Here is a 57,671-nt window from a genome sequence, read left to right as displayed (position 1 = left end):
TCCTGGGGGCCTCCGCTGCGCGTCACCAGCACGGGAAGCCCCGCCGCCACGGCCTCGACGACGGTCATCCCGAACGTCTCCAGCCTGCTCGGGTGGACCAGCAGATCGTGCTCGCGCATCATCCGCAGCGCCTCGCCAGGGGGTACGGGCCCCGCGAAGGTGACCGCCTCCGTGAGGCCCAGTTCCGCGCCGCGTGCCGTCAGCCGCCGCTCCATGGAACCCTCGCCGACGAGCGTCAGCGTCAGCTCCGGGTCCTCGGCGCGGCACAGCGCGAACGCCTCCAGCAGCCAGTCGACGCCCTTGCGCGGGATGAGGTTGCCGACGAACAGCCAGCGTCGCAGCCGGGTGACGGGCGCGGGCCTGTGGTGGTCGAAGGAGACCGGGTTCGGGATGAGCCCGACGCGGCCCTCGTGGTGCGGGAACGTCTCGTACAGCAGCCGCCGCACCGGCTCCCCGACGGCGAAGAAGCCCGTGCAGCGGTGCAGCACCTCGTCGTACATCTCCCGCGCCTCCGGCTGCTCCAGCACCCGGTCGAGGAAGCTGGCGTGCTCGGTGACGAAGACCCGCGCGTCGGGCCGCGCGTTGCGCAGGGCGACCCAGCCGCCGCGCAGGCCGACGTGCGCGTGGACGACGGCGGCGTCCAGGGGACGGCCGCGCAGGGCCGTGCGCAGCGCCTCGTCGTGTGCGCGCGCGTGCGCGGCCCACACCTGGCGCGGGGGCGTCAGCACCGGTACGTAGCGCAGTGCGGCCCCGGCGACCGTGGGCACCGCGGGCTGGGGGCGCTCGGCGAGGAGCCTGCGGTGGGCGCCGCGCACCTGGCCCGGGTCCCAGGACCCCGGGAGGGAGAGCGACCACGGATCGCAGTGGTACACCGTCATCCGCGTGCAGCCGGGGGCCGTCGCCTCGACCATTCCCCGGACGAAGGCGCCGCCGAAAGGGGACTGCCGCGTCGGATACCAGGGGGTGACGACGGCCACTTCCCGCTCCGGATCACCGCGATCACTGCGCACCCGAATTCCCTTCGGTCGGCCATGAAAGTACGTGAGGACGTGCGTACGTGAGTACGTCAGTACGTGGCTTACAAACTGACCTTATGGGCCCGGGAAGGAGTAAGTCGGCGTTCCGACCGGAGAGTCACCCGAAGGAGCCCGTACTCCACGCGCTCAATGGGTGAAGGTGCCCGGAGAGCGGGGCGGGAGTGAGGGGGTGAGGGCGGGAGCGGGGGCGGAGTAATCCGGCATGCCGGTTCGGGGAAGCCTCGTTAGGCTGCTTCTGCCGACCAAAAGAAGGGTTTCCCCGTGGAGCTCGAAACGGTCTCCGGCAGCGGAGCAGATGAAACTGAAGCGCGTCGCGGGCGTGTGGTCATGCTCGTGTGCAACGGCGTCGCCGGTGACTCCCGCGTCCAGAAAGCCGCCCGTTCGGCGGCGGAGGCCGGCTGGGACGTGACCCTGCTGGGCCGTTCTCCCGACGGGCGGCCCCGGCGCTGGAAACTCGGCGAGGCCGAGGTCAGGCTGCTGCCTGTGCCGATGCCGCTGGCCAGGCGCCCGCACCAGTTCCGGCGCGCCTTCCTCACCAGGCCGCTCGCCTACCGCCCTGGCCACACCGCCGCCTACCGCATGCAGCGGATGAAGGCATGGCGGGGCGAGCTGTTCGTGCGCGGAGTGGAAATCGCCGAGGAATCCTCCGTTGGCGGGCATGGGGGCGCGATACGTTCCGAGGCGGCGATTATCGCGGCGAAGGCACGGCTCCTCTCCTCCCGCGCGGTGGCGAAGGCCGCATATCGGTGGGTGGCTTTCCGTAAAGGGAGACTGGACGCGGGAATCGCGGCCCGCAGAAGAGCGGACACCCGGCTCGACCGTTTGGGTACGTCGTTCTGGATCGCCGCGATGGGAAAGCGTTCCTGGCGGAAGCTGTGGCCGATGCTGCACGACTTCGAGCTGGCCTACGGAAAAGTCATCGACGAATTGCGGCCGGATCTGATCCACGCGAACGACTTCCGTGTACTGGGCGCGGGAGCCCGCGCCAAGCTGCGGGCCCGCGCGTACGGAAGGGACGTGAAACTCGTCTGGGACGCGCATGAATTCCTGCCCGGAGTGCGGCCCTGGAACGACAACGCGCGCTGGCTTCCCGCGCACATGGCGCACGAGCGCGAATACGTGCCGTACGCGGATGCGGCCGTCACCGTCTCCGACTCCCTCGCGCATCTGCTGCGCGAGACCCATGGGCTGCCCGAGCTGCCCACCGTCGTCCTCAACGCGCCCAGCACACGGCCCCCTTCGGCGGAGAGCGAAGCGGACGCGGAAGGCGAGAGTGCGGGAGCGGGCGAAGGGGAGGGCGAGGAGGAGCCGTCCGGGCCGCCCGACCTGCGCGAGCTGTGCGGCGTCGACGAGACGACCCCGCTCCTCGTCTACAGCGGCGGAGCCGCCCCCCAGCGCGGGCTCGCCACCATGGTCGAGGCGCTGCCGCTGCTGGAGGGGGCGCATGTGGTGTTCGTCGTGCCCAACCCCCGTCAGGACTACGTGCGCACGCTGTTGGGCCGCGCGGCGGAACTCGGCGTCGAGGACCGGGTGCACGCGGTCCCGTACGTGCCGTTCTGGCAGGTCGTCCCCTTCCTCTCCCGCGCCGACGTGGGCGTCATCCCGATCCACCACTGGGTCAACCACGAACTCGCCCTGATCACGAAGTTCTTCGAGTACGCGCACGCCCGGCTGCCCCTCGTCGTCAGCGACGTGCGCACCATGGCGCTGACCACCAGGGAGACGGGGCAGGGCGAGGTCTTCCGCGCCGAGGACGTCGAGGACTACGCGCGGGCCGTGCGCGCCGTCCTCGCCGACCCCGCTCGCTACCGCGCCGCCTACGACAGGCCGGGGCTGCTGGAGCAGTGGACCTGGGAGGCGCAGGCCGACATCCTCGACGAGCTCTACACCCGGCTGCTGCCGCACCTCCCGCCCCGGCCGGGAAGCGGCGCCGGACAGCCGCCGCGCCGCACGCTCCGCGCCGCCTCTCCGGCCGGCCCCGGCGACCCCGACGAAGGGCCCGCCGCACCCGTCGGAGCGCACGAATGAGCCTGCCCGACGTACGCGAGGCGGACGGTTCCGACGAGGCGGGCGGGGGAGGAGGCGGGGGCGCGGGTGGCGGACGGCGGCGCGCCGGCGGGGCGCCCGTCCCCGCCGCGGAACCCGCCGTCGCGCCCGAGGCGAGCGCGCCGGGCCGGCCCGGCGGCCCGGGGGAGCCGGACGTCACCGTCGTCGTGCCCGTCTACAACACGATGCCGTATCTGACGGGCTGCCTGGACTCCCTCGTACGCCAGAGCATCGGGCAGGCACGCATGGAGGTCATCGCGGTGGACGACGGGTCCACCGACGGCAGCGGTCCCGAACTGGAGCGCTACGCCCGCGCACACCCCCGCCTCTTCCGCGTGCTGCGCCAGCCCAACTCCGGCGGCCCCGCCGCGCCCAGCAACCGCGCCCTCGACCTCGCCACAGGCCGCTACGTCTTCTTCCTCGGCTCCGACGACTACCTCGGGCCCGAGGCGCTGGCCCGCATGGTCGCCACCGCCGACGCGCACGGCACGGACATCGTGCTCGGGCGCATGGTCGCCGTCGGCGGCAGGGACGTGCCGCGACTGGTCTTCCGCAGCACGGAGTGCAGCCTGCCCGCCGACCACTGGAAGCTGTCGTGGGCCCTGTCCAACACCAAGCTGTTCCGGCGCTCCCTGATCGAGCGCCACGGCCTGCGCTACCCGGAGGACCTGCCCGCCTTCAGCGACCAGCCCTTCACCCTTGAGGCCCTGCTGCGCTGCGAACGGGTCTCCGTACTGGCCGACTACGACTACTACTTCGCCGTACGCCGCGAGGACGCGGGCAACGTCACGCTCCGCGCCCGGCACGCGGACCGGCTGCGCGGCCTGGAGGCGGCCATGGCCGTGACCGAGCGGCTCAGCCGTCCCGGGCCGCGCCGCGACTCGCTCAACAAGCGGCACTTCACGTGGGAGGCGGCCCAGCTCTTCGACGAGGGCTTCCCCGGCCTGGACCGCGAGCTGCAAGAACGCGTCGTGCGCTCGGTCGGCGCACTCGCGGCCCGCCACGCGCACGCCGCGCTCACGGCACGGCTCGACGCACGGCTGCGGGTATGCCTCGCGCTGGCACGGGACGGGAAGCTGGACGCACTGCTCGACGTCGTACGGGCCGCGCCTGCCGGCGGGGCGGGCGGGGCGGACGGTACGGGGCCGCTGCCGCTGCGCCTGTGCGTGGAGGGCGACCGCGCCTACGCCCGCCTTCCCGGCTTCCGCGGCCTCCGGAGCGCCGGTGCCTCCGGCGGTACCGGCGGTACGGATACGGCTGCGGAGCCCGTGCCCGGAGCAGGTCCGGGCCCCGCCCCGGACTCGGGCCCCGGCCCGGTCGCCAGCCCCGACGTGGGTTCCGGCCCGGTCACCGGTACCGGCTCCGGCGCGGGGCCTGGCCCGGTGAGCCGCTCGGGTCCTGGTACCGGCACTGACCCGGGCTTCGGCCCGGTCACCGGTACCGGCTCCGGCGCGGAGCCTGGCCCGGGCTCGGGCGACGGCTCCGTTTCCGGCGGCGAGGAGGTTCTGCCCGACCGGTACTTCGACGTCACCGAGCAGGCCGCCGAGCGGTTCGCAGGGCAGCGCTTCGTGGTGGAGGCGTTGGCCGAAGGGCCGTCAGAGAGCGGAAGCGGAACCGGAAGCGGAGGCCGCGCCACGGTCACCGTGACGGCTCGCAGCTCGCTGCTCGAACTGGCCGACTTCCGCGCGCTTCCGGACACCCCCGGCGAGCTGACCGTGCGCCCGGCCCCCGAAGGACACGGCTGCCTGGTCTCGCGCACCGTCTCCCTCGACGACCTCCTGCGCGAGGGCCACGTGAGCGTGCCGTATCTGCGTGCCCTCGGCCACACCCGTACCGCAGTGCTCGACGCGGCGGGCGTGCCGCCCCCGCTGGACCGTGTCGTGCACCGTGACCGCCCGTACCGCGTCCGCGTCGTGCGGCGGCGCGGCGAGGACGCCGGGGACGCCGGGGACGGCGCGCAGCCCGTGCCCGTCCTCGTCGCCATCCCCGCGAGCCCCCTCCGGGCCCTCGCACCGCGCCTGCTGCGCCTGCTGCGTCCGCTGCGGCTGCTGGGCCTGCGGCGGCCGTCGCCGCCGTCGTGACCGGCCGTCCGCCAGCAGGCGGGACGGCCCCGGCACCAACCGTGAGGAGAACCGGAATGCGGATCTGTGTGGTGGCGCTCGGAAAGATCGGACTGCCGCTCGCCGTGCAGTTCGCGGCCAAGGGGCACCAGGTCGTGGGCGCCGACGTGGACGAGCGCGTCGTGCGCATGGTCAACGACGGCGCCGAGCCCTTCCCCGGCGAGGACGGCCTCAAGGAGCGGCTCAAGGAGGCGGTGACGGGCGGCCTGCTGCGCGCCACCACCGACACCGCCACGGCCGTGTCCGAGGCCGACGCTGTGGTGCTGGTCGTGCCGCTGTTCGTGGACGGTGAGGGCGTGCCGGACTTCGGCTGGATGGACGAGGCGACCCGCGCCGTCGCCTCGGGGCTGCGTCCCGGCACGCTCGTCAGCTACGAGACCACGCTGCCCGTGGGCACCACCCGCGAGCGCTGGGCGCCGATGCTGGAGGAGGGCTCGGGGCTGACGCCCGAGCGTGACTTCTCTCTCGTCTTCAGCCCCGAACGGGTGCTGACGGGCCGGGTCTTCGCCGATTTGCGGCGCTATCCGAAGCTGGTGGGCGGCCTGGGCCCTGCGTCGGCCCGGCACGGCGTCGAGTTCTACGAGTCCGTGCTCGACTTCGACCCACGGGACGACCTCGAACGCGCCAACGGGGTGTGGGACCTGGGCTCGGCCGAGGCCGCCGAGCTGGCCAAGCTGGCCGAGACCACGTACCGCGACGTCAACATCGGCCTCGCCAACCAGTTCGCGCGCTTCGCCGACCGCGCCGGGGTGGACGTGGAGGCGGTCATCGAGGCCTGCAACACGCAGCCGTTCAGCCACATCCACCGTCCGGGGATCGCCGTCGGCGGCCACTGCATCCCCGTCTATCCACGGCTGTATCTGTGGAACGACCCGGCGGCGACGGTCGTGCGCTCCGCGCGCGACACCAACGCCGCGATGCCCGGCTACGCCGTGGAACGCCTCGCCGAAGCGTACGGCGAGCTGTCCGGGGCCGGGGTGCTGGTGCTCGGCGCTGCCTACCGGGGCGGGGTGAAGGAGACCGCGTTCTCCGGCGTCTTCCCCACCGTCGAGGCCCTGCGCGCGCGAGGGGCGCGCCCCTACGTCTCCGACCCGCTCTACGACACGGCCGAGCTGACGGCGCTCGGACTGCCCCCGCACGAGGGCGAGCCGGTGACCGCCGCCGTGCTCCAGGCCGACCACCCGGAGTACGCGGAACTGGGCGTCGGCGACCTGCCTGGCGTACGGGTACTGGTCGACGGCCGCCGCGTCACGGACCCGGCGCTGTGGCCGGGGGTGCGGCGCGTGGTCATCGGCGCGGGCGCCGCCTGAGCGGTCCTGACGGGCCCTCGCGCCCGGGGCGTCACAGCGCGGGTGCGCCGAGGCTGTCGCCGTCGGGCGAGGGGTTCTCGCCGGTGCCGTCCGCGCCCTCCACAGGCGCGGACCCCGCAGCGCCCGCAGCCTCCGCGCCGTCCACCGTCGCGCCCTTCGCCGCGCCGCCCCGCACGGGGCATGCCACGTCCTCGCCGAGGAAGACGCGCCGGACCACGCGTTCCGCCGCGTGCCCGTCGTCGTAGGAGCGGAAGCGGTTGCGGAAGGCGGTGCGCAGTTCGTGGGAGCGGGGGCTGTGCCAGGCGCCCGTCGCGAGGATGTCCGTCAGCTCCTCCTCGGTGCGGGCGACCAGCCCTGGCGGGCAGGCGAGGAGGTCGAAGTAGGTGCCGCGCGAGGCGCGGTAGGTCTCCCAGTCGTCGGCGTGGATGACGATGGGGCGGTCGAGGTTGGCGTAGTCGAACATGATCGACGAGTAGTCCGTGACCAGCAGATCGGCGGCGAGGCACAGTTCCTCGACCGAGGGGTGCCGTGAGACGTCGATGATGTGCGTGTCCTCCTCGCCCGCCGGTTCGGCGCCCTCGCGGTAGAAGTAGTGCGGGCGCATCAGCAGCACGAAGTCGGGCCCCAGGGTGCGCGAGAGCCGGGCGAGGTCGAGCCGGGGCGTGTAGCCGCGCTGGTAGTCGCGGTGGGTGGGCGTGTAGAGGACGGCGGTGGCGCCCTCGGGGATGCCGAGCGAGGTGCGCACGCGGGCGATGTCCTCCGGCGTCGCCGTGTGCAGCACGTCGTTGCGGGGATAGCCGTACTCCAGCGTCGTGTAGCCCGAGGGGTAGGCGCGCTCCCAGGTGATGGTCGAGTGCCGGTTCGCTGAGAGGCTGAAGTCCCAGCGGTCCACGCGTTCCAGGAGCTTGCCGAAGTGCATCCCGTTGGCCCCGGCCGGGTACCGCTGGAGGTCCACACCCATGTGCTTGAGCGGCGTGCCGTGGTGGGTCTGGAGATGGATCTGCCCCTGGCGCTTCACGTAGGCGCCGGTGAAGTTGACGTTGTTGACGAAGTACGTGGCCCGCGCCATCGCCTTCCAGTAACCGGCAGAGCCCGGGTGCAGCCGCCGCACGCCCCGCGGCAGCGTGTGCGCGTGCTCCGGGGTGGTGATCCAGGCGGTGCGCATGTGCGGCGCCAGCTCGCGGACCTTGGCCTCGATGGCGGCGGGGTTGCAGGCGTAGCCCTTGTTCCAGTACGCGGCGAAGACGGCCAGGTCGCGCTGGAGGGGAAGGCGGCGCTGGAACGCGTAGTGGGCGCGCAGCAGGGACTCGCGCGTCGTCCGGTACGCCGCCTGTGCGCGGGCCCGCAGCCGCTTGCGCGTGCGGTTTGTGGTCAGGAGCAGCTGGAAGAGGCGGCGCGCTCCGGCCCGTACCAGCAGATGCCGCAGCTCGGCGCGCCCGCGCGCCCCGCGCCGCGACCGCCGCGTACTCCCGGACCCGGACCCGGTCCCGGATCCCGTCCCGGCTCCGGTGCCGCCCGCGGCGCGGTCGGCGTCCGCCGCCATGACGTCGGCCGCCGCGACGTCCGCCGCCGAGGGCAGATGGCGGCGGCAGTGCGCGCGGCTGCGGCGGAAGAACTCGGCGCGCGAGGACGGCGGCAGCCTGCCGGGCGTGTTGTAGACGGTGGTGAGGTGGTCGACCATCCGCTCGTACAGCAGCGGCTTCCAGCAGCGCAGCGCGGGACGCTCCCCGACGAACGCGAAGACGCGGTCGTACTGCTCGAAGATGTCGAAGTGGTTCCGGCTCGTGGTGCCGAGGATGTTGCCCTGGCGGCGCTGGCGGTAGTGGACGCAGACCCGGTCCAGGGTGCCGATCGACCCGGCGGCGAGCAGCGTCGGATACGTCCAGGGCGTGTCCTCGTAGTAGCCGGACGGGAAGGTGAAGCCCTCCCGTTCGACGAAGTCACGGCGGTAGACCTTGTTCCACACGACCATCAGCAGCATCAGCAGCGACGGCCGCTCCGCGAGCGTGAAGACCGGGGGCCCGCTCTGCGCGAGGAGGTCGCAGCGGACGTTGCGCGCGGTGCGCCCGTACCAGTACGTGCGCGCGTAGTCGTAGACGAGCACGTCCGGGTCCCCGGTGCGCGCGAGGCGGTCAGCGATGGCCTGGAGGGATCCCGGGGTGAGGGAGTCGTCGCTGTCGAGGAAGAGGAGGTAGTCGCCGGTGGCGCGGCGCATGCCCGTGTTGCGGGCCCGGCCGAGGCCGACGTTCTCCTGGAGGTGCAGCGCGGTGACCCGGGGGTCGGCGGCGGCGACCTCGTCGATGATCTCCCCGCAGGCGTCGGGCGAACAGTCGTCGACGACGATCAGCTCGAAGTCGGTGAAGGACTGGGTCAGCACGGAGTCGAGGCACTCGTGCAGATACGCCTGGACCTTGTAGGCCGGGACGATGACGCTGAAGCGGGGCACGGGACATCCACTGGTCGACATGAGGCGGGGAGGCTACTCACCGTAGGGGCGGCAAAGTGAGTATCGACCAGTTTTCTGACGGTTTCGACCGGAAGAGACCCCACGTTCGAGGGGAAGGGCACGAGATTGCTCCGTCCGGGGCAACAGAGCGTGACCACCACGCGTTGTCGTCCTTGGGGGGTAGCAGAACCGGAGCACAGCGCCCCGGTTCCGCCCCCCCTGCCTGGCCGCCCCCGCCCTACTTGACCGCGCCCGCCATCACCCCGGACACGAACTGGCGCTGGAAGGCGAAGAAGACGGCCAGCGGGATCAGCATCGAGACGAACGCGCCGGGCGCGAGGACGTCGATGTTGTTGCCGAACTGGCGGACCTGCTGCTGGAGCGCGACGGTGATGGGCGGGTTGCCGCCGTCGGCGAAGATCAGGGCCACCAGCATGTCGTTCCACACCCACAGGAACTGGAAGATGCCCAGCGAGGCGATGGCGGGCCCGCCCAGCGGCAGTACCACCCGCGTGAAGAGCCGCACTTCCCCCGCCCCGTCGAGCCGCGCCGCCTCCAGCAGCTCGCGCGGGATCTCCGCGAAGAAGTTGCGCAGCAGGAAGACCGCGAAGGGCAGCCCGAACGCGGTGTGGAAGATGATCACGCCGGGCGTGGTCTCGAAGATGCCCAGCGTGTTGAAGAGCTTCGCGATGGGCACGAGCGCGATCTGCACCGGCACCACCAGCAGGCTGACGACGAGCAGGAACCACCAGTCGCGCCCGGGGAAGTCCAGCCAGGCGAAGGCGTAGCCCGCCAGCGCGCCGATGATCACGACGAGCGCGGTGGAGGGCACCGTGATGAGGACGGTGGTGAACAGGGACCCGGTGATCTGGTCGTTGGCCAGCAGCGCGTCGTAGTTGCCGAACGTGAGCTGGCCCGGATCGGTGAAGACCTTCCACCACCCGGTGGACCCGATGTCGGCCGAGTCGCGGAACGAGGAGCTGAGCAGCCCCGCCGTCGGCGTCAGCCACAGCAGCGCGACGACCACGAGCCCGGCGCGCACCGCCCAGTGCCCGGTGACGGCCGACAGACGGGAGGCGAGCGGACGCTTCGGCCGTACGGACGGCGCCGGGTGTCCCGGCGGTACGGGCGTGGGCTCGGGGCCGTGCTCGGCCGCGCTCACGGTGCTCATCGGCGGGACTCCCTCCGCAGGCGGCGGACATTCATGACCATCACCGGCACGACGAGCAGCAGCAGGATGACGGCGATGGCGCTGCCCACGCCCTGGTTCGCGCCGCCGCCGAAGGACGACAGATACAACTGGAGCGCGAGGACGTTGGCGTCCTTCTGGGTGGCGCCCGGGGCGATGATGTAGACGAGGTCGAAGATCTTCAGCACGTTGATCATCAGCGTGACGAGCACGACCGCCAGCACCGGCGCGAGCAGCGGCACGGTGACCTTGCGGAACACCTGCCACTCGCTCGCCCCGTCCACCCGGGCCGCCTCCAGCAGCTCGCGCGGCACCCCCGCGAGCCCGGCCGCGATCAGCACCATCGCGAAGCCCGCCCACATCCAGATGTACGAGCCGATGATGGACGGGGTGACGAGGGACGGGCCGAGCCAGTCGACGCCGTTGTAGGGGGCCGCGAAGTTGGCCGCCGGGAGCCGCAGTTGGGCCCCGTCCGCCTTCGCGGGCAGCCGGTAGGTGCCGTCGTCGCCCGTCGTGGCGCTGGCGACCACCTCGCCGCCCTTGACGGCTTCGACGGTGATCCCCGCGAGCGCCTTCTCCTTCGCGTCGATGACGTCGGGCTTGCCGCCGCCGCCCTTGGAGAAGTCCAGCCACACGGTCCCGGTGACCTCCCCGCCCTTGCCGGGTGCCGCCTTCTTCGCGGGCGCGGCCCCCTCGGTCTCGGCCGGGGGGACGCCGACGAGGGCGAGGTCGGCGGGTCCTGGCGCGGAGACGGGGGACTTCGTGGTGAAGGAACCGCCGCCGGAGGGCGCCAGCTCGGCGTTGGGGCGGGGCCGCGCTCCGGGCCAGGCGGAGGAGTCGGTGAAGGTGTCGTGCACCCCGACCCACACGGCGTTGGCGACTCCGCGGTCCGGGTTCTGCTCGTAGACGAGGCGGAAGATGATGCCGGCGGCGAGCATCGAGATCGCCATCGGCATGAAGACGATCAGCTTGAACGCCGTTCCCCACCGCACCCGCTCCGTCAGCACCGCGAAGATCAGGCCGAGCGCGGTGGCGATGGAGGGCGCGGCGACGACCCAGATGACGTTGTTCTTGACCGCCGTCAGGATCGTGTCGTCGGTGAAGACCTCGCCGTAGTTCTCCAGCCCGACGAAGCCGGAGCCGGAGGCGTCGAAGAGGCTGCGGTAGACGGAGTAGCCGATCGGGTAGACGACGAGCGCGCCCAGCAGGAGCAGCGCGGGCAGCAGGAAGCACGCGGCGATGCCCGGGCGGGAGCGCATCACGGAGACCCGCGCGGGGGTGGCGGGGCGCGCCGCCGGGCCGCCGCCTGGCGGTGCGCCCGCTGGCGGGTTCGGTGCCGGTGTCGCGGTCGGCATGGCGTGATGCCCCCTGTCCGGGTCGCGTCGGGTCGGATCGGGTCGGACCGGGTCGGATCGGGCCGGGTCCTGATGGCGGCCTCGGGCCGTGCCCGGGGCGCGGGGTGGGTGGGGTGTGGCGCGGGGCGGGGCGGGGCGGGGCGCGGGTGCCGGTCCCGGTGCGGGGTCGGGGTGCGGTTGCGGGGGCCGGTTCCGGTCCTGGTGCCGGTGCGGGGTGCGTGCGGTGGTGCGGGGCGCGAGGTGTCCGGCTCCGCGAAGGGCACCCCGCCTTGTCCACGCCCGCCGTGACGCCGTGACGCCGCGCCCCGCGCCGTGGGCCGGGGCGCCGGTCCACGGCACGGAGGGACGCGGGGGACGCGGGGGCGCGGGGACGCTCAGCGCCGTCGGGTCACTCGTACGCCTTGGCCGCCGACGCCTCCAGCGCGCGCTGCGCCCCCGCCACGTCGTCCGGGTTCTTCAGGAAGTCCTGGAGCGCCTTCCACTCGCCCTCGCCCTTGGTGCCGCCGAAGGCGGCGGGTGCCTGGTCGGACATGTCGAAGCGGAAGTCGTCGCCCGCCGCGATCAGCGCCTTGGCGATCTCGCGCTGGACGTCGTTGGGGTAGGCCGCCCCGTCCAGCTCCTTGTTGGGTGAGACGAACCCGCCCTCCTTCGCCCAGATCTCGGCCGCGTCCGTGGAGGCGAGGAACGTCAGCAGCGCCTGCGCGCCCTTGCTGTCCTTGAGCGCGACGGCCGCGTCGCCGCCCGTGACCACGGGCGACTCGTCACCGGCGGCCGGGAACGGATACGCCTTCGCGTCCGTGCCGACCTTCGCGTCGGTGTCCTGGGCGATGTTGATCCCGACGAAGTCGGCCTCGAAGACCGAGGCGGCCTTCGGCGCGTCCATGGAGGAGAAGGTGTTGGTGACGGACGTGGGGAACTCCGTCTGGAGCGCGCCCGAGTTGCCGCCCGCCAGCAGCTCCTTCTTGCCGAACAGCTCGCCGAGGGTGGTCAGTGCCTCCTTGACCGAGGCGTCCGTCCACTTGATCTCGTGCTTGGCGAGCTGGTCGTACTTCTCGGGGCCCGCCTGGGAGAGGTAGATGTTCTCGAACCAGTCGGTGAGCACCCAGCCGTCCGCGCCGCCGACCGACACCGGTTCGACCCCGGAGTCCGCGATCGTCTGCGCGTTGGTCAGGAACTCCTTCCAGGTCTTCGCCTCGCCGACGCCCGCGTTCTCGTAGGCGGTGGTGTTGTACCAGATCAGCGACTTGTTGGCCGCCTTGAAGTACACGCCGTACTGCTTGCCGTCGTGCGAGCCGAGATCCTGCCAGCCCTTGGCGAAGTTCTTGTTCAGCTCCGCCTTGGTGTCCGAGGACAGCGGCTTGAGCCAGTCCTTCTCCGCGAACTGCTGGAGCACGCCCACCTGCGGCAGCATCGCGACGTCCGGCGGGGCGCCGCCCTCGATCTTTGAGCCGATGTAGGTGGCGACGTTGTCCCCGGTCGGCACGAACTTCACCGTGGCACCGGTGCGCTTCTCGAACTCGTCGAGGACCTTGCGGAACGCGTCCTGCTCCGGGCCCGTCCACACGGCCGCGACCTGGAGGTTCTCCCCGTCCAGCGAGGGCAGTTCGACGCTCTTGCCCTCAGACCCGGTCTTGTCGCCGCCGCCGCTCTCGTCGTCGCCACCGCCGCCACAGGCGGTGAGCGACAGCGCGGCCACCGCGCAGAGCGCGACCGCGGCACGACCGGTGCCGGACCGCAGAGGGCCGGACCGCGTGGCGCTCGTGCTGGTGGTATGGGTGGTGCTGGTGGTGCGTTTGGTACGGACCGAAGTGCGCATAGCTACCGCCGTCCCCATCCGAGGCACGGCCCCTCGTCGAGCATGGCCGCGCCGTCTGCGTAGCAAGACTCGTCGAGGGCGGGCGCCCCCGCGGGCCCCCGTGAGCCCTACGTCCCGTGCGGAATTCCTACGCCCGAAGCGGGAACACCCGCAATACTCTGTCAGCGGTCAAGAGCATCATCTTGACCAGTCCGTGACCTGCTCGCGGCGCCCGTTGTCAGAGACTGCGCAGCCCGCGCGACGGCACTGGCGAGCAGCGCGAGGTCGGTGGGGCCGTTCCCCAGCTCCCGTACGGGGCGGCGGGCCGGTGGATCACCGGCCCGCGCCCAGTCCAGGGGCACGACGGTGGGCCGCAGCGTGGAGGTGCGCGGAATGCGCCCGGTGACCCGCCCCGCCTGGAAGGCCGTCGGCTCGTCACCGGCCGCGTGCAGGATGCCGCGCCCGGGAACGGCCTCGGGACCGCCGCGCTGCGGGGCCGCGCCGCGGCCCTCGTCGGCGCCGTCGTCCGCGTCCACGCCGCCCGTGGGGCCCAGCGCTTCGGCGCTGCCCGTCAGTTCGGCGTGCAGCCCGGCCGTGCGCGCGAGGAGCGTGCCCGCCGTACGGTCGGGACGGCCGCTGGCCGCGACCAGATGCACCCCGAGCCGCGCCCCGTCGCGGGCCACGGCCTCCAGGGCCCGCACGACCGAACCGGCCGCGGGGCGGCCCGGGTTGCCGAGCGCGGGGTCCACGAGGGTGTCGAAGTCGTCCACGACGATGACGAGCCGGGGCAGCGACGTGTCGCCCTCGGGCCCGGAGAGCGCCGACTCCACGACGGACGCCTCGCCCTGCGCGGCCCCTCGGCCTGCCGCCTGACCGGCCGCCTGGCCGGTTCCGGTTCCGTGTCCCTCGACGGTGCCCTGTGGCGCCTGCGCAGCCTGCGCGGTACGGGCCGTCCGCGTCACCTGCGCGCCGTGGTCCTGGGCCTGCGCCTGGGCCGGCACGGCACGGGAGGCGGCACGCGACTCGCCCTCGCCGTCGGGGGAGCCGCCTTCGCCGGATGCCGTGCCCGGTCCCGTTCCCGCGCCCGTGGGGGGCGTCGGACCGCTGGCGCCGCCCGTGGTCCCCGTCCGGGTGCGGAGTCTGAGGGTGCCGCGCGTGGCGTCGGACTCGATGTCCCCGCCGCCCCTGGCCGCCGCCTGGGCGCCCGTGTCCACGTGAGCCCGTGAGCCCGCGCCCTCGCCGCTGCCCGAGGGCGCGGGTCCCGGCGGGGTCACGCCCGGCGGGGTGCGCTGGGAGACGACGCGGCCCGTGTGCGCGAGGGCCGTGGCGCGGTGGTGTTCCTCGTATGTGCCGTCCGGGCCGATCAGGCCGTCCCTGCGCTTCAACTCGGCCGACAGCGCCTGCGCGAACTCCCGCATCCGCACCGGACCGCCCGCCGCCAGGTGCCCCGTGACATGCGGCAGTTCACAGCAGGGGCGCAGCCCCTCGCGGGCCGCGTCGCCCTCGCCGTCCAGCAGGAACAGCCGCAGCCGCTCCGGGCGTTCGCCCGCGGCGAGCGCTGCGGCGAGGGAGCGCAGCAGCTCGGTCTTGCCCGAGCCCACGGGACCCGTGACGAGCAGATGCCCGCCGACGCCGCCCCGCGCACCCGCGCCCGCACCCGGTCCGCCCGTTCCCGGCGCACCCGCACCCGGCCCGCCCGTTCCCGGCCCGCCCGTTCCGGTGCCGGTGCCGCTCAGCTCGGCCTCGACGGGGCCCCGGGGCCCGGCGCCGAAGACGAGGGAGGCGCGTCCGGCCGCCGAGCCGTCCGGCTGCTCGGACCAGCGGGCCAGCAGCGCGGCCGGGGTGGCGCGGGCGAGCCCCAGTTCGTCGAGGAGGCGGCAGTTGCGGGGCAGGGTGACGGCGGCGCGTGCCGCCTTCCCCGTGCGCACCGCGGTGCCCTCGGCCTCGCGCAGGGGGGCCAGCGCCCGGGCGAACCGCTCGGCCCAGGCGGCGGACACGGCGTCGATCGTGGCGACGGTCCCGCCCGCGCCGACGGTTCCGCCCGCACTGGGCGCGCCCTCCGGCACACCGCTTCCGTGTCCCCCCGCGCCGTGGCCCCCTGAGCCGTGCCCCGGCCCGGCCTCCCAGCCGGGCCCCGTGCCCTGGTCGCCCGGAGCGCGCCGCACCAGCCGCACCGCCGTCGCGACCGCGCCGCTCAGCAGGGCGAGCGTGCCGCACTCGCGGAAGACCGGTGAGGCCGCGTGCGCGGCCTCGATGGTGGCGTCCAGGGGCGAAGCGGGCGAGGCGGCGGGCGCCTCCGCGAGACAGAGCGCGTGGATACCGGCGGCGGGCCCCTCCACGGCCAGCCGCGCCACGGCCTCGCGCAGCGCGGCCGAACCGGGATCGCCGTCGACGATCAGCAGCGTGTACGGGCCGGGGTGCTCGGCGAGCGCTTCCCCGCGCGACGAGGGGGACGACGGGGAGCCGGGGACGCCGGGCACACCGGGCATACCGGGGGCGCCGGGCATGCCGAGCGCGCCCGGTGCCGCGGCGCGCAGGGCGCGGGCGCGGTCCGTGCGCTCCTGGTCGAGCCGACGGGTCAGCTCGGTGGTCCGGGCGGCGGCCTGATCGCGGTCGTAGGCCGTCAGCAGACGGCAGTCCTGGCCGTGCGCGGGCCGGACATGGGGGAGCCAGCCGAGCCAGGACCACTCGGCCGTGCGCGCGGCGGACGCGCGGGCGCGGTCGGCCGAGAGCAGCACGATCTCCAGCGTGCTCGGCCCGTGCAGTGCGGCCAGTTGTGCCACGACGGAACGCGCCATGCCCGCCAGCCGCGCGCGCGGCCCGGCCAGGCCCAGCGCGCCGGCGCCCCTGAGATCCACGGTGACGGGCTCGCCGGGACGCCCGCCGCTGCGGTGCGCGCTGCCGAGCCGCACCGTCATGGCCGCGGGGTGTCCAGGGCCGCGCTCCCACAGGCGGGGCCCGGGGCCGAGCGCCGTGAGCAGCACCCCGGCAGGGTCGGGCCAGCGCTTCCCGGAGGACGTGGCCGTGCCCTGCGTCCCGTGGAGAGGGGAGCCGGAGGCCGGGTACGGGTGTGCGGAGCCGTCGACGGAGCCGTCCCACGGGCCCGTGCCGGCGCCGGGCCACAGCGCGCCTTCGGGGCCGTCCGCGTGCCCGCCTGGGCGACCCGGACCGCCAGGACCGCCCGTCGGTCTGGCGGTGGGCGAGGTGTCGGCTTCGTCCTCGCCGCGCACGCCCGTGAAGCGGCGCGCCCAGGCGCCCAGGCCGCGGGCCCGCCTGCGCTCGCGCTCCGGCTCCGACTCGGCGGGCAGCGGCGCCGCGAAGCCCGCGCCGTGCGTGCGGTCCGAGCCGGGGAAGGGGGCGCCGGGCGCGTAGGAGTGCGTGGGCCGCGACGGGTCGGCGCTGGGCCGTGGCGGTACGGCCGAGGCGTGCGCCCCGGCCTCCCACGGGCCCGCACCCGCATGGGGCCCGGCCCCCGGCTCGTCATCGGGCCCGGCGGCCAGCCGCAGCCGCCCCTTGCCGTCGGGCACCGTGGCCAGCGAGACGGGCAGCGCGGGCGGCGTGTCACCGGGCGCGCCCGCGCCGGAGGTGCCCGACGCTTCCAGCCGGACCGCCGACTCCCCGATCCGCAGCGTGGCGCCGGGCTGGAAGAGGGCGGGACGGCCGCCGACGGGCGCGCCGTCGACCGAGGTGCCGTTCGTTGAACCGAGATCGGTGACGGTGACGGCGCCGCCGTCCGTGACCGTGACCGCGCAGTGGAGGCGGGAGACATCGGGATCGTCCAGCGGCACGTCCGCCTCGGCCGAGCGGCCCAGCGTGACCTTGCCGCCCTGGAGGAGATGCACCCCGCCCGCGTCGGGCCCGGAGACCACATGGAGCCTGGCCTTCGCCGAGCCGTACGCGGAGAGTGCCGAGGCGTACGCGGCGGCGGACGCCGGTGAGGGCGCGGCGGGGCCGTGCAGCGAGACCACGGCGCCGTCCAGCAGCGGGGGCTCGCCGAGCACCTGGCGATGCGGGTCCAGGCGCTCCGTCCCCACGTACACCGCGACGGGCTCGGAGCCGTGCTCGGCCGCGCCGCCCTTACCGCGCCGCTCGCCCCTGCCGCCGCCAGGACCGCCGCCCTCACCGGCACCGGAACCCGCACCGGCAGCACCGGCACCTGCACCGGGCGCCCCGGAAACGGCACCGCCCGCACCCGCGGCCGCGCCGCCCGACGCGACGGCCGAGGCGGCCGTCGACGCCAGCGCGCCGGTCACAGCGGCCAGCACCGTACCCGCGGGGGCCGTCACCACGACGTCGCACGCCGCCCCGCTCCCTGCCTCCGCGCTCTGACCGCCACGCGGCCCGAGGGCGACAGTCAGCCGGATCTGCATCGGCCCCTCCCGGTCCCGTCCCCCTGGGCTGACGCCCCGGGGATACCCCATGCCACGAGCGCCCGAGAGGCCGCGGGCCCCTCCGCGCTCGTGCGTCCAGCACACACACTCACACCGCACTTGATGCCGGGTGCATCCTCGCACCCGGCACTGACAACGCGCCCCCGCACCGCCCCTCAATGATCTTGATTGGTCGGCTCGGCGCGCAAGAGGCCCTGCTCGGACCGTACGAAGAACGGGGAAAGACCGGATCGGGAGCCATCGGGACCGCTCACCGCACGCTCCGCGCGCACTCGCCGCACGCTCGGTGACCGCTCACCGCACATTTCGGAACGGTCACTTCCGGCCGTCGGCCCGGCGCCGCAACCGATCCGCACGCGCCGCGCGTCCTCCCCTGAAGCCCCCACGGCCGCGCCGCGCGGGGAACGGCGCGGACAACAGTTGCGCACAGGTGTGCACGCGGCCGGTCGGCCGTCCCCGGAGACGGCACTATTGTGGGCGGGATTGCAGTACGAGACCAGGGAGCGCATGACGTGCGGCCGGTAGGCAGCAAGTATCTGCTCGAGGAGCCGCTCGGACGCGGCGCCACGGGGACCGTCTGGCGGGCGCGCCAGCGGGAGACGGCGGGCGCCGAGGCGGCCGTGGCCGGGCAGCCCGGTGAGACCGTTGCGATCAAGGTGCTCAAGGAGGAGCTGGCGAACGACCCGGATGTGGTCATGCGCTTCCTGCGGGAGCGCTCCGTCCTCCTCCGCCTGACGCACCACAACATCGTCAGAACCCGCGATCTCGTCGTCGAGGGCGATCTGCTCGCCCTCGTGATGGACCTTGTCGACGGCCCTGACCTGCACCGTTATCTCCGCGATAACGGTCCCTTCTCACCCGTAGGCGCGGCCCTGGTGACCGCGCAGGTCGCCGACGCGCTGGCCGCCAGCCACGCCGACGGCGTCGTGCACCGGGATCTGAAGCCCGCGAACGTCCTGCTCGCCAACGACGCGGACGGCATGCGGCCGATGCTCACGGACTTCGGCATCGCGCGCCTCGCGGACTCCCCGGGGCTGACGCGCACCCAGGAGTTCGTCGGCACCCCGTCCTACATCGCACCCGAGTCCGCCGAGGGCCGCCCGCAGACCTCCGCTGTGGACATCTACGGTGCGGGCATCCTGCTGTACGAGCTGGTCACCGGCCGTCCGCCGTTCTCCGGCAGCAACACCCTCGAAGTGCTCCACCGCCACCTCGGCGAGCAGCCGCAGCGCCCCCAGGGCATCCCCGAGCCGCTGTGGACCGTCATGGAGCGCTGCCTGCGCAAGAGCCCCGACGAGCGCCCCAGCGCCGTCAACCTCGCGCGCGCCCTCCGGGCCGTCGCCTCCGGCATCGGCGCCGGTGCCACGGCCGAGCAGGCGGGTGCCGCCATGGGCGTCGCGGCGCTGCTCGCGCCCGATCCGGCGCCCGCGCCCGTGCCCGACACCGGCGCCGCCGGAGGGGCCGGAGCGGGCACAGGGGACGCCGACCCGACGCAGGTGCTGCCCCACACGGGGCGCGGAGCCGCGGGCGCGGCCGGAGCGGCGGGTGCCGCCGGTCTCGCCGCGGGTGCGGCGGGCGGTGCCGCCGCCGCGCACCAGTCGGGCGGGTACGACCCGGACGCGCAGACCAGCGTGATGCCCCAGACCGGAGGCCCCGGACAGGGGCAGGGCCAGGGTCAGGGCGGTCAGGGATACGGGCAGGGCGACGGCTCGGGCTCCGACCCCACGCAGGTCATGCCCCCGGTGCCCGGCGGACCGCCGCAGCAGCCCCCGCAGCCCGACGGACCGCACCCCTGGGAGAACCAGTTGCGGGCCGCGCGCGACCGCAACGAACAAACCCAGGTCCAGCCGCTCGACCCGAGCCTGGACCCGCTGCGCCGCAGGCCCCAGCGCCGTGCGGGCCCGCCGCCCGCGCAGCCGCCCCAGCAGCAGGGCCCACCGCCGCAGCAGTACCAGCAGCGCCCGCAGCAGCCGCCGCGGCGCCGCCAGCAGCGGCCTCCGGAGCGTCAGCGTCCGCCGCAGCCCCCGCCGGAGCCCCGTCCGCGCCGCGAGCCCAGGCAGCGCAGCGCGAACCCGATGCGCATTCCCGGCCTCGGCTGCCTCAAGGGCTGCCTGTTCATGATCCTGATCATCGTCGTGATCTGTGTTCTGGTGTGGAACTTCACCCCGGTTCCCGAGTGGTGGGCCCAGGGCAAGAGTTTCTGGCAGTCGGTCACGGATGTCTTCGGACAGATTCAGGATTTCGTGAGCAGCGCGGGCGGCTAATGACGCCGTCTCCGTAACTCAGCGGAAGCGCAAGGGAATCGGGTCGGCCGGATACGAGCCGGTCGGCCCGAATGGGGCGCGAGTTCGGAGATTTATCGACTTCTGGAGAGGGATTTCCCCCACAGAAGTGACTGTTAACGGCATCCAGGGCTCTCAAGACCCCACTTGCCGCGTAGCTTTGTCGCTATGGCACGGAAGATCGGCAGTCGCTATACCGCTCACCAGATCCTGGGACGCGGCAGCGCCGGCACGGTGTGGCTGGGCGAGGGTCCCGAGGGCCCCGTCGCCGTCAAACTGCTGCGTGAGGACCTCGCCTCCGATCAGGACCTCGTCGAGCGGTTCGTACGGGAGCGCTCGGTGCTGCTCTCCCTCGACCACCCGCGCGTGGTGTCCGTACGCGACCTCGTCGTGGACGGCAACGACCTCGCGCTGGTCATGCAGCTCGTCCGGGGCACTGACCTGCGTACGCGGCTGGAGCACGAGCGGCGCCTCGCGCCGCAGCCCGCCGTCGCGATAGCGGCCGACATCGCCGACGGGCTCGCCGCGGCGCACGCGGCGGGCGTCGTCCACCGGGACGTCAAGCCCGAGAACGTACTGCTGGACGCGCTCGCGCCCCCCGGGCCCGGCGGGGCGCCGCCCGCGCTGCTCACCGACTTCGGCGTCGCCAAGCTGATCGACTCCCCGCGCCGCACCCGCGCGACGTCGATCATCGGCACGCCCGACTACCTCGCCCCCGAGATCGTCGAGGGCCTCCCGCCGCGCGCGTCCGTGGACATCTACGCGCTGGCCACCGTCCTCTACGAGCTGCTCGCGGGCTTCACCCCCTTCGGCGGCGGCCACCCGGGCGCGGTGCTGCGACGGCACGTCACGGAGACGGTCGCACCGCTGCCCGGCATCCCCGACGAGCTGTGGCAGCTCATCCACCAGTGCCTGGCCAAGGCGCCCGCGTCCCGGCTGCGGGCCGTGGAGCTGGCGGCGAGGCTGCGGGAGCTGCTGCCGTCACTCGACGGATATCCGGCGCTGGACATCGACGAGCAGCCCGAGGAGCCGTACGGCGGGTTCGAGGGATACGGCGAGGAGCCGGGCGCGGCGTCGGAGACGCGTTCTGGGGGTGGGGGCGGGGCCGAGGTCGGGACCGGATCCGGGCCCGGTTCCGGGCAGCAGGCCGCGGTGCCGCTGGTGCACAGCGGTGCGGGGCCCGACTCGAACCGGGACACGCATACGAGCATGCGGGTGCCCGGTGCCGACGAGCTGGCGGGGGGCGCGCACGGTACGGCGCGGGCGCCCCGGGCCGCGGGGGAGCGGCGCGCCGGGTCGGCGCGGCACCGTGCGCCTTCGGCTGCGGAGCTGAGGCGGCGGCGGTTGAAACTCAGCGCGATCGCGGCGGCGGTGGCGGCGGCGGCCGGAGTGGGCGGGTGGTTCGCCACGGCCGACGACGAGGGCGGCACGACGCAGCCCGCCCCGGCGGTGGAACAGCCGGACACGCCGTAGAGGGTGGGCGCTGTGCTGGGCTGTGCGGTTTGCCGTTTTTCGGCTGCCTGCCGGTGGGTGGGCGCGGCGTGTGGTTGCGGTGCGTTCGCGGCTGGCGCCGCGTGAGTCCTGGTTTCGGCCGGTGGTCGTGTGGGGTGCGTGTGTGGTGGGGGTCGGTGCCGTGCCGGGGTGTCTCCTCGGGCGGCGACAAGTGCGGGTCTCGTTGCTTGCTTTCTCCCGGCACTCGTCGCCACCACTTGCGGGGACACCCCACCACGTCCCCTCCCGCCTGGCGGCCAGCTTCCGGCCGGTGGCCTCCACTGTTGTGAACCGGCGTCCCGCCGGAGGGGCTCCGCCCCTGCCATGGCACGCCACTGTTGTGGGCAAGCGTTCCGCTCGGCGAGGGGGCACCTCCCAGCGGTAGCTGGGGGAGGGTGGGCACAACCCACCCATCGGCCCGCACCCGCGAATGAAACCCTCAAGGGCATCCCGGTAGGCGCCCCTGGCAAGGGGGTGTGCGGGGGCCCGGGGGCCGGGAGGGGGGTGTTCGGGCGGGCAGCCGTTAGGGTGGAGGGGTGGCAGTCGTCGATGTATCCGAAGAGCTGAAATCCCTCTCCTCCACCATGGAGTCGATCGAGGCCGTCCTCGACCTCGACAGGATGCGCGCTGATATCGCCGCGCTGGAGGAGCAGGCGGCGGCCCCTGATCTGTGGGACGACGTGGAGAACGCGCAGCGCATCACGAGCAAGCTGTCCTACCTCCAGGGCCACCTGCGCCGCGCGGAAGAACTCCGTTCCCGCATCGACGATCTTGAGGTGCTCTTCGAGCTGGCCGCCTCCGAGGACGACGCGGACGCGCGCAGCGAGGCGGAGACGGAGCTGGAGTCCGTCCGCAAGGCCGTGGACGAGATGGAGGTCCGCACGCTGCTGTCCGGCGAGTACGACCCCCGCGAGGCCGTCGTCAACGTACGGGCCGAGGCGGGCGGCGTGGACGCGGCGGACTTCGCCGAGCAGCTCATGCGGATGTATCTGCGCTGGACCGAGCGCAAGGGCTACCCGACCGAGGTCTTCGACATCAGCTACGCGGAGGAGGCGGGCATCAAGTCCGCGACCTTCACCGTGAAGGCCCCGTACGCGTACGGCACGCTCTCCGTCGAGCAGGGCACCCACCGCATGGTGCGGATCTCGCCGTTCGACAACCAGGGCCGTCGCCAGACCTCCTTCGCGGGGGTCGAGGTGCTGCCCGTCGTCGAGCAGGTCGACCACATCGACATCCCCGAGAACGAGCTGCGGATCGACGTCTTCCGCTCCTCGGGCCCCGGTGGCCAGTCCGTGAACACCACGGACTCCGCCGTGCGCATGACGCACCTCCCGACGGGGATCGTCGTCTCCTGCCAGAACGAGAAGTCCCAGATCCAGAACCGCGCCGCCGCCATGCGCGTCATGCAGTCCCGGCTGCTCGCCCACCGCAGGGCGGAGGAGCAGGCCAAGATGAACGCGCTCAAGAGCGACGGCGGCAATTCCTGGGGCAGCCAGATGCGTTCCTACGTGCTGCACCCGTACCAGATGGTGAAGGACCTGCGTACGGAACACGAGGTCGGGAATCCACAGTCCGTTCTCGACGGCGATATCGACGGATTCCTCGAAGCGGGCATCCGCTGGCGCAAGCAGCAGGAGCAGCAGGAGCAGAACTGATCACGTCTAGGACACGATGACGTGCTGAACGTGCGGGAGTCGCGCGGGAATTGAAGTGATTCCCGTCGCACATCTCGAACTAGTCGCCCTGCACGGACATTTCACTCGGATCTCGCTTGACGCCCGTGTGAAAAATGGGAAAGCTGTTCGCTCGGCATGCCTGTGTCATGGGCGCTGTATGGGGGCGAGTGGATGCGCCCGAGCCCCGAGTGATGTTCCGCAGCCCGGCACAGGGCTGTCCCACTGACAAGTACAGCTACTGGGGGTAGTTGGCACATGACCAATTCGAAGACGCGGCTGCGTGTAGCGCGTATCGCAGCCGGCGCGGTGTTCGCGGCCGGCGCGTCGCTCACCGCCGCGGGCGCCGCACAGGCCGCCGACACCGGCGGCTCCTCCTCCTCGGGGGGCGAAAGCGGCGGGATCATCGGCGGCATCATTGGCGGGATCATCGGCGGCGGAGACGGTGGCGCGGATGGCGGCACCACCGACGGCGGCACTGACGGCGGCGGCGACACCGGTGGAGACACTGGGGGTGACACCGGCGGCGACACTGGCGGTGACACCGGCGGCATCGGCGGCACCGTCACGGGTGGGGACACCGGTGGGGACACGGGTGGCGACTCCGGTGGTGACACCGGCGGCGACACGGGTGGTGACACCGGCGGCGACACCGGTGGGGACACGGGTGGTGACACCGGTGGGGACACTGGCGGTGACACCGGCGGCGGCAACTCCGGCGGCTCCAGCAGCGGCGGCGACTCCGGCGGTGACTCCGGTGGCGGCGAAGAGCCCGCCACGATCGGCGGCTCCGGCGGTGGCGGCGACGACACCGGCACCTGCGAGCTGGACGAGTCCAGCGTGAACTGCGACAGCGGCAGCACCGACCCGGACAGCGCGGGCAGCACCCCGGTCGAGCAGCAGCCGCAGACGCCGTCGGACGCCAAGGAGGAGCTGGCCGAGACCGGTTCCGCCGAGACCACCTTCCTGCTGGTGGGCGCCGCGACGATGATCGCGGGTGGCGTCGGCTTCCGTCTGATGCCGCGCATGATCAACCGTCGTACGGCCGCCTGAGAAGGCGCTCGTAATCCGGCGTAAGCCATGACGAGGGGCCCGGAACGGCGTACCGTTCCGGGCCCCTCGTGCGTGCTGTGGGTGTGTGGACGCGTACACGGGCGGGCGCGTGCGTACGGCTACGGACATCCGTGCGGATACGCCGTAATAAGCGCGCTTACGCCGTGGCCATGCGCTCCGCGAACAGCGCCACCGCTATCAGGGCCACCAGAAGCCCGAGCAGTGTGGCGGGGGAGAGGCTCGCGAGGGGGGACTCCCGGTGCAGGCGCGCACGGTGGGCGCGGCAGACCGAGCAGCGGCCCTCGCTCACGGGACCCGCGCAGTTGGCACACACCAGTCGGTCGCATGTCATGCGAACTCCTCCTCAGCCATGCCAACGACACCCGCGTGTGATTCGTTCCCCAAGGGTGCTTCCCCTCCACTGTGCCAGCTCTCGGCGCGTCCCGCAGAGGCGCGGGCAAGACCGGCCGTGCGGCTTCCGGAAGCGTCCCGTAGGCCGTCCCGCAGACCGTCCTGGAGCGCCGGAGGAGAGCCCGGCGGAGGCCCGACGGGGAAGTCGGGGGTGAGCCCCAGGGGAGAGCCTACGGGGGTGCCGGAAGGCCCGAGGCGCCGGGAAGGCCCGTGAAGGGCGGGAAGCGGCGGGTGCCTGTTTTATACCTAAAGGATCCGTGAATAAACCCACCAACACCGGGCGCTGACTGCGCAGTGCGCACGGCTTCGCGTAAGGTCGCCCCACCGACGGGGAGCCGCACTCCGGCTTCCGCTGCCCCTACCCAGGTCGACGTGGTGTATCCGTGATCCGATTCGACAACGTCTCCAAGTCCTACCCCAAGCAGAACCGTCCAGCCCTCCGCGATGTGTCGCTGGAGGTCGAGCGGGGCGAGTTCCTGTTCCTGGTGGGTTCTTCCGGCTCCGGCAAGTCCACCTTCCTGCGGCTGATCCTGCGCGAGGAGCGGGCCTCTCACGGCCAGGTGCACGTCCTCGGCAAGGACCTGGCCCGGCTCTCCAACTGGAAGGTGCCGCACATGCGGCGCCAGCTCGGCACGGTCTTCCAGGACTTCCGCCTGCTGGCCAACAAGACCGTCGGCGAGAACGTCGCCTTCGCGCTGGAGGTCATCGGCAAGTCCCGCGGCCAGATCCGCAAGACGGTCCCCGAAGTGCTGGACCTGGTCGGTCTCGGCGGCAAGGAGGACCGGATGCCGGGTGAGCTGTCCGGTGGTGAGCAGCAGCGCGTGGCCATCGCGCGTGCCTTCGCCAACCGGCCGATGCTGCTGATCGCCGACGAGCCCACGGGCAACCTCGACCCGCAGACCTCCGTCGGCATCATGAAGCTGCTCGACCGCATCAACAGGACCGGCACCACGGTCGTGATGGCCACGCACGACCAGCAGATCGTCGACCAGATGCGCAAGCGGGTCGTCGAGCTCGAACGCGGCCGGCTCGTGCGCGACCAGTCGCGCGGCGTCTACGGCTACCAGCACTGAAGCCGCCCGGACGGCACGGCCAATGGCACGGTCAACGGCACGGCCGGTCGAGGCAGCAACACCACTGAAAGGCTGAAAGGACGCCATGCGCGCCCAGTTCGTACTGTCGGAGATCAGCGTCGGTCTCCGCCGCAATCTCACGATGACCTTCGCGGTGATCGTCTCGGTCGCCCTCTCGCTCGCCCTCGCGGGAGGCTCACTGCTCGCGCGCGAGCAGGTCAGCACCATGAAGGGGTACTGGTACGACAAGGTCCAGGTGTCGATCTACCTCTGCAACAAGAACGACGCCGCCTCGGACCCCAACTGCGCGAAGGGCGCCGTCACCTCGCAGCAGAAGCAGCAGATCAAGACGGACCTGGAGAAGCTCCAGGTCGTCGACAAGGTCTACTACGAGTCCTCGGACGCGGCGTACAAGCACTACAAGGAGCAGTTCGAGGACTCGCCGCTCGCCGACTCGCTGACGCCTGACCAGATGCAGGAGTCGTACCGGGTCAAGCTCAAGGACCCGACCAAGTACCAGGTGCTCCAGACGGCGTTCTCCGGCAGACAGGGCGTGCAGGAGGTACAGGACCAACGAAGTCTGCTGGAGAACCTCTTCAACCTGCTCAACGGCATGAACATCGCGGCGCTGTGTGTGATGGCGCTGATGCTGGTCGTCGCCCTGCTGCTGATCGTCAACACCGTCCGGGTGTCGGCGTTCAGCCGGAGGCGGGAGACGGGGATCATGCGGCTGGTGGGCGCCTCCAGCTTCTACATCCAGATGCCGTTCATCCTGGAGGCCGCCATCGCGGGGCTGATCGGCGCAGGCCTGGCCTGTGTGCTGCTGGTCGGGGGCAAGTACTTCCTGATCAACAACTGGCTCCAGGAGAAGATCGTCCTGATCAACTTCATCGGCTGGGACGCGGTGGTGAAGGTGCTGCCGTTCATCATCGCGGTGGGGGTGCTGATGCCCGCTGTGGCGGCGTTCTTCACGCTCCGCAAGTACCTGAAGGTGTGACCAATGACGCGGGCGCCGTACGCCCAACGCCCCGTGCGGCGCCCGCGTCTGGCCTAGACTCCGCAGCATGTCGGGCTTGTGGTTCTCTGTTCCTCCCCCTGATTCCGGCCGGGGGAGTTCCAGGCGTCTCCGCCGCGGAGCCGCACTGACACTGGTCTTCGCGAGCGTCCTGGGGACGGGCGCGGCCACCGGATCCTGGGGCGACGAGGCACGCAGCCTCGCGGGCGCCGCAGACGGCCCGGCCGGCCGCCACCCCGTGAACGCGCACCTGGACGGAAGCGGCGACGACGCCAAGGGCGCGGAACGTGGCCCCCAGGACGACACGGGACGCGGGCGCGGCGCGGAAGCGGAAGGCTCCGAGGAGGCCGACGAACTGGTCAGCCGCAGCGGCGACCGCTGGTCCTCGTCCTACACGGCGCGCGAGTACGAGGGCCTGCGGCGCACCCTGGACGGCGAGTACGTGGGCGTCGGCATCTCCGTCCGCCAGGAGAGCGGCGCACACGGCGCCCCGGAGGTGGACGTGCACCGGGTGCAGCCCGGCAGCCCCGCCGACAAGGCCGGAATCCGCGCGGGCGACCGGCTGCGCTCCATCGACGGCGAGGACGTGACGGGCCGCCCCGTCACCGAGGTGGTCTCGCTGCTGCGCGGCTCGGGACCCGACCCGGCGACCGCCTCCCCCTCCTCTTCCGCCTCACGCTCCTCCTTCGCCCCCTCCGACTCCTCGGCGACGGCACCGGCGGCACCGTCCGTGGCGGCCCGGCACGCGTCGGCGCCCGCCGCCTCCGTCCCCGCCACTTCCGGCGCGGGCAGCACCGTCACCGTCGGGCTGAGCCGCGACGGCGAGCGGTGGACGGAGACGCTGCGGCGCACCAGGCTCACCGCGGACGCGGTCGACGTCGACCAGCTCGGCCCCGGCGCCATCCGGATCCAGGTCTCCTCCTTCACGAAGGACTCCGGCGAGCAGGTGCGCGAGGCTGTCGAGGACGAGGTGCCGCGGGGCGCCGGGATACTCCTCGATCTGCGCGGCAACTCAGGCGGCCTGGTCACCGAGGCCGTCTCGGCGGCTTCCGCCTTCCTGGACGGCGGCCTCGTCGCCACCTACGGCGAGCACGGCGCGCAGCGCGCCCTGTACGCGGAGCGCGGCGGAGACGCCGACCGCCCGCTGGTGGTCCTCGTCGACGGCGGCACGATGAGTGCGGCCGAGCTGCTGACCGGCGCGCTCCAGGACCGGGGGCGGGCCGTGGTGGTCGGCTCGCGCACGTTCGGCAAGGGCTCGGTCCAGGTGCCGAGCAAGCTGCCGGACGGCTCCGTCGCCGAGATGACCGTCGGGCACTACACGACCCCGTCGGGCCGCAAGGTCGAGGGCGCGGGCATCACCCCCGATCTGACGGTCGAGGGCGGCTCGGACCGGGAGGCCACGGAGCGGGCCCGCACAGTATTGAGTGGCCTCGCCACCCGGTCGTAGTGGAACAATGGCCTGGCTATGGCGAAGATGAAGACCGTCAGGTCGAAGGCGAAGGCCAAGGACGAGAAGGACACGCGCAAGCTCATCGCGCAGAACAAGCGGGCCCGGCACGACTACGTCATCCTCGACACCTACGAGTGCGGCATCGTGCTCACCGGTACCGAGGTGAAGTCGCTGCGTCAGGGCCGCGCCTCCCTGGTGGACGGGTTCGCGCAGATCGACGGGGGTGAGGTCTGGCTGCACAACGTGCACATTCCGGAATACGCGCAGGGCACGTGGACGAACCACGCGGCACGCCGCAAGCGGAAGCTGCTGCTGCACCGTTCCGAGATCGACAAGCTGGTCGGCAAGACGCAGGAGACGGGCCACACCCTGGTGCCGCTCCAGCTGTACTTCTACCGGGGGCGGGCGAAGGTCGAGATCGCCCTCGCCAAGGGCAAGAAGGAGTACGACAAGCGGCAGACGCTCCGCGAGAAGCAGGACCGCCGCGAGACGGACCGCGCGATCTCGTCGGTCAAGCGGCGGCAGCGGGTCGCGGAGGGGTGACGGGTCAGAAGTGGCCGGTTTGCCCAGGTCAGGGGCTTGGGAATAGGCCGGACCGGTAAAAGGTTGGCCTTGATGTGGCCGGGTCCCGTACCATGGTCACAGAGCCGCCCGAGAGGGTGTGCTGTTTGTTAACTCAACATGGGGATGATCGGTTTCGACAGCGAACGTCGAAGCAGGGGAAGCGAGCCGAGGAACGCGGCAATGATCTCGTTAACCATCTGCCGCAAAAAAATAATCGCCAATCAGAAGCGCGATTCCTTCGCGCTTGCTGCCTAAGCAGCAAGCATGAAGTGTCAGCCCGGGTGCGTTCCCGACCCGGATCCTGGCATCAGCTAGGGAACTTCACCGCGTAGGCCCGGTCACGGGGCCTGCCGGGACATCTCACAGTGACTGGGCCCGTCGGAGACTTGTCCGCGAGATCTCCGGGGCCGAGAAAATCGCAGCGGACTGCGCTCGGAGAAGCCCTCCTTCCACTTCGTTGGACGCGGGTTCGATTCCCGCCATCTCCACGAGGCCGGGGCGGCGTGTGCGCGCACACGCCAGCCGCGGCGGTCCCCAAGGCACCCAGGCCGTGACCGCTGCCCAGCGGTCACGGCCTTCGTGTTGTGCCCCGCCGTTGCGGGAAGGGAGCGGGGAGACCACCGTGCATGCGTGCGAGAGAGGGCGGGTGCCATGCCGTCACGCGAACCGGGACAGGGTGCCGCCCCCGAGCCGACGGGACCCGAGCCGCTGGGGCCCGAGCCGCTGGGGCCCGAGACGCTCACCTGGCGGTTCTTCGGGGACTGGCGCGGTGTCCTCCTCGCGCCCTGGGCGGGCGCGATGCAGAACATGCACCCGGGTCTGGGCGCCGGGGTCGAGGAGCACTCGCGCTTCTTCGAGGAGCGCTGGGAGCGGCTCTTCCGCTCGCTCTACCCGATCGGGGGCGTCGTCTACGACGGGCCCCGCGCCGCGCGGACGGCCCGCGAGGTGCGCGGCTACCACCACACGATCAAGGGCGTCGACCGGCACGGCCGCCCGTACCACGCGCTCGACCCCGACACGTTCTACTGGGCGCACTCCACGTTCTTCATGCTGACGCTGCTCGTCGCCGACCGCTTCGGGCCCGGCCTCTCCGAGGCGGAGAAGCGGCAGTTGTTCGAGGAGCACGTGCGCTGGTGGCGGATGTACGGGATGAGCATGCGGCCCGTGCCGCGCGACTGGGAGGCGTTCCAGGCGTACTGGGAGCACATGGCCCGCGACGTGCTGGAGGACAACAAGGCGACGCGCGACGTGCTCGACGTGCGCTACATCGCCAAGCCCCCGGCGCTGCGCCGGATGCCCGACGTGGTGTGGCGGCTGCTGCGTGGGCCGCAGGCGCGGTTCACGCTCTGGTACACCGTCGGGCTGTTCCCGCCCGCCGTGCGCGAACGGCTCGGCTACCGCTGGACGGTGCGCGACGAGCGGCGGCTGCGGCGCTTCGGGAAGCTGGTCCACCACGCGTGGAAGCTGGTGCCGCGCTCGCGGCGCTTCCACCCGCGCGCCCGCGCGGGCTGGGAGCGCGAGGCGGGGCTGCGCGCCGCCGGCGCCCCGGTCGTGGAGACCCCGGCGCGGAACCTGCCGCTGCCCGAGGAGCGGGACTGGCCGCAGCACTACTCGCCCCGCGTGTGACCGGGCGCTCCGCGTCCCTCCGCGCGTGACGGGGCGCGCCATGGGGACGTCACCGCCGTCACCGCCGTCGCGGTGAGCGCGGCGGCCACCGGGACCGCGTACGCCACGGCGCCGTCGCCCGGCGCGTGCTCGGCCGCCCAGCCGCCCAGCGCCGAGCCCGCCGCGATGCCGCCGAGCAGCGCGGTCACGGCCAGCGTCATGCCCTCGTTCAGCCGTGCCGTGGGCACCACGCGCTGCACCACGGTCATCCCCGTGACCATCGTCGGAGCCGTCGCCATGCCCGCGACCAGCAGCGCGGCGCCGAGGACGACGAGGCTTCCCGTGGCGGACGCCGCCAGCAGGGGCAGCGTCATCAGGACCGTCATGGCGCCGACGCACACGAGCAGCCGCCGGGGGAGGGAGCCGCGAGGGGTGAGCGTGCCGAGGACGAGCCCCGCGACGCCCGAACCGAGGGCCTGGAGCGCCAGTACCGCGCCGCCCGCGGCCCGGTGGCCCGAGGCGTCCGCGTAGGCGAGCGTGACCACCTCCAGCGAGCCGAAGACCGCGCCCGTCGCGAGGAAGGTGACCAGCAGCGGCAGCAGCGTGGGCAGGCGCAGGGGCAGTGGTGCGCGACGGGGCCCCGCTTCCGCGCGGACCACGGGCGGCTCGGTGCGGCGCTGCGCCGCGAAGATCAGCGTCCCGGTCAGCAGCAGCGCGACGCCGGTCAGGGTTCCGGCCTCGGGGAAGAGCGCGGTGCACAGGAGGGCGGCGAGCACGGGGCCCGTCATGAAGCACAGTTCGTCGGCGGCCTGTTCGAAGGAGTTGCCGGTGTGCCGGGCCGCCGCGTCGTCCCTGTGCAGATGGGCCCAGCGCGCGCGGGACATGCCACCGGTGTTGGGGGTGGTGGCGGTCGCGGCGTACGAGGCGAACAGGGCCCAGTCGGGGGCCCCGTACCGCACGCACGCGATCAGGCTCAGCGAGCCGCAGGCGGCGAGCGCCGCGGCGGGCACGGCGATCCTGGCCTGGCCGTACCGGTCCACGAGCCGCGCTGTCAGCGGGGCGACGACGGCGGTGGTGGCCAGCCCGGTGGCGGTGACGGCCCCGGCGAGCGCGTACGAGTCCCGCGTCGCCACGATCATGATCACGGCGGACACGGTGAACATGCCCATGGGGAGCCGCGCGAGAAGGTTGCCCAGGGTGAAGGCGACCGCGCCGGGCGGGGCGAAGAGGCGGGCGTAGGGCGCGGCCCAGGAGGGGCGGCGTCGCGGGGGTCGGACCCTCGGGGACAGTTCGCCGGGCGGCTCGGTGGACGGCGGGTGGTCCACGGCGACGAGCGTGTGGCCGTTGACGGCGAACCGCATCCCCCGCCCGTCGCCCCGGGGCATGCGGGCGGGGAAGCGGGCAGGGCGGAACCGGGGCCGCTGACCGGGCCCTTGGGGGGTTTTCGGCATGCAACCAGCGTCGTGGCGCCGCCGCTTCCGGGTCCAACACCGATTGCCACACCATTGACGCGCGGACGTTGTTAATCTCCGAGGAGTGAGCCGCGACATCGAACCCCGCCTCCTGCGCGCCTTCGTGGCCGTCGCGGACGAACTGCACTTCACTCGCGCCGCCGCGCGCCTGTACGTCGCGCAGCAGGCGCTCAGCCGCGACATACGGCGGCTGGAGCGGGAGACGGGGACGACGCTGTTCCTGCGCACGACCCGCCACGTCGCGCTCACCCGGGACGGCGAGCGGCTGCTGCCGTACGCGCGGCGCGTCCTGGAGGCGTACGGCGAACTCGGCGCGGCCCTCGGTCCGTTCGGCTCGTCCGGATCCTTCGCCGACCGTCCGCTGGCCGTGGACGCCGCCGCGCCCGTCAGCACGGGGCAGCGGGTGCTGGACCTGGCGCGTATGCGGGCGCCCGGCGTCGAGTTCGTCGCCCGGTACCACTCGGGTCTGACGGCCGCGGCGGCCGATCTCGCGGCCGGGCGGCTCGACGTCTCCTTCGGCCGCTTCGCGGGCCTGGACGCGTCCGTACGGGCCGGGCTCGGGCACCGGCTGGTGCGCTACGAGCGGGTCGCGGTGCTGCTCCCCGAGGAGCACGCGCTCGCGGGCGCCGCCGAGGTGCCGCTCGCCGCGCTGGCCGGGGAGACCCTGTACGCGGGCGCGGGCAACGACGGCACGGCCGAGTGGACGGACTACGCGCGTGCCCTCTTCGCGGGGCGCGGCATCGGCCTCGCGCCGCCCTTCCCGAAGATCGACGGTGAGGCGGAGTTCGCGCGGGTCGTACGGAAGCGGGGCTGGTCCGTGCTGGCCAGCGAGGTGTTCACCGGGGTGCCCGGCATGGTGCTGCGGCCCCTCGTCGCGCCGGTGCCGCTCTCGCCGGTCTCGATGGTGTGGCGGCGCGGGCTGCGCCATCCGGGGCTGGACGCGCTGGAGGGGGCCGCGCGCGAACTGGGCGACGAGGGCGGATGGCTGACGCGCCCGTCCGGCGCGTGGCTGCCCGAGGCCGATCTCGCGGTGGCGCGCTGAGGGGACGCCCCGGCGGGGGCGTGCGGGGGCGTGGGGGCTTGCGTGCCGGGGTCCGGTCGCGCGCGGGCTTCCGCGTCCATCGAAACGGTGACGTGTCCCGTCCGGCGCCGGCCCGCTCCCGCCTCCCGACGGGCGGGCGCCGCCTCCCCGTACGCCGTGAAAACCGCTGCTGAGGCGCGTCGTTGACGTACGGGCGTGCGGCTGCGCGAGGCGCCCGCGCCGGTCACGGTTCGCTTACGAGTCGTCACACGGTGCCATTAGGGTGTCGCGCATGACCGCAACGCCGCCCGACACGGGCCAATTCCAGCACAGCCAGTTCGGCACGCTCACGGTGATCGGCTGGACCGGAGCGCACCCCGAGGACAACGAGGACATGCCGTTCCTCCTGGCCTATTCCCTCGGCGACGGCAGGGACGGGCCCGAGGTCGCCGAGGCCGCGGCGCGGCGGCTGATCGGGGACGCGGGGCTGACGGTCGGCGGGGTGATGCCGGACAGCTCCCAGGTGAACCGGCTGCCGCTGAAGCTCATCGTCCAGGGCGGCCAGGCGGTGCTGACGATGCCGCACATGACCACGCAGTACCCGGCCCCGCCCGAGTGGGTAGCGGCGGCCGACAAGCGCAAGCAGGTCTATTTCATGATCGCCACCCGCCCCTGGCCGGAGGCCAAGCCCGGCAGGCCCGTCAGCGAGGAGGCGCTGAAGTCCTTCGTGGACGAGGACATGCTCGCCAGCTCCGCGCACTGCGTCCTCCCCGTGAGCGGCCTCCAGGGCTGAGCGGCCGGGCGGGGCCCGGCCGGACCCCGCCCGTCACCCGCTCACCCGCTGCCCCCCTCACTCACTCGGCTTGTTGGGCGCGGTGCAGTGCTCGTCCGGGGGCTTGTTCTCCGGCCAGGCGAGACCCACGAAGTCGATCTTCGGGCCCGAGGGGTTCAGATGGACGACGGCGACGGCCTTGTTGTACGGGTTGCCCGCGTTGTCCAGGCAGATCCAGCCGCTCGCGCCCACCACCTTCTGGCTGCCGCGCAGGTTCAGCCACGCCCGCCGCACGTCGTCCGTGCTCGGCATCGGCGTCTTCTGGCCCGTCTGGTTGCGGATGGCCGTGATGGCCGTCCACGCCGAGTCGTATGCGGAGATCGTCCGTGAGTCGTCCAGCTCGACGGGGCCTACGGGCCCCGCGGACCCGTCCGTCTCCACCGTCCGCGCCAGGTCCTCCAGCTCCTCGACGGCCTCGCGCGAACCACCCGTCTCCGGTGCCCGCTTGTCGCTCCACGCGTCGGGGTGCGCGACGGAGGCGTACTCCACCGTGATGCCGCCCTTCGGGGCCAGCGCGTCCCAGTTCAGCTCGCTGTCCGTGGCCAGCGTCGAGGCGCCGGACCCTGTGACGACCTTGTACGTCTTCTTGTCGCAGCCCCGCCCGCCCAGCGCGTTGACGAACAGGCGCAGATGCACGGGGCGTCCGGCGAAGTAGATGACCTCGGCGTCGGAGTCGCAGATGTTGTTGACCATGCGGGAGAAGTCGTTGGGCAGGCGGCCCTCATCGTTCATGTCCGCCGGGGACTCGTACTGCATCGGGATCTGCGGCGCGTTCCTCGTCTGCTCCTGGAACGCCTTCTTCAGCGTCTGGACGTAGTTGTCGTCCTCGCGCCTGTCCTCGACGAGGAGGGTCCTGGACGCCTTGATGCCCTTGTTGAAGTTGGCCAGCGCCCTGGCCTGGTCGCTGTTGGTGGGCACGACGCGGGCCAGGCCCCGGTAGCGGTCGGGTTCCTTCGCCGTGTTGGCGAGGTTGTCGGCAGTGATCGGGCCGCCGACGACGGGGATGCCCTTCTCGTTCGTCAGATAGTCGATCGTGTCCTGGGTGCGCCGCACGCTCAGGTCGAAGCCCGTGACGGCGCGCAGGTTGTGCCCGTCGTGCGCCATGGCCACGAGCTGGTCGGCGACGGGGCGCCAGTGGGCGCTGTCGTGTCCCGGGTTGGCCAGGACGAGGCGGATGGGCGGTGACTGCGCGTTGGACCTGTGGTTGGCGCGGTACTGCGCCAGGTAGGCGCCCTGGACCTCGCGCCTGATCTGCTTCTTGACGACGGGGTCGGTCGTGGAGACGGGCACCATGATCGCGACGGTGGCGTACTCCTTGCCCCCCTTGTCCCCCTTGGCTGTGATCCGCTCGTTCTCCCGCGCGATGGCCCGCATCACCGGCTCCAGTTCGTCGGTGAAGGAGACCCCGCCGCTGCCGTCGGTGACCCCGGTGCACTCCTCGTCCTCGCCGCGCTTCTCGACGCCGGGGCCGCAGGAGGGGTCGGGCCCGAAGTACGTCCACAGCGCCCAGCCGCCCGCGCCCAGCACGGCGACGAGCAGCGCCGCGGCCAGCAGCTTCCGCAGCCTGCCCCAGTCCCTGGCCCGGTCCACCGCGTCCCTGAGCGACACCCGCATCCGGTTCGGGCTCATGCGTCTTCCCCTCCTGGTATCGGCAGGCCGGGGACGCGTGCCCCGTCCCGGAGCGCTCGCGTCCACCGTCCGGCCACGTCGGGGAAGGCGAGCCCGCCGCCCTCTCCGTAGCGGCCGGTGCGCGGGCCGCCCCCGCTGCTCCCGTAGCCCCCGTAGCGCAGCGAGGCCAGCGCCGAGGTGATGCGGCCCAGTTCGCCCTGGGTCGGCTCGGCGGCGAGAGAGGACAGGCGCCACAGCACGTCGACGAGGTCGGCTATCGCGTTGTGCGCGGTCAGCGGGTCGTGTGTGGCGCCGCCGCCGGGGCCGCCGGGGCTGCCGGGGCTGCCGGGGTTGCCGGGGTTGCCGCCGCCCGTCGCGCAGGCCGCGCAGGGCGGGGGCTCGCCTGACGCCTCGGGCGACGGCGGCACGTAGCCCTCGCGCGGGCGCGGCGCCGCGCACACGAACTGGAGGTCGGCGAGCCAGTCCCGCGCCCGCCGTTGCGTGAAGCGGTGGTGCAGCCAGGCGACGACGCTGCCCGTCAGGCCCAGCGCGAGCGTGTGGTGCAGATAGCGGATGTCCTGCTCGGGCGCGTACGGGCTGCGGCCCAGCGGGTCGTACCCGGCGCGTGCGCGACGGTGCAGTCTGGCCCACATCCCGTCGTCGCAGGTCACGGTCAGGGTGTGGAGCAGCAGTTCGCGCAGCGCCAGGTCCCGCACGAAGGGCACGTCGGCGCCGCTGCCCGGCCAGGGGCTGTGGTGCCAGTGCGCCTGGCCCACGTACTCGGCCGCCGCCGCGAGGAGCGCCGCCGTCTCCTCCGCGCCGTCCTCGGGGTGCGCCACCTCCCACAGGCGCGCGGCGCACTCCGGGTCCAGGGCGAGGGCGTACAGGGGCAGCCGCTCGCGCAGTCCCGGGTCCGGTACGAGGTGCTCCAGCAGGTGCGCCGCAACCGTCGTGCCGGGGCCGTGTCCCCGCGCGGGGAGGGTGAGCAGGGCCTCGGGCCGCAGCGCCCCGTGGTGGCCGAGGTGGTCCTCGGCGGCCTCGACGAGGATGTGGGCGCTGTAGGCGCGCCCGGCGCTGAGCCGGGTCACGGCGCCGGGGAGGGGGCGGCGCGCGCGGTCGACGGCGGGCAGCATGTCGCTGACCTTGGCCTGGTCGAGCGGGGGGATGCGCAGCCGCAGCAGCCAGCGCGCCGGCGACCCGTCGCCAGTGTCCTCCCACAGATCGGGCGCGGTCACCTCCAGGGTGCTGGGCAGCCCGTCGCCCCCGCCGAGCGCGGTGCCGACGACGACGGGTCTGACGGGCGGGCGTTCGGGCCCCGGCGCGTCGTACGCCGTGTCGTACGCGCGCAGCAGCGCGTCGAGGAACCGCCGTCCGAGGGCTGTGTGGAGGTTGTCGAGGAGGAGGAGCGGCGGGGGAGCGCGGTCGAAGATCATGGCGCGTCCGTAGGCGGCGTTGATGTCCGCGAGGAAGGCGGCCGTCAGCAGGTTCTCGGCCGTCGTGCGGTCGCCGCTGGCCTGGAGGTCGAGGACGAAGCGGAACAGACGTCTGAGGGGGTCGCCGCGTCTGTCCCGCAGGTTCCAGTTCCACCACGCGAGGGCCGCCTTGTCGGGGCGGCGCCTGAGCAGGAGGTGCCGCGCGGCGCGCGAACCGGCCTCGGCGGCCGAGCCCAGCACCGGCAGCCCGGCGAAGACGCTCGGCAGCAGCGGCTCCAGCACGCCGAGCCAGGTCTCGAACGCGGCCTTGATGCGGTGCTCGCTGGCCTCGTCGGCGACGAGCCGCCGCAGGTCCGCCTCCGCTTCGGCCAGCCCGGACTGCCTGACCTGCTGACGCGGGTTCCCCTCCGCGTCGAGCGGATGCCAGGCCGTCACGACGAGGAGGCCGAGGGAGAGGCGGGGGAACTTGAGGGAGTGGTGACGGGAGCCCGGCGAGTCGAGTTCGTGGGCGAGGCCGTGGAGGAGCAGGACGACGGGGGAGGCGTTGGCGTCCCCTTCGCCTTCGCCCTCGCCGGAGGGGGCGGGCGGGGCGTCGGTGCCGTCGGTGCCGGGGTCGGTGCCCGTGCCCGTGCTGGCGTCGGCCGGTTCCAGTGCCGCCAGGTCCTTGCAGGCGAGCGGCAGCCGGTCGTCGTAGGAGCGCTCCAGGACATGGAGCAGCGCGCTCTTGCCGCTGCCGCGCGCGCCGACGATCCGCACGACGGGCGCACCGCGCGGATACGTGAATCCCGCCCGCCCCCGCGTGCCGCGCTTCATGCCGACCAGGCCGGGGACGAACTCGTCGAGCAGGTCCTCAAGGCCGTACAGATGCTCGTCCAAGACTCTCCCCGTCACTGTCGAAGGACGCATCCGTGCAGAGTTCGAACACTGAAGAATAGATCTCAACTGCCGCTGATTACAGGGGGTTTGGCGGGTCGGAACGGAGGGTGAGAGGGCGGTGGGCGGCCCTCCGCTCTGCCGCGACGGTGCGGTGTTGTGCCGTGCTGCCAACCCGGAACGCGCCGTTCATCCATCGCCTGCATTGGCACGCCCCTGCTCCCTCGCTACGTTCCGCTGCGGACCCGCACCTGGTGGCCCGTCAGCCGTAGTGCCCCGGCGAGGAGGTACAGCCCATGCGTGTACGCCGTACGAGTGCGAGTACGCGGAGCCCGAGAAGAGGCCCCCGGCCGCGAAGCGCCGCGCTCGCGGGAGCGGCCGTGCTCTGCGCCCTCCTCGCGACGGCGCCCCCGGGCGCGAGCGCGACGGCAGCGACGGCCGCGACGGGCCCGGGCGCGGCGACGGCCGTCCCGCGCACCGAGACCCCCGTGCACACGAGCACGCCCGACCCGGCGGTCGCGGAGTCGGCCGTACGGGTACGGGTGCCGCTCCCCGCCTCCGCAGGACCGCACCCCGCCGCCTGCGACCACCTCTCCTACCTCCGCTTCCGCGACGCGGAAGGCCCCGCCGACTCCCGCGAGGCGGACCGCGTCCTCATCGCCCAGCCCGGCATCCTCGAAGGCGCGGCGGCGTTCAGCACCGTCGCCCGCAACACGGTGCGCGCGGCGAAGGCGAAGGGCAGCAGCGTCGAGTTCTGGGCGCTGGACCGGCGCTCCAACTGCCTGGAGGACCGCACCGGCATCACAGCGGGCGCGGCGGCGCACGACGTGAACAGAACCGTCGGCTACTACTACGGCGGCGAAGAGATCGAGGGCCGGACCTTCGACGGCTTCCTCGGCAACGACCAGGTCCGCTGGCTGGAGAACGTCGGCCTGGAGCAGACGGTGCGCGACCAGTACGACCTGATGAAGGCCGAGCTGCCCGGCGAGGAACTGCGCCGCGAGAAGGTGCTGTGCGGCGGGCACTCGCTGGGCGGGCTGCTCACCGGCTACTTCGCCACCTGGGACTTCGACGGTCACCCCGGCTACCGCCAGTGCGGCGGCTACTTCGCGCTCGACACCGTCGTCAGCACCTCACGCGGCGGCGACGAGTCCCTGCTGCCGACCGAGGGCACGCCCGCTTCCACCGGACTGGACGACCTGCTGCCCAACCCGGGGCTCGGCTACCTCGCCACCCAGGCGGGCCTGCGCAGCGGCCTCATCCCGCGCGCGATCGGGGCACCGGCCGTCATCAACGCCGAGACGATGAACCTGCTCGCCATCGGCGGCCTCGCCTCCGCGCTCGACCCGGAGGGCGAGTCCAACCTGCTCACCTCGGTCCCCGACAACGCGAACCTGAACCTCACCTCGCGCTTCATGTTCTCCAAGGACGCGGGCACGTTCCTGACCGGTACGCCGTCCGTACGGGACTTCCGGCAGACCAACAACGCCGTCCTCGGCGGCTTCATGGACGACAACGCGGCCCCGCTCGCCTTCATACAGATGAGTTTCGGCCTCTACCGCAGCCCGGAGGGCGGGCGGATCGTGGACAAGGAGTTCCCCGCCTCGAACGACGACGCGTCCCCGGTCTTCGGCGTACGGCCGAAGGCGATCCCCGACGAGCCGGACGGCCCCCTCTACACCTGGGCCACGCACGACGACATCGACACGTCCGACGCGCGCTGGACGAACCCCGGCGAGGAGGTCACCGACATCGCCGACCTGGCCCGCAGCCTCTCCGGCTACCCGCTCGGCTTCACGGAGGACTACTTCCCGACCAAGCTGGCGACGGACGTCTCCCAGGGCGACGACCCCCAGATCGCCCGCTTCGTGAAGCACCCGGACGGCATCACCGCCAACCCGACGATCACCCTCCTCGCCGGAAACGGCTTCCTCGCCGCCGACCCGCCCGAGGACCTGAACCCGGTCATCGCGGAGGGCTACGAACACGTCGACGTCCTGACGGCGGCACGCGAGCAGAACGGGGGCGGGCCTGAGGTCGTCTCCGCGAACCTCGGGGAGTTCGCGGTCAGCCCGGAGGCGCCGTCAACGTCGCGTACGCGGTGAAGGCCCGCGGTGAGGCGCCGCCCAGGACGCGGGGCGGGCGGCGCCTCACCGCGCCCGCGCCTCACCGCCCGGCGGACTCCCTGTAGCGGGCCAGATGTTCCCGTACGACGACGGTCCAGGGGTGGTCGGCCCCGAGCACCTTGGTGCGCGCTTCCACCACTTCTTCCGCATGGTGGATGGCCTCGGTGACCTCTCCCAGCTCGGCGAGGATCCGCGACAGGATGGACCGGGCGTTCAGCGTCATCTGGTACTCGGGCCCGTACCGCTGTGCGTGGGAGTCGAAGGCGCTCCGCGCCAGCGGCAGCGCCTCGGCGGGACTCCCCGTGTGGAAGAGCGCGAAGGCGTACTCGTGCTCGGCCGCCATGGTGATCGGGTGGTGCGGCCCGAGTACACGGCGGCAGTCCTCGACCAGGGCCGGACCGGTGGTGACCTCCGTCGTCAGGTCAGGCCCCCGCGTTCCCAGGAGATGCTTCCTCGCGAGCAGCGTCAGCGGATGCGTCGCCCCCAGGGTCGCGGTCCGGCCGGCCACCGTTCGCCGGATGAGGGCCGTGGATTCGCGGGGCTCCCCGAGAGGCATCAGCGGATGGGACAGGCTGAGGCAGCACTCCAGCGTTTCCGGCGCGCTCGGGCCGAACTCCCTCTCGCAGTCGTCCAGCGCCCTCCGCAGCAGCGCGCGGGACTCCTCGAACCTGCCGAGGCGGTGGAGCGTGCGCCCTTTGCGCATGCGGAGTCCCATGGTGGTGGGGTGCAGGTCGCCGAGGGCCGACGCCGCCAGCTCCAGGGACTTGTCCGTCAGCACCAGCGCGGAGGCGAAGTCGCCGGAGCGGTGGAGGGCGACGACAAGGCGCAGCAGACCTTCAGCGGCCTTCTCCTGGACGTCTCCGTCGACGTCGTGCCACTCCGCCGTGCGGCGCGACAGCGCGAGAGCGTGCGGCACCGCAGGCTGAACGCGTCCGCCTGCTCCCCGCGTTCCGGCACCTCCGGCAGCGCGGTGAGCAGCGCGTCGGCCGCGGTGGTGGCAAGCGCGACCCGCTGCTCCACCGGCGTGTTTCCGGCCGCGCTGTCGAGGAGCACCCCGTGTGTCCGTAGGCAGCGTGGGGGACCGGGGAGTAGTTCGGTGAGGGAACTGTCCAGCAGACCGCGCAGCGCCGGTTCCAGGCGCCCCTGGGGGAGGCCGGGGCCCGGCCCGGTATGCGCGAGGAGCGAGACCGGCAGGGGGTCGCTGCCCCAGCAGGCCAGGAGGCGCAGCAGCGGCTGAGCTTCGGGCAGCCCCTTGTCGGCCAGGGCGTCGAGCGAGAGCTGCCAGGTGCTGCTCACCAGGTTGCGGGCGTCCTGATCCATGATGCTGCCTCCCCTGTCGATCAGTTCGATGGCGGCGTCGGCCCTGTCGTGGACGAGACGACGCCCGTACAGGGACATGTCCCAGGGCTCGACCACCTGGTTGGACAGAAAGGTCCCGGCAAGGGTGAGGGCCAGTGGCAGCCGCCCGAGCCGCTCTGCGACATCGGCGGCCTCCTCGGCGGTCCCGGTACCCGGCGCGAGGTCGCAGAGCACCATGGCGGCGTCTTCGAGCGGAAGCACGTCCACGTGCAGCAGCTCGGCGCCGGGCCACCAGCGGGGCGACGCCTGGCGCGTGGTGACGACGACCGTGCCCCGCTGACTGGCACGCAGCCAGCCCCCTTCGTGCAGCACACCAGGATCGTCGGCGTTGTCGATGACCAGCAGCCAAGGCTGCTCGGAGCGGTCGAGGTACTCCCAGACGAGATCCGAGGCGGCGCGCAGTCCGCTGCGCGCGGTGGTCAGCTCGCTCTCCGAGGAGCCGCGGTCGGCAGCGACGGCGAGCATGCCGGAGCGCAACGAGGCGCCGTCGGAGGCGTTCACCCACAGTCCGACGCGGCCCGTGTCGGCTGTCGCGTATGCGAAGAGCGCCCCGGCGATCGCTGTCTTGCCGCAGCCGCCGAGTCCGTGGAGCACGTACACGTGGCTGCCGGAGTCCGGAGAGACCGAGGCTCTCAGCCGGTCCATGAGTTCTACGCGGTCGCGGAAGACGAGGAGGCTCCGGTCATGGGCCGCGCGGCGCACGCTGGCCGGGCCCGACCAGGAAGGCCCGTAATGGTGGTTCTCGAAGATGTGCTGGTCGCCCGACGCCTGATAGACGCGGCCACGGTCGCTGGCCTGTGCGTCGTTGCGTCCGTTCACGGCCGCTCCAGCCGCATGTCCCGGCCTGCCTGGTAGACGCGCGCGTTTCCCGAGGCGTTGGCGTGCTGGTTCACGGACGGCGGCTGCACGCCGGGTTCTGTCAGCAGGGAGCGCAGCTCGTCCGCGACCTCGGGATGATCCCTCAGCAGCCGCCGGATCCGGCTCCGCCACTCGGCTGCCAGCTCTTCGGCGGTCGCCTCGTCGCCCTCGTGCCTGGCGTCGAGCAGATCCCTTCGGCTCGCTTCCAGTTCGGCGCCGACCGCGTCGGCGCGCTCGGGGAGGACGCGCCGCCAGATCGCGACCACACCTTCCCTGGCGGCCTGCCACGCCTCGGTGGTCAGCAGCGAAACCAAGGCCGTTCCCGCGGTCCCCGCGAGCGCGGCGATCTCCGGATCCATCGAGCCCCCCAGCCGTTCGGTGATCTCCTCCGAGAAGCACCGTAAGTCAGGCCGGGGCCACATGCAGTACCTTCCCGGCTCCTGTCCGAGAGCTGCGGCGGGCCGGAGATCGTTTCCGCGAACCTCGGCCCGCTCGGGGTCAGTCCCGGAGCGTCGTCGTCGCGTACGTGGTGAACGCCGCCCATGTGGCGGGCGCGAGGGCGAGGGCGGGGCCCTCGGGGTTCTTCGAGTCGCGCACGTGAACGGTGGCGGGGGAGGCGGCGACTTCGAGGCAGGCGCCGCCCTGCTCCGTGCTGTGGCTGGACTTGTGCCAGTCGAGGGCAACTTCAAGGCAGTTGCCGCCCTGCTCGGTGCTGTAGCTGGACTTGAACCATGCCAGGTCGTCGGAGCCCGGGGCGGTCTGTGCGCTGTTCATGACTCTCCTAGCAGCCGATCCAGCAGGTCCTGGGTTTCTTCAGGGCTGAGGACCTGCGTGCGCAGGATCGCATACTTCTGCGCGAGGACGCTCACGTCATCCGGCTCGGAGATGAGCTGGCTCCCACGCTGCGTTTCCGAGTAGGCCAGGTGCTCGTGATCCGGGGTTTCCAGCAGGACGAAGGGGCCAGAGAGACCAGCGTGTTTGCGGCGTCCGAACGGCAGAACCTGGATGGTGATGCCGGGAATGTCCGCACACTCGCGGAGGTGGTGCAACTGCTCGTTCCAGACCGACTCGTCGCCGAGACGGTCCATCAACACGGCCTCGGTAATGAGGAAGGTGCACAGAGGCGGGATCTTGCGCTGCAAGATCTCCTGGCGTTCGATACGAGCCGCGATCCGCTGCGCGATCTCGTCCTCGTCCAGCATGGGGATCTCGTTGTGGAAGACCGCACGCGCGTAGTCCTTGGTCTGGAGCAAGCCGGGAACGACCTGGTTCTCGTATCCGCTGATGGTGATGGCCTCGTGCTCACGGTCGATGAACTCCTCCGCCCACAACGGGTACTTGTCCATCTCGGGGAGGTTGTCGACGGCGACGGCCAACGCACCCTTGGTCCCGAGGAAGGTGTCCAGCTCCTCGGCCAAGTCCCGTTTCAAGACGCGTCGCCCCTGCTCGATCGAGGCGATCGTCTCCTGTTCGGCGCAGATCTCAAGCGCGAGGGTCTCCTGCGTGTACCCGGCCGCTCGGCGGAAGTTGGCCAGGAGCTGGCCGACCATCCTCATCGCGGAGGCGTTCTTGCCGCGCTGCTTCTTCCTTGGAGGCATACTCCGGTCACTCCCCCCAACGACCAGTACGTGACCGGAAACAGCCACGTACAAAGAATCTGTACGAGTGGTCTCTCTTACGCAGCGTAGTCACGGAGCGCGACCGTCGCCCCATGAATCCAGAGATTCCCCTGCCCCGCTTCCGTGAGCGGTTCTTCCCCCGGATGCGTTCCTCCGTGCCTGATGCGAGGCGGTTCATGCGTGACGCGCTGACCGCGTGGGCCGTCGGTGACCGTACCCATGAGGTGTTGCTCTGCGTGAGCGAGCTGGCGACCAACGCGCTTCTGCACGGGGTGCCCCCGGGGCGCGGGTTCCGGATCCTGGTGTGGCTGGACCACGACGGTCTGCTCCGGATCGAAGTGCATGACAGCGGGGACGGCCGCCCCCATCTCACGCACGCCGGGGACGACGAGGAGTCCGGGCGCGGGCTCGTTCTCGTGGAGGCGTGCGCGGACAAGTGGGGGGTCGGGGGACGTGACCCCGGGAAGGTGGTGTGGTGCGAGTTCGTACTCGTCGAGTACGCGCCCTTCGCGCTGCCGCATACCTAGCCGCTCACCGAGCCCGGCCACCCGGGGTGAGAGCAAGGTTTCGTCCACGTCACCTCGCGGCACAAGGCCGAAACGCGTCGTCCCTAGCGTCGGCTGGAGACACCGGAACACCGGAGACGACACGTGGAGGCACCATGACCGCCCCGACCACCGCGCGTAAAAGGGGCCGCTGGATCGAACACTGGGATCCGGAGGACGAGACGTTCTGGCGCGAGGGGGGCAGGCGCGTCGCGCGGCGCAATCTGCTCTTCTCCGTGCTGTCGGAGCACATCGGCTTCTCGGTGTGGACCCTGTGGTCGGTCATGGTGCTCTTCATGGGGCCCGAGTACGGCGTGGACCCGGCCGGGAAGTTCTTCCTGATCTCCATGGCGACGCTGGTCGGCGCCGTCGTCCGCGTCCCGTACACCTTCGCCGTCGCCCGCTTCGGTGGCCGCAACTGGACGGTCATCAGCGCGACGTTCCTGCTGCTGCCCACGGTGGCCGCGTTCGTCGTGATGGAGCCGGGCACCTCGTACACGACGTTCATGGTCGTGGCCATGCTCACCGGCATCGGCGGCGGCAACTTCGCCTCCTCCATGACCAACATCAACTCCTTCTTCCCGCTGCGCGAGAAGGGGTGGGCGCTGGGCATGAACGCGGGCGGCGGCAACATCGGCGTGCCGGTGGTGCAGCTCGTCGGGCTCGCCGTGATCGGCATCGCGGGGGCCGGGCACCCGCGGATCGTCCTCGGCATCTACATCCCGCTCATCGTCGCTGCGGCGGTGTGTTCCGCGCTGCGGATGGACAACCTGGCGCCCGTACGGAACGACACGGGCGCCGCCAAGGAGGCCGTGCGGGACGCGCACACGTGGATCATGTCGTTCCTGTACGTCGGCACGTTCGGCTCGTTCATCGGCTACAGCTTCGCGTTCGGGCTCGTGCTCCAGACCCAGTTCGGCCGCACCCCGCTCCAGGCGGCCTCGCTGACCTTCCTCGGGCCGCTGCTCGGCTCACTCGTACGGCCCGTCGGCGGGCGCCTCGCCGACCGGCACGGCGGCGCTCGCATCACCCTGTGGAACTTCGCGGCCATGGCGGCGGCGACGCTGCTGGTGGTCGTGGCCTCCGTCATGGAGTCGCTGCCTGTCTTCCTCGCAGGTTTCACGGCACTGTTCGTACTGAGCGGGCTGGGCAACGGGTCCACGTACAAGATGATCCCGGGCATCTTCCGGGCCAAGGCCGTGGCGCGCGGCATGGGCGACGAGGACGCCTCGGCCTACGGGCGGCGCCTGTCCGGTGCGGCGATGGGCCTGATCGGCGCGGTCGGGGCGCTGGGCGGGCTCGCCATCAACCTCGCCTTCCGCCAGTCCTTCGAGACCGGGGGTACGGGAACGGCGGCCTTCCTCTGCTTCCTGGCCTTCTACGCCGCGTGTTTCGGGGTCACCTGGGCCGTATACCTGCGCCGCCGCCCGGCGACGGTTCCGGTGGCCGGGGGCGAGGGGGCCGGAACCGGCCATGATCCTGCGGCTGGAACGGGACAGGGCGGCGCCGAGGCCGGACCGGGAAGGGGCGAGGAGCGGGAACCCGCGTTTGCGGAGGTGTGAGGGGGCGACGGACCCTCTTTACAGCGGGGAAATCCTCGCGAACCGAGCCTGTCACGGGACGACGGCAGGCTCGGTTCTTCGTACGATCACGAGCCCACGGGGCGGAGCAGCGAGAACCATGGAGCGTATGCAGGGATCATCCGGGGACGCCGGGACGGAACGGGGCGGCACCGAGCGGGGCGGTACGGGGCGGAGTGGCACGGCGGCGCGGGGCGCGCCCTCGGACACCGGGGTGAAGCCGCTGGCCGGGTTCACCGTGGGCGTCACGGCGGCCCGGCGCGCCGACGAGCTGGGAACACTGCTGACGCGTCGCGGCGCCGAGGTCATGCACGCGCCCTCCCTGCGCATCGTGCCGCTCGCCGACGACAGCGAGCTGCTGTCCACCACCAAGGAGCTGCTCGCGCACGCGCCCGACGTCGTGGTCGCGACCACCGCCATCGGCTTCCGCGGCTGGATCGAGGCCGCGGAGGGGTGGGGGCTGGGCGAGACGCTGCTGGACAGGCTGGGCGGCGTCGAACTCCTCGCCCGCGGCCCCAAGGTGCGCGGCGCGATCCGCGCGGCCGGGCTCACCGAGGACTGGTCACCGGCGTCCGAATCCATGGCCGAGGTGCTGGAACGGCTCCTGGAGGAGGGCGTCGAGGGGCGCCGCGTCGCCATCCAACTGCACGGGGAGCTGCTGCCCGGGTTCGTCGAGTCGCTGCGGGCCTCGGGCGCCGAGGTGGTCGGGGTGCCGGTGTACCGGTGGATGCCCCCGGAGGACATCGGCCCCGTCGACCGGCTGATCGACGCGGTCGTCGCGCGCTCACTGGACGCGGTGACGTTCACCAGCGCGCCCGCCGCGTCGTCGCTGCTGAAGAGGGCGGAAGAACGGGGCGTCCAGGAGGCGCTGCTGGACGCGTTGCGGCACGACGTGCTGCCCGCGTGCGTGGGGCCCGTGACGGCGCTGCCCCTGGAGGCGCACGACGTGGCCACGTCACAGCCGGAACGGTTCCGGCTGGGGCCGCTGGTGCAGTTGCTGTGCGTCGAGCTTCCGGGGCGGGTGCGGGCGCTGCCCGTCGCCGGGCACCGCGTCGAGATCCGGGGGCACGCGGTGGTCGTGGACGGCGAGCTGAAGGCGGTGCCGCCGGCCGGGATGGCTCTGCTGCGGGCACTGGCGCGGCGGCCGGGGTGGGTCGTTCCGCGCGCTGAACTGTTGCGGGCGTTGCCGGGGGCCGGGCGTGACGAGCATGCCGTGGAGACGGCGATGGCGCGGTTGCGGGCCGCGCTGGGGGAGTCCCGGTTGATCCAGACGGTCGTGAAGCGGGGGTATCGACTCTCGCTTGACCCTGCGGGGCCCTCCACGAAGTATTCCGAATGAAACGTGGGGTTCCCCCTTCATCGGGCTGTGCCCCCTCACGGGGTGCGAGGTTGACCGCTTCACGGGGTGCCCGTTTCTCGTAGGGGTGCGCCTTCCCTGGTGCCCCTTTGGGGGTTCGTTCGCGTGTTGCGGGCCGGTGGCACGGGTTGTGCCCACCCGTCCCGCCTTGCGGGACGATTGCCCACAACTTTTGGCGTGCCGTCGGCGGTCGGGTGCGGGTGGGTGGCTTCGGCGCGGCGTGTGGTTGCGGTGCGATGCGGCTGGCGCCGCGTGGTTCTTGGTTTGTGCCGGTGGCCGTGTGGGGTGTGTGGGTGGGGGGTGTCCGGTGCCGCGGTGGGGTGTCTCCTCGGCGTGAAGCTTTCGTTGTCGCCTCTCGGCCGGTGACTTTCTCGACCTGCGGGGACACCCCACCCCGTCCCCGTCCCGCCGGTGGCCGGCTTCCGCTCCGGGTGGGCTGAGCCCGGCCACATCCCCGGCGCGGGACCTGCGGTCCCCACTTCACGGGCCAACCGTCCCGCGCAACTCCCCCTGTCGGGGGTGCGCAGCCCGGGGGTGCCCCTTTGGGTTTCGTTCGCGGGTGCGGGCCGGTGGTGGGGTTGTGCCCACCCGTTCCGCTATGCGGAACGCCTGCCCACAACAGTGGTGCTGGTGGCCACCGGGTGGGAGGTGGTGTGGCGGGGTGTCCCCGCAGGGCGAGCAAGTCACCGGCGGAAAGCCGAAAGTGAGACCTTTACGCCCGAGGAGACGCCCCGGCGCGGCGCCGACCCCCACCAGAGACGGGCCCCATATCCACGGTCCGAGCCATGAATCACGCGGCGCCAGCCGCGTCGCACCGGTCCATAGGCCGCGCCGAAGCCACCGGCCCGCACCCGGCCCCGTACCCCAGGGCAACGGCACCCAAATGTTGTGGGCAATCGTCCCGCAGGGCGGGACGGGTGGGCACAACCCGTGCCACCGGCCCGCAACACGCGAACGAACCCCCAAGGGGCACCAGGGAAGGCGCACCCCTACAAGAGCCGGGCACCCCGTGAAGCCATCACCCCGCACCCCGTGAGGGGGCGCAACCGGTGTAGGGGGAACCCTGCGTTTCCTTCCGCACCCCGCGAAGGGGACCCGCTGAACGGAACCGGAGTTGGGCCCGTACCACTGGGCGTTACCCCGTTCGTACAGTGCTCTCGACCGGAGGTCACCCGTGCGCGAGTATTCCGTCGTGGCCGCCGACAGGACATCGCCGGACGACGCCCTCATGAGGGCGCTCTACGCCGAGCACGCGGGCCCGCTCCTCGCCTTCGTGCTGCGCCTCGTCGCGGGCGACAGGCACAGAGCCGAGGACGTCGTCCAGGAGACCCTGTTACGGGCCTGGCGCAACGCGGAGCAGTTGCACGGGGCCACCGGTTCCGTGCGCCCCTGGCTGGTGACCGTCGCGCGGCGCATCGTGATCGACGGTCACCGCAGCCGCAGGGCCCGCCCCCAGGAGGTGGACCCGGCGCCGCTGGAGGCGGTGCCCGCCGTCGACGAGATCGACCGGGCGCTGCGCATGATGACGATCTCGGACGCGCTCGGCGACCTCACCGAGCCGCACCGGGAGGCGCTGATCGAGACGTATTTCAAGGGCCGGACGGTGAACGAGGCGGCGGAGGCGCTGCGTATACCTCCTGGGACGGTCCGTTCCCGGGTCTTCTACGCCTTGCGTTCGCTGAAGCTCTCGCTGGAGGAAAGAGGGGTGACGGAATGACTTCGCCCGTGGAGCACACCGATGTCGCTGCCTACGCGCTCGGTGTCCTCGACCCCGCAGAAGCGGAGCGCTTCGAGCAGCACCTGGCCGGATGCGACAGGTGCGGCGCCGAACTGGAGTCGCTGATGGCGCTGCCGCCCCTCCTCGCCGAGCACGCGGAACACGTCGGGCACGCGGAACACGTCGGGCACGCGGAACACGTCGGGCAGACGGGCCAGAGCGCGGCCCACGCCGTGCCCGAGGCACTGGGCGCCCGCCCCGCTCCCGAGCTGCTGGACCGGCTCCTCGCGGAGACGGCCGCCGAGCGCCGCGGTCGCCGCCAGCGCCGCGTTTGGCTGGCCGCCGCGGCCTTCGTGCTGGTCGTCGGGGGCCCGCTGGCCGCCGTCGGACTCGCGGGGGCCGGGGACGGCGACGGGAACGGGAGCGGGGACCCCGCGCACGTCGCGAGCCCGGCCCGGGAGATGTACGAGCACGGCGAGAAGATCGGTGTCGTGGACGCGCGGACCAAGGCACGAGCCACGGTCTCCTTGGAGCGCAAGGACTGGGGCACCCATGTGGCGCTGAAGCTGGGCCATGTGCGCGGGCCGCTCTCCTGCGAGCTGGTCGCGGTCGGCGCGAACGGCACGGAGCAGACCGTCACGACGTGGTCGGTGCCCGAGGGCGGCTACGGCATCCCGGGCTCCAAGTGGCCCGAGCCGCTGTACACGCACGGGGGCGCGGCCTTCCAGCGCGAGGACATCAGCCGCTTCGACGTCCGCACCCTCGACGGCAGGCGCCTCGCCTCGATCAAGGTCTGAGCACGGCCAGAGGGCGAGAGGGAGACTGCCGCGGGCCCCGACCAGACCTCCGACCAGGCCCCCGACCAGGGGCGGCCCGGCCCGGTGCCCCGGCCCGTCACGGATTGCCCGCGTTCGCGTATACGTGCGCTTTGCCGCTTCCGTCGCGTACGGTAGACGGCTGCCCTAAGCAAGCAGAAGGGGGCCGCGGCGTTGGGAGCGCAGCACGACAGTGTCCGGGAGCTGGAGGTCCGCGGGGAGCAGTCGCACCTCGACGACGTGTACCGACGGCTCGAGGAGAAAATTCACGAGGCCGAGTTCCTGATGGACGACGCCTCGAAGCGGGCGCAGGTCGGCACGCCGGGAGCGCTGGCCGAGCGGGACGCGCAGGTCTTCCGCGCCGGCCTGCACCTGAACCGGCTGAACAGCGAGTTCGAGGACTTCCTGTTCGGCCGTATCGACCTCCTCCTGGGCAAGGACGGCAAGAAGGGCCCGGACGGCGCCTACACCTCCGTCGAGCCCGCCGAGGGCGCCGTACGCGAGGACGGCACGGCCGAGATCGCCGAGACCCTGCACATCGGGCGGCTCGGCGTGCTCGACGCCGACTACTCGCCGCTCGTCATCGACTGGCGTGCCCCCGCCGCCGCGCCCTTCTACCGCTCCACCCCGGTGGCACCGGGACGCGTGGTGCGGCGCAGGGTGATCCGCAGCAAGGGGCGCCAGGTCCTGGGCGTCGAGGACGATCTGCTGCGCCCCGAGATCCGCGCGACCATCGACGGCGTCGAACTGCCCGTCATCGGGGACGGCGCGCTGATGGCGGCGCTCGGGCGGGCGCGCGGGCACGCCATGCGCGACATCGTCTCCTCGATCCAGGCCGAGCAGGACATGGTCATCCGCGCCCCCGCCGCCTCCGTCACCGAGGTCGAGGGCGGTCCTGGGACGGGCAAGACGGCGGTGGCGCTGCACCGTGCCGCGTACCTCCTCTACCAGGACAGACGCAGATACGCGGGCGGCATCCTCATCGTCAGCCCCACCCCGCTCCTCGTCTCGTACACCGAGGGCGTGCTGCCCTCGCTGGGCGAGGAGGGTCAGGTCGCGATCCGGGCCCTGGGTTCGCTCGTCGAGGGCGCGGAGGCGGACACGTACGACGAACAGCGCGTCGCCCGCGTCAAGGGCTCGGCGCGCATGGTGAAGGTGCTGCGCAGGGCGGCGCGGGGCGCGCTGGAGCTGGGCGAGGCGCAGGTGCCGCAGTCGCTGCGCGTGGTGGCGTTCGGCGCGCGGATCGAGCTGGGCGCCGAGGAGCTGCGCGCGGTGCGCCAGCAGGTGCTGGGCGGCACCGCGCCGGTCAACCTCATGCGCCCGCGCGCCCGCAGGCTGCTGCTGGACGCGCTGTGGGCGCGCTCGGGCGCCCGTCGCCGCTACACCGACGACGAGCTGGAGGCCGAGGCCCGCGAGGCGTTCGACGAGGACATCGCGACGGAGGACGTCTTCACCGAGTTCCTCGACGCCTGGTGGCCCGAGCTGACCCCGCGCCGCGTGCTTGCCGCGATGGCGGACGAGCGGCGCCTGGGCCGCTGGTCCCGCCGGGTGCTCAGGCCCGACGAGGTGCGCGCCGTGGCGCGCTCCCTGCGCCGCCTGGACGCCGAGGGCGCGGGCCCGCTGTCCGTGCACGACGTCGCGCTCCTGGACGAGCTGCACCTCCTGCTGGGCGCCCCGGCGCGCCCCAAGAAGCGGGACATGGACCCGCTGGACCAGCTCACGGGGCTGGACGAGCTGACGACGTACGCGGACCGCGAGGCGCCGCGCCGCGAGCGCGCCGAGCGGCTGGCGGAGGAGCGCCGCGACTACGCGCACATCATCGTGGACGAGGCGCAGGACCTGACGCCCATGCAGTGGCGGATGGTCGGGCGCCGGGGGAGGACGGCCACCTGGACGGTCGTCGGCGACCCGGCGCAGTCCTCCTGGTCCGACCCCGACGAGGCGGCCGCGGCCCGCGACGAGGCCCTGGGCACCCGCCCCCGCCGCCGCTTCGAGCTGACGGTCAACTACCGCAACCCGTCCGAGGTCGCGGAGCTGGCCGACCGCGTGCTGGCCCTGGCGATGCCGGGCACGGCGCCGCCGAAGGCGGTGCGCTCGACGGGCCTGAGGCCGCGGTTCGCGGTCGCGGGGGGCGAGCCGGACGCGGAGGGTGACGCGGAGGCGCTGGGCGCCGCGGTGCGCGAGGAGGCGGCGCGGATGCTCGGCGAGGTGGACGGCACCGTCGGCGTCGTGGTCGCGATGGGCCGCCGCGCGCAGGCGCGGGAGTGGCTGAAGGGGCTCGACGACCGCGTCGTGCCGCTGGGCAGCCTGGAGGCCAAGGGCCTGGAGTACGACGCCACCCTCGTCGTCTCCCCTGCGGAGATCGCCGACGAGTCCCCGGCGGGCCTGCGGGTGCTGTACGTGGCGCTGACCCGGGCCACCCAGCGGCTCACGGTGCTGTCCGGGGCGCGGGACCTGCCGGACGCGGAGGGGGTGCCCGACCTGCTCAGGGACTGAGGGTTCCGGGCGGTGCGCGGGGCGCCCCATGGGGCTGTGAGGGCGCCAAGACCCTTGCGGTCTGCGGGAATGCGTCCGAGAACCACAGTGTTAGCCTGGATGTGGCACCGGCCCGATCCATGCCCCCGGGCCCAACCATAGTCGCTTCGAGCGACCACTTGCCGCGAGGCGAGCTGGCGGGTCGGTGTCACTCAAACGCCAGGTGAGAGCCCTGACGGTCCGGATGGACCGTCAGGGCTCTCGTCGTGTCGCCCGGCCGCGCGGGCGGGGTTCCGGGCCGCGAGCGGCCGGGCGGCCAGGGGCTCCGGCCTCGCACCGCCGCCACGAGACCGGAGCCGGAGCCCGTCCCCTGGACCGCTGCCTACGGCTCCCCAGGGGACGGGCGTCTTATGGGGCCGGGCTGGGTGCGACGGTGGTCAGTTGGAGGGTGCGCCCTGCGTCTCCGGGGCGTCGGTGCTCCGTTTCCCGGCGCCGGTGAAGACGGTGATGGCGCGGGCCACGGTCTCCCCCGTGACCTCGGCGCGGATCGCGGCGAGGGGGAGGCAGGCGCCGTGCCCGGGGCACAGCCACACCGGCTCGTGCCACGGATAGCGCGCCGTGGCCAGGTAGCGCACGACGGGGCCCATGTGACCGCCGCCCTCCACCGCGCACTTACGCGGCGCGCTCACCGTTCCGTCTCCGGGCTCGCGGTGCGGGCTTCGTCCTCGGCGGCGATCGTCTTCGCACAGGGATCGCAGACCTTCACGGGGACGGTGCGTGTGCGTGTCTGCGGGCTCGCGCCCCGCTCATCACCCGAGTACAGGTGTCGAGGACAACCTGTGTGCCGGGCGCCTGGCGGCAGCGGAAACAGCACTCGGCAGCCCGCCGCGCACAGCCGTCGCAGAGCTTCACCGGAACAGCGCGCGGGGCTGCCGCATCCCCGGCGGACACGACGTAGATCTCCACCGCGCCCGGCCGCTGGCGGCAGCGGACACAGCGCGCGGCGACGGACGAGAGGCGCGCGCTGTGTCCGCTGTCCCTCTCTCCGGTCGGGGCAACGGGGCGAGGGGCACTGGCAGGGTGGGTACCTCTGAGAGGTCAGGGGCCTACCCGGCGTGGGGTCCACCGCTCGCAGGTCTGTCCGAGCCCCGGTGGACGGGCTGATGCGGTACACCCTCAACGTCATACCTGCGGCCGTCGCTCTGGCCGCCGCCTTGCTCTCCACTGCGGCACCTCACTCTCGCGGGGTGCGGCGCCGGTCGGCCCTGGCGGGGGCCGGGAACCTGCGCCGCTGTCCAGTGAGTGACGGTAGGGACACGCTGGGCGACCATCCAGGGACGTAGCGTCCTACTCTCGCGGCGGGTAGGACGCTGCGCCCTACCCGTCCAGGTGGAGGCGCTGGGCAAGGTCGGTGACCGGGGACGTGCGGCGCTGCTCCCGTCCCCGCAGTTCTGCCACCAGCCGTCGGGCCGTGGCGTGATACCTCATCCACTCCGGGGCGCCCTGCTCCGCTGCCAGCAGGGCCCGGGTGGCGCGGCCGTCCTGCTCCAGGTCCGAGTGCGCCAGGGCACGGTCGACGTGGAAGCGGGCCCGCCACGTCGGGGGCAGCGAGGCCAGGCCGGGCACTGTGCGGGCGGCCGTGACCGCCTCGTGGTTCTTCTCCATCTCGACCAGGAAGTTGACCTTCGCGACACCCGCGTTGGTCGGACCGAACGGTGTCGCGTAGTCGAGCCGGTCGGCGCCGATGCTCGCTGCGGCGGCCGTAGCCATCCGCAGCAGTTCGTCGACGCGGTCGTAATGGTGCTCCCCCTGGCGGACGGTGGCCGTCGCCGCGCGCAGCAGCAGAATCCCCCACAGGGAGAGGTCGACGGGCGCTGAGCGGAATCCGGGCTCGATCTCGTTCGCGTGCGCGAGGGCCACACGCCGCGCATCCTCCAGCCGTCCTTGCTTGGTGAAGATCCACGCGAGGGTGGACGCGCCGATGGCCTCCAGCCGAGGATCGTCGGAGCTGCGGGCCGCGAGACCGGCGCGCTCCATCGCGGTGAACGCGGCGTCCTCCTTCCGCAGCGCGGTCAGCGTGGTCGCGGCGACCTGGTACGCCTCGGCGAGCACGGCGTACGCCGCCCGCTGCTCGCTGCCGTGATGATGGCGGACGGCCGCACGAGCGTCCCGGATGAGCTGCGGCAGCGTGCTGCCGATGGAGCCCATCCGGCCTTCGCGCCGGATCCGTTCCGTGGAACGCAACGCCGTGCGCAAGGCGCCGATGGTGGGCGGGTCTTCGGGGTCCTCGTCCTCCCCGAGCAGGTCGGAGACGGGCGAGACGGCCTGCCGTAACGCGAGTACCGAGGGGGCGTCGCCGTCGGCCTTCGCCTCGAACGTGGTCGGGGTGCCGACCAGCGCGGACACGTCCACATCGAGCGCGCGGGCAAGCTGGTTGAGGGTGGACATGCGAGCGGTCAGCCGCCGGTTCTGCTCCAACTTCCGCACCGTGTCCACTGATACGCCAGCGGCCTCGGCCAACTGCTCCTGGGTCAAGCCGCGCCGGTCCCGGAGCCGGCCGATCCGGTCTCCGATGCTCGTCTCGAACTCGTCGCGCATGTGCACCCCCACCAGGTGGATGTCAGTCCACGCTACGCCGGGGGAGCTGAGGCGAAAACACGAGAACGGCCCCCGTCCTACGGAAGGAGGACGAGGGCACAGCCATCGCCCTCGACTGTGATCACGTCAGCGCATCTGCTCCGCGTCCCGCCAGCGCCCGTCCAGCCGCGCGCGTGAGAAACGCGGGCCACGCCAGTGGAGTCGCGGCCCGCCGACGTCATCGGTCCCCCCACTCGTGGCGTTCAGCCGACGACGCGGACCCCTTCGGCCTGTGGCCCCTTCCGCCCCTCCGCGATCTCGAACTCGACGCGCTGGGTGTCCTCCAGGCTGCGGTAGCCCTCGCCGCTGATCGAGCTGTAGTGCACGAAGACGTCAGGCCCGCCGCCCTCTTGCGCGATGAAGCCGTACCCCTTCTCGGCGTTGAACCACTTGACCGTGCCCTGAGCCATTTTCCTGGTCTCCTGTGAGTGAACATGTGCGTATTGCGGGGGCGATCCTAGGGCGACATGGTGGCGATAACCGCGCATTGATGATGTTTCGTGTCGTTTTTCGCGCGAAGGGGTGGGGGTTCCGTTGCCTCGACTCCCTCTCGTATGGTGGAAACATCTTTCCGCAAGGGGAGGGGCGTTACCGCGTACCGGGTGGTAGGTGGGAATATCTGTTGACGCGCCCCCTCCGGAGCCGCAGATCTCGCGGCCGGAGGACGGTGTGCGTTACCACGCGACAAGGGAAAGCAGAGGGAAGTCGGCAATGAGCTCGGCGCCAAGCGTCTCGTACTCGATGACGGTCCGCCTGGAGGTTCCCGCGGGCGGGACAGCGGTCAGTCAGATCACCACGGTCGTGGAGTCGTCGGGCGGTTCGGTGACCGGCCTCGACGTCACCGCCTCGGGCCATGAACGGCTCCGGATCGACGTCACGATCGCGGCCTCCTCCACCGCGCACGCGGACGAGATCGTGGCCAAGCTCCGCGAGATCGAGGGCGTCTCGCTGGGCAAGGTCTCGGACCGTACGTTCCTGATGCACCTCGGCGGCAAGATCGAGATGTCGTCGAAGCACCCCATTCGCAACCGCGACGACCTCTCCATGATCTACACCCCGGGCGTGGCCCGCGTGTGCACCCAGATCGCGGAGAACCCCGAGGACGCGCGCCGCCTCACCATCAAGCGCAACAGCGTCGCCGTCGTCACCGACGGCTCCGCCGTGCTCGGCCTCGGCAACATCGGCCCGCAGGCCGCGCTGCCCGTCATGGAGGGCAAGGCGGCCCTCTTCAAGCGCTTCGCGGGGATCGACGCCTGGCCGATCTGCCTGGACACGCAGGACACGGACGCGATCGTCGAGATCGTCCGCGCGCTGGCCCCCGGCTTCGCCGGGATCAACCTGGAGGACATCTCCGCGCCCCGCTGCTTCGAGATCGAGGCACGGCTGCGCGAGGCCGTCGACATCCCCGTCTTCCACGACGACCAGCACGGAACGGCCATCGTCGTCCTCGCGTCGCTCTACAACGCGCTGCGCGTCGTGGACAAGCGGATCGAGGACATCCGCGTCGTCATGTCGGGTGCGGGCGCCGCCGGTACGGCCATTCTCAAGCTCCTCCTGGAGGCGGGCGTCAAGCACGCCGTCGTCGCCGACATCCACGGTGTCGTGCACTCGGGCCGCGAGGACCTCGTCGGCGTCGGCCCGGACTCCGCGCTCGGCTGGATCGCCGACAACACCAACCCCGAGGGCGTCACCGGCACCCTGAAGGACGCCGTCGTCGGCGCGGACGTCTTCATCGGCGTCTCGGCACCGAACGTCCTCGACGGGGACGACGTGGCGAAGATGGCGACGGGCGCCATTGTGTTCGCGCTCGCCAACCCGGACCCCGAGGTGGACCCGGCCGTCGCCCGCGAGACGGCCACCGTCGTGGCCACGGGGCGCTCGGACTTCCCGAACCAGATCAACAACGTGCTCGTCTTCCCCGGTGTCTTCCGCGGCCTCCTGGACGCGCAGTCCAGGACCGTCAACGACGACATGATGCTCGCCGCGGCGCGGGCGCTGGCGGACGTCGTCCTGGAGGACGAGCTGAACCCGAACTACATCATTCCGAGCGTCTTCAACGAGAAGGTCTCGGGAGCGGTCGCGGGCGCGGTGCGGGACGCCGCGCGTGCGGCGGGCGAGGCGATCTCCTAGGCGAGGCGATCCCCTGGGGGCGGCGACGTGACGTCACGCGGCGTCACGTCACGCTCCGTAGCGGCCCGCCCTGGTTTCGCGTCCCGCGAAGGGGCGTGTGGGGCGCGCGGGCGGCGGAAAAGGGCGAAGCGTACCCGGTGGGAGCCCGGTGGGATACGGCGCGTCGCGGACTGCGGCGCCCGTACGGCCCCCGTAGGGTTGCGGGCGGACAAAGCCTATGGAAAGTCACCACAGCGAGCCACTGGCGCTTTTCGTGTGACTCCGTAGCTGCCCAAAGGGTGCCGGATTGGCTTTCCCGCCGCAGGTGGGGGCAGGATGCGTCACTGGGCGCGAGGGTCTGAAGGGAGACCCGGGTCCGGGGACTGTCCGAGGGCCCTGGCAGCATCGGCTTCGATCTCACGCCTCATCGGCAAGAAGAACACGGGAGTAACGAGTTATGAACCGCAGTGAGCTGGTGGCCGCTCTGGCCGATCGCGCCGAGGTGACCCGCAAGGACGCCGACGCCGTTCTGGCCGCCCTCGCCGACACCGTCGGCGAGGTCGTCTCCAAGGGTGACGAGAAGGTCACCATCCCCGGCTTCCTCACCTTCGAGCGCACGCACCGTGCCGCCCGCACCGCGCGCAACCCGCAGACCGGCGACCCGATCCAGATCCCGGCCGGGTACAGCGTCAAGGTTTCGGCGGGCTCCAAGCTCAAGGAAGCCGCGAAGGGCAAGTAAGCGGCACGGAGCGGCTGCCAGCCGCTCCGGCGCAGACAACAGCAGGGGCGGCCACCCGGACTCGGGGTGGCCGCCCCTTGTGCTGTCCTGTGCTGTCCTGTCCTGTCCGGGCCCGCTGCTCAGGCGCGCTGTTCAGGGCCGCGCGAAGTGCGCGAGGCCCGTGCGAGCCGTTGAGGGCCCTCGCACGGGC

General features: G+C 72.5%; 41 protein-coding genes and 1 other RNA gene (1 of these 42 running past the window's edge). 24 read left to right on the top strand and 18 right to left on the bottom strand.

All coding sequences use genetic code 11. The annotated features are described in order from the left end of the window. On the bottom strand, positions 1-1,010 hold the 5' portion of the coding sequence (locus ACWGJ2_RS24905; RefSeq protein ID WP_453348428.1) for a glycosyltransferase. 289 nt of this gene lie to the left of the window's left edge; only the first 1,010 of its 1,299 coding nucleotides appear in the window; it begins with the start codon at positions 1,008-1,010; its stop codon lies off the left edge, out of view. Between the two features lie 288 nt (positions 1,011-1,298). On the opposite strand from ACWGJ2_RS24905, the gene ACWGJ2_RS24900 reads away from it, so the two are divergent. Genes ACWGJ2_RS24900 through ACWGJ2_RS24890 form a run of 3 tightly spaced genes read left to right on the top strand, consistent with a single transcriptional unit; the run spans position 1,299 to position 6,513 of the window. Then, entirely contained in the window at positions 1,299-3,065 is a 1,767-nt protein-coding gene (locus ACWGJ2_RS24900) for a glycosyltransferase family 4 protein (protein WP_453348427.1), read from the top strand. Next, the gene (locus ACWGJ2_RS24895; RefSeq protein ID WP_453348426.1) at positions 3,062-5,164 is read left to right on the top strand and encodes a glycosyltransferase family 2 protein; all 2,103 of its coding nucleotides are present in this window, start codon (positions 3,062-3,064) and stop codon (positions 5,162-5,164) included. Before ACWGJ2_RS24900 ends, ACWGJ2_RS24895 begins: the two co-directional genes overlap by 4 nt. A gap of 56 nt (positions 5,165-5,220) precedes the next feature. Then, positions 5,221-6,513 (top strand): nucleotide sugar dehydrogenase, encoded by a 1,293-nt coding sequence (locus ACWGJ2_RS24890; RefSeq protein WP_453348425.1) that lies wholly within the window; start codon positions 5,221-5,223, stop codon positions 6,511-6,513. 31 nt (positions 6,514-6,544) lie between these two features. On the opposite strand, the gene ACWGJ2_RS24885 is transcribed toward ACWGJ2_RS24890, so the two are convergent. From ACWGJ2_RS24885 to ACWGJ2_RS24865, 5 genes are all read right to left on the bottom strand, one after another. Beyond that, positions 6,545-8,959, bottom strand: coding sequence for a bifunctional glycosyltransferase/CDP-glycerol:glycerophosphate glycerophosphotransferase (locus tag ACWGJ2_RS24885; protein ID WP_453348424.1), 2,415 nt, complete (start codon positions 8,957-8,959; stop codon positions 6,545-6,547). 238 nt (positions 8,960-9,197) lie between these two features. Then, positions 9,198-10,130 carry a carbohydrate ABC transporter permease gene (locus ACWGJ2_RS24880; protein WP_453348423.1) on the bottom strand — a complete coding sequence of 311 codons (933 nt, stop codon included), beginning with the start codon at positions 10,128-10,130 and terminating at the stop codon, positions 9,198-9,200. Continuing rightward, on the bottom strand, positions 10,127-11,503 hold the full coding sequence (locus ACWGJ2_RS24875; protein WP_453348422.1) for a carbohydrate ABC transporter permease: 1,377 nt from the start codon (positions 11,501-11,503) through the stop codon (positions 10,127-10,129). The genes ACWGJ2_RS24880 and ACWGJ2_RS24875 overlap by 4 nt, the downstream gene beginning before the upstream one ends. Positions 11,504-11,891: 388 nt before the next feature. Continuing rightward, positions 11,892-13,319 (bottom strand): ABC transporter substrate-binding protein, encoded by a 1,428-nt coding sequence (locus tag ACWGJ2_RS24870; protein ID WP_453348421.1) that lies wholly within the window; start codon positions 13,317-13,319, stop codon positions 11,892-11,894. Between the two features lie 161 nt (positions 13,320-13,480). Next, positions 13,481-17,668, bottom strand: coding sequence for an FHA domain-containing protein (locus ACWGJ2_RS24865; RefSeq protein WP_453348420.1), 4,188 nt, complete (start codon positions 17,666-17,668; stop codon positions 13,481-13,483). Positions 17,669-18,201: 533 nt separating this feature from the next. On the opposite strand from ACWGJ2_RS24865, the gene ACWGJ2_RS24860 reads away from it, so the two are divergent. The 4 genes from ACWGJ2_RS24860 (at position 18,202) to ACWGJ2_RS24845 (ending at position 24,188) form a co-directional block, all read left to right on the top strand. Beyond that, entirely contained in the window at positions 18,202-19,953 is a 1,752-nt protein-coding gene (locus tag ACWGJ2_RS24860) for a serine/threonine-protein kinase (RefSeq protein WP_453348419.1), read from the top strand. Between the two features lie 186 nt (positions 19,954-20,139). Then, complete coding sequence (locus tag ACWGJ2_RS24855; protein WP_453348418.1) at positions 20,140-21,444, top strand: serine/threonine-protein kinase; 1,305 nt, start codon at positions 20,140-20,142, stop codon at positions 21,442-21,444. Positions 21,445-21,998: 554 nt separating this feature from the next. Then, positions 21,999-23,117, top strand: coding sequence for a peptide chain release factor 2 (gene prfB / locus ACWGJ2_RS24850; protein WP_453348417.1), 1,119 nt, complete (start codon positions 21,999-22,001; stop codon positions 23,115-23,117). 276 nt (positions 23,118-23,393) lie between these two features. Then, positions 23,394-24,188, top strand: coding sequence for an LPXTG cell wall anchor domain-containing protein (locus tag ACWGJ2_RS24845; RefSeq protein WP_453348416.1), 795 nt, complete (start codon positions 23,394-23,396; stop codon positions 24,186-24,188). A gap of 157 nt (positions 24,189-24,345) precedes the next feature. On the opposite strand, the gene ACWGJ2_RS24840 is transcribed toward ACWGJ2_RS24845, so the two are convergent. After that, complete coding sequence (locus tag ACWGJ2_RS24840) at positions 24,346-24,540, bottom strand: hypothetical protein (RefSeq protein WP_453348415.1); 195 nt, start codon at positions 24,538-24,540, stop codon at positions 24,346-24,348. Between the two features lie 442 nt (positions 24,541-24,982). Between ACWGJ2_RS24840 and ftsE the strand changes: the two genes are divergently transcribed. From ftsE to ACWGJ2_RS24810, 6 genes are all read left to right on the top strand, one after another. Continuing rightward, positions 24,983-25,672: a cell division ATP-binding protein FtsE gene (gene ftsE / locus ACWGJ2_RS24835; protein WP_453348414.1), complete on the top strand. Its 690-nt coding sequence runs from the start codon at positions 24,983-24,985 to the stop codon at positions 25,670-25,672. An 85-nt stretch (positions 25,673-25,757) separates the two neighbouring features. Beyond that, positions 25,758-26,669 carry a permease-like cell division protein FtsX gene (gene ftsX, locus ACWGJ2_RS24830; protein ID WP_453348413.1) on the top strand — a complete coding sequence of 304 codons (912 nt, stop codon included), beginning with the start codon at positions 25,758-25,760 and terminating at the stop codon, positions 26,667-26,669. Positions 26,670-26,736: 67 nt separating this feature from the next. Next, positions 26,737-28,134 carry a S41 family peptidase gene (locus ACWGJ2_RS24825; protein WP_453348412.1) on the top strand — a complete coding sequence of 466 codons (1,398 nt, stop codon included), beginning with the start codon at positions 26,737-26,739 and terminating at the stop codon, positions 28,132-28,134. Between the two features lie 18 nt (positions 28,135-28,152). After that, positions 28,153-28,680, top strand: coding sequence for an SsrA-binding protein SmpB (gene smpB, locus ACWGJ2_RS24820; RefSeq protein ID WP_453348411.1), 528 nt, complete (start codon positions 28,153-28,155; stop codon positions 28,678-28,680). A 140-nt stretch (positions 28,681-28,820) separates the two neighbouring features. After that, positions 28,821-29,192: a transfer-messenger RNA gene (ssrA, locus tag ACWGJ2_RS24815) on the top strand. Positions 29,193-29,352: 160 nt separating this feature from the next. After that, on the top strand, positions 29,353-30,327 hold the full coding sequence (locus tag ACWGJ2_RS24810; protein ID WP_453348410.1) for an oxygenase MpaB family protein: 975 nt from the start codon (positions 29,353-29,355) through the stop codon (positions 30,325-30,327). Here ACWGJ2_RS24810 and ACWGJ2_RS24805 read toward each other — a convergent pair. Continuing rightward, a complete protein-coding gene (locus ACWGJ2_RS24805) occupies positions 30,309-31,757 on the bottom strand; it encodes an MFS transporter (RefSeq protein WP_453348409.1) in 1,449 nt (482 codons plus the stop codon). The genes ACWGJ2_RS24810 and ACWGJ2_RS24805 overlap by 19 nt on opposite strands. 85 nt (positions 31,758-31,842) lie before the next feature. On the opposite strand from ACWGJ2_RS24805, the gene ACWGJ2_RS24800 reads away from it, so the two are divergent. Next, on the top strand, positions 31,843-32,820 hold the full coding sequence (locus tag ACWGJ2_RS24800) for a LysR family transcriptional regulator (RefSeq protein WP_453348408.1): 978 nt from the start codon (positions 31,843-31,845) through the stop codon (positions 32,818-32,820). A gap of 271 nt (positions 32,821-33,091) precedes the next feature. Next, on the top strand, positions 33,092-33,592 hold the full coding sequence (locus tag ACWGJ2_RS24795; protein WP_453348407.1) for a DUF5949 family protein: 501 nt from the start codon (positions 33,092-33,094) through the stop codon (positions 33,590-33,592). Between the two features lie 57 nt (positions 33,593-33,649). On the opposite strand, the gene ACWGJ2_RS24790 is transcribed toward ACWGJ2_RS24795, so the two are convergent. Continuing rightward, positions 33,650-35,260, bottom strand: a complete 1,611-nt coding sequence (locus ACWGJ2_RS24790; protein ID WP_453348406.1) for an ABC transporter substrate-binding protein — start codon at positions 35,258-35,260, stop codon at positions 33,650-33,652. Continuing rightward, positions 35,257-37,548: a hypothetical protein gene (locus ACWGJ2_RS24785; protein ID WP_453348405.1), complete on the bottom strand. Its 2,292-nt coding sequence runs from the start codon at positions 37,546-37,548 to the stop codon at positions 35,257-35,259. The genes ACWGJ2_RS24790 and ACWGJ2_RS24785 overlap by 4 nt, the downstream gene beginning before the upstream one ends. 377 nt (positions 37,549-37,925) lie before the next feature. On the opposite strand from ACWGJ2_RS24785, the gene ACWGJ2_RS24780 reads away from it, so the two are divergent. Continuing rightward, positions 37,926-39,650 carry a hypothetical protein gene (locus tag ACWGJ2_RS24780; RefSeq protein ID WP_453348404.1) on the top strand — a complete coding sequence of 575 codons (1,725 nt, stop codon included), beginning with the start codon at positions 37,926-37,928 and terminating at the stop codon, positions 39,648-39,650. 61 nt (positions 39,651-39,711) lie between these two features. Here ACWGJ2_RS24780 and ACWGJ2_RS24775 read toward each other — a convergent pair whose 3' ends face one another. The 5 genes from ACWGJ2_RS24775 to ACWGJ2_RS24755 all read right to left on the bottom strand — a co-directional run bounded on the left by ACWGJ2_RS24775 (position 39,712) and on the right by ACWGJ2_RS24755 (position 43,486). Next, on the bottom strand, positions 39,712-40,449 hold the full coding sequence (locus ACWGJ2_RS24775) for a tetratricopeptide repeat protein (RefSeq protein WP_453348459.1): 738 nt from the start codon (positions 40,447-40,449) through the stop codon (positions 39,712-39,714). Further along, complete coding sequence (locus ACWGJ2_RS24770) at positions 40,443-41,849, bottom strand: NB-ARC domain-containing protein (RefSeq protein ID WP_453348403.1); 1,407 nt, start codon at positions 41,847-41,849, stop codon at positions 40,443-40,445. The genes ACWGJ2_RS24775 and ACWGJ2_RS24770 overlap by 7 nt, the downstream gene beginning before the upstream one ends. Continuing rightward, complete coding sequence (locus ACWGJ2_RS24765; protein WP_453348402.1) at positions 41,846-42,247, bottom strand: hypothetical protein; 402 nt, start codon at positions 42,245-42,247, stop codon at positions 41,846-41,848. Before ACWGJ2_RS24765 ends, ACWGJ2_RS24770 begins: the two co-directional genes overlap by 4 nt. Positions 42,248-42,386: 139 nt before the next feature. After that, entirely contained in the window at positions 42,387-42,662 is a 276-nt protein-coding gene (locus ACWGJ2_RS24760) for a DUF397 domain-containing protein (RefSeq protein ID WP_453348401.1), read from the bottom strand. Then, positions 42,659-43,486 carry a helix-turn-helix domain-containing protein gene (locus ACWGJ2_RS24755; protein ID WP_453348400.1) on the bottom strand — a complete coding sequence of 276 codons (828 nt, stop codon included), beginning with the start codon at positions 43,484-43,486 and terminating at the stop codon, positions 42,659-42,661. The genes ACWGJ2_RS24760 and ACWGJ2_RS24755 overlap by 4 nt, the downstream gene beginning before the upstream one ends. A 113-nt stretch (positions 43,487-43,599) precedes the next feature. Between ACWGJ2_RS24755 and ACWGJ2_RS24750 the strand changes: the two genes are divergently transcribed. The 6 genes from ACWGJ2_RS24750 to ACWGJ2_RS24725 all read left to right on the top strand — a co-directional run bounded on the left by ACWGJ2_RS24750 (position 43,600) and on the right by ACWGJ2_RS24725 (position 52,017). After that, complete coding sequence (locus ACWGJ2_RS24750) at positions 43,600-44,034, top strand: ATP-binding protein (protein ID WP_453348399.1); 435 nt, start codon at positions 43,600-43,602, stop codon at positions 44,032-44,034. A gap of 134 nt (positions 44,035-44,168) precedes the next feature. Further along, positions 44,169-45,614 (top strand): nitrate/nitrite transporter, encoded by a 1,446-nt coding sequence (locus ACWGJ2_RS24745; protein WP_453348398.1) that lies wholly within the window; start codon positions 44,169-44,171, stop codon positions 45,612-45,614. 127 nt (positions 45,615-45,741) lie between these two features. Further along, complete coding sequence (locus ACWGJ2_RS24740) at positions 45,742-46,971, top strand: uroporphyrinogen-III synthase (RefSeq protein ID WP_453348397.1); 1,230 nt, start codon at positions 45,742-45,744, stop codon at positions 46,969-46,971. 1,192 nt (positions 46,972-48,163) lie between these two features. Next, entirely contained in the window at positions 48,164-48,706 is a 543-nt protein-coding gene (locus tag ACWGJ2_RS24735) for a sigma-70 family RNA polymerase sigma factor (protein ID WP_453348396.1), read from the top strand. Beyond that, positions 48,703-49,503: an anti-sigma factor family protein gene (locus ACWGJ2_RS24730; RefSeq protein WP_453348395.1), complete on the top strand. Its 801-nt coding sequence runs from the start codon at positions 48,703-48,705 to the stop codon at positions 49,501-49,503. The genes ACWGJ2_RS24735 and ACWGJ2_RS24730 overlap by 4 nt, the downstream gene beginning before the upstream one ends. 192 nt (positions 49,504-49,695) lie before the next feature. Further along, positions 49,696-52,017, top strand: coding sequence for a HelD family protein (locus tag ACWGJ2_RS24725; protein ID WP_453348394.1), 2,322 nt, complete (start codon positions 49,696-49,698; stop codon positions 52,015-52,017). Positions 52,018-52,433: 416 nt separating this feature from the next. Here the strand turns inward: ACWGJ2_RS24725 and ACWGJ2_RS24720 are convergent, their stop codons facing one another. From ACWGJ2_RS24720 to ACWGJ2_RS24710, 3 genes are all read right to left on the bottom strand, one after another. Next, a complete protein-coding gene (locus tag ACWGJ2_RS24720; RefSeq protein ID WP_453348393.1) occupies positions 52,434-52,685 on the bottom strand; it encodes a hypothetical protein in 252 nt (83 codons plus the stop codon). Positions 52,686-53,373: 688 nt separating this feature from the next. Then, entirely contained in the window at positions 53,374-54,594 is a 1,221-nt protein-coding gene (locus ACWGJ2_RS24715) for a helix-turn-helix domain-containing protein (protein ID WP_453348392.1), read from the bottom strand. Between the two features lie 242 nt (positions 54,595-54,836). After that, a complete protein-coding gene (locus ACWGJ2_RS24710) occupies positions 54,837-55,043 on the bottom strand; it encodes a cold-shock protein (protein WP_453348391.1) in 207 nt (68 codons plus the stop codon). A 301-nt stretch (positions 55,044-55,344) separates the two neighbouring features. On the opposite strand from ACWGJ2_RS24710, the gene ACWGJ2_RS24705 reads away from it, so the two are divergent. Beyond that, a complete protein-coding gene (locus ACWGJ2_RS24705; protein WP_453348390.1) occupies positions 55,345-56,763 on the top strand; it encodes a malic enzyme-like NAD(P)-binding protein in 1,419 nt (472 codons plus the stop codon). A gap of 436 nt (positions 56,764-57,199) precedes the next feature. Next, a complete protein-coding gene (locus tag ACWGJ2_RS24700; protein WP_453348389.1) occupies positions 57,200-57,481 on the top strand; it encodes an HU family DNA-binding protein in 282 nt (93 codons plus the stop codon). Positions 57,482-57,671: the final 190 nt, after the last annotated feature.

This window comes from Streptomyces sp. NPDC054796, assembly GCF_053611545.1.
The sequence above is the reverse complement of the archived record's forward strand: the minus strand, read 5'-3'. Positions and strand labels throughout refer to the sequence as shown.

What these genes read in the sequence shown, in the direction of transcription:
- ACWGJ2_RS24745 (WP_453348398.1), top strand. Translation starts at nt 44,169, where the DNA reads ATGACCGCCCCGACCACCGCGCGTAAAAGGGGCCGCTGGATCGAACAC.
- ACWGJ2_RS24890 (WP_453348425.1), top strand. Translation starts at nt 5,221, where the DNA reads ATGCGGATCTGTGTGGTGGCGCTCGGAAAGATCGGACTGCCGCTCGCC.
- ACWGJ2_RS24715 (WP_453348392.1), bottom strand. Translation starts at nt 54,594, where the DNA reads ATGCGCGACGAGTTCGAGACGAGCATCGGAGACCGGATCGGCCGGCTC.
- ACWGJ2_RS24730 (WP_453348395.1), top strand. Translation starts at nt 48,703, where the DNA reads ATGACTTCGCCCGTGGAGCACACCGATGTCGCTGCCTACGCGCTCGGT.
- ACWGJ2_RS24760 (WP_453348401.1), bottom strand. Translation starts at nt 42,662, where the DNA reads ATGAACAGCGCACAGACCGCCCCGGGCTCCGACGACCTGGCATGGTTC.
- ACWGJ2_RS24810 (WP_453348410.1), top strand. Translation starts at nt 29,353, where the DNA reads ATGCCGTCACGCGAACCGGGACAGGGTGCCGCCCCCGAGCCGACGGGA.
- ACWGJ2_RS24750 (WP_453348399.1), top strand. Translation starts at nt 43,600, where the DNA reads ATGAATCCAGAGATTCCCCTGCCCCGCTTCCGTGAGCGGTTCTTCCCC.
- smpB (WP_453348411.1), top strand. Translation starts at nt 28,153, where the DNA reads ATGGCGAAGATGAAGACCGTCAGGTCGAAGGCGAAGGCCAAGGACGAG.
- ACWGJ2_RS24865 (WP_453348420.1), bottom strand. Translation starts at nt 17,668, where the DNA reads ATGCAGATCCGGCTGACTGTCGCCCTCGGGCCGCGTGGCGGTCAGAGC.
- ACWGJ2_RS24755 (WP_453348400.1), bottom strand. Translation starts at nt 43,486, where the DNA reads ATGCCTCCAAGGAAGAAGCAGCGCGGCAAGAACGCCTCCGCGATGAGG.
- ACWGJ2_RS24765 (WP_453348402.1), bottom strand. Translation starts at nt 42,247, where the DNA reads ATGGATCCGGAGATCGCCGCGCTCGCGGGGACCGCGGGAACGGCCTTG.
- ACWGJ2_RS24840 (WP_453348415.1), bottom strand. Translation starts at nt 24,540, where the DNA reads ATGACATGCGACCGACTGGTGTGTGCCAACTGCGCGGGTCCCGTGAGC.
- ACWGJ2_RS24880 (WP_453348423.1), bottom strand. Translation starts at nt 10,130, where the DNA reads ATGAGCACCGTGAGCGCGGCCGAGCACGGCCCCGAGCCCACGCCCGTA.
- ACWGJ2_RS24895 (WP_453348426.1), top strand. Translation starts at nt 3,062, where the DNA reads ATGAGCCTGCCCGACGTACGCGAGGCGGACGGTTCCGACGAGGCGGGC.
- ACWGJ2_RS24710 (WP_453348391.1), bottom strand. Translation starts at nt 55,043, where the DNA reads ATGGCTCAGGGCACGGTCAAGTGGTTCAACGCCGAGAAGGGGTACGGC.
- ACWGJ2_RS24700 (WP_453348389.1), top strand. Translation starts at nt 57,200, where the DNA reads ATGAACCGCAGTGAGCTGGTGGCCGCTCTGGCCGATCGCGCCGAGGTG.
- ACWGJ2_RS24875 (WP_453348422.1), bottom strand. Translation starts at nt 11,503, where the DNA reads ATGCCGACCGCGACACCGGCACCGAACCCGCCAGCGGGCGCACCGCCA.
- ACWGJ2_RS24825 (WP_453348412.1), top strand. Translation starts at nt 26,737, where the DNA reads ATGTCGGGCTTGTGGTTCTCTGTTCCTCCCCCTGATTCCGGCCGGGGG.
- ACWGJ2_RS24740 (WP_453348397.1), top strand. Translation starts at nt 45,742, where the DNA reads ATGCAGGGATCATCCGGGGACGCCGGGACGGAACGGGGCGGCACCGAG.
- ACWGJ2_RS24805 (WP_453348409.1), bottom strand. Translation starts at nt 31,757, where the DNA reads ATGCCGAAAACCCCCCAAGGGCCCGGTCAGCGGCCCCGGTTCCGCCCT.
- ACWGJ2_RS24870 (WP_453348421.1), bottom strand. Translation starts at nt 13,319, where the DNA reads ATGCGCACTTCGGTCCGTACCAAACGCACCACCAGCACCACCCATACC.
- ACWGJ2_RS24705 (WP_453348390.1), top strand. Translation starts at nt 55,345, where the DNA reads ATGAGCTCGGCGCCAAGCGTCTCGTACTCGATGACGGTCCGCCTGGAG.
- ACWGJ2_RS24845 (WP_453348416.1), top strand. Translation starts at nt 23,394, where the DNA reads ATGACCAATTCGAAGACGCGGCTGCGTGTAGCGCGTATCGCAGCCGGC.
- ACWGJ2_RS24855 (WP_453348418.1), top strand. Translation starts at nt 20,140, where the DNA reads ATGGCACGGAAGATCGGCAGTCGCTATACCGCTCACCAGATCCTGGGA.
- ACWGJ2_RS24790 (WP_453348406.1), bottom strand. Translation starts at nt 35,260, where the DNA reads ATGAGCCCGAACCGGATGCGGGTGTCGCTCAGGGACGCGGTGGACCGG.
- ACWGJ2_RS24795 (WP_453348407.1), top strand. Translation starts at nt 33,092, where the DNA reads ATGACCGCAACGCCGCCCGACACGGGCCAATTCCAGCACAGCCAGTTC.
- ftsX (WP_453348413.1), top strand. Translation starts at nt 25,758, where the DNA reads ATGCGCGCCCAGTTCGTACTGTCGGAGATCAGCGTCGGTCTCCGCCGC.